At 66.5% G+C, this 55,123-nt stretch carries 57 protein-coding genes and 2 tRNA genes (2 of these 59 running past the window's edge); 29 read left to right on the forward strand and 30 right to left on the reverse strand.

Annotated features, from left to right (window positions below):
* A protein-coding gene (locus tag BMZ21_RS02930) for a GntR family transcriptional regulator (protein ID WP_244543669.1) crosses the window boundary here: on the reverse strand, window positions 1-528 show its 5' portion. The gene continues 216 nt to the left of window position 1, outside the view; 528 of the gene's 744 nt are visible here — the first part of the coding sequence; the start codon lies at window positions 526-528; its stop codon lies beyond the left edge, outside the window.
* Between the two features lie 126 nt (window positions 529-654).
* On the opposite strand from BMZ21_RS02930, the gene BMZ21_RS02935 reads away from it, so the two are divergent.
* The 13 genes from BMZ21_RS02935 (at window position 655) to BMZ21_RS02995 (ending at window position 11,883) form a co-directional block, all read left to right on the forward strand.
* The gene (locus BMZ21_RS02935; RefSeq protein ID WP_091829586.1) at window positions 655-1,779 is read left to right on the forward strand and encodes a cupin domain-containing protein; all 1,125 of its coding nucleotides are present in this window, start codon (window positions 655-657) and stop codon (window positions 1,777-1,779) included.
* Between the two features lie 12 nt (window positions 1,780-1,791).
* Window positions 1,792-2,703, forward strand: coding sequence for a fumarylacetoacetate hydrolase family protein (locus BMZ21_RS02940; protein WP_091829587.1), 912 nt, complete (start codon window positions 1,792-1,794; stop codon window positions 2,701-2,703).
* 51 nt (window positions 2,704-2,754) lie between these two features.
* Window positions 2,755-3,942, forward strand: a complete 1,188-nt coding sequence (locus BMZ21_RS02945; RefSeq protein WP_091829589.1) for an ABC transporter substrate-binding protein — start codon at window positions 2,755-2,757, stop codon at window positions 3,940-3,942.
* 61 nt (window positions 3,943-4,003) lie between these two features.
* Window positions 4,004-4,918 carry a branched-chain amino acid ABC transporter permease gene (locus tag BMZ21_RS02950; RefSeq protein ID WP_091829591.1) on the forward strand — a complete coding sequence of 305 codons (915 nt, stop codon included), beginning with the start codon at window positions 4,004-4,006 and terminating at the stop codon, window positions 4,916-4,918.
* Between the two features lie 3 nt (window positions 4,919-4,921).
* Window positions 4,922-5,893, forward strand: coding sequence for a branched-chain amino acid ABC transporter permease (locus tag BMZ21_RS02955; RefSeq protein WP_244543670.1), 972 nt, complete (start codon window positions 4,922-4,924; stop codon window positions 5,891-5,893).
* The gene (locus BMZ21_RS02960) at window positions 5,886-6,665 is read left to right on the forward strand and encodes an ABC transporter ATP-binding protein (protein ID WP_091829592.1); all 780 of its coding nucleotides are present in this window, start codon (window positions 5,886-5,888) and stop codon (window positions 6,663-6,665) included. The genes BMZ21_RS02955 and BMZ21_RS02960 overlap by 8 nt, the downstream gene beginning before the upstream one ends.
* The gene (locus tag BMZ21_RS02965; protein WP_091829593.1) at window positions 6,659-7,360 is read left to right on the forward strand and encodes an ABC transporter ATP-binding protein; all 702 of its coding nucleotides are present in this window, start codon (window positions 6,659-6,661) and stop codon (window positions 7,358-7,360) included. Before BMZ21_RS02960 ends, BMZ21_RS02965 begins: the two co-directional genes overlap by 7 nt.
* 12 nt (window positions 7,361-7,372) lie before the next feature.
* Window positions 7,373-8,245: an alpha/beta hydrolase gene (locus BMZ21_RS02970; protein ID WP_244543671.1), complete on the forward strand. Its 873-nt coding sequence runs from the start codon at window positions 7,373-7,375 to the stop codon at window positions 8,243-8,245.
* A gap of 78 nt (window positions 8,246-8,323) precedes the next feature.
* Entirely contained in the window at window positions 8,324-8,776 is a 453-nt protein-coding gene (locus BMZ21_RS02975) for a MarR family winged helix-turn-helix transcriptional regulator (protein ID WP_091829594.1), read from the forward strand.
* Window positions 8,777-9,011: 235 nt separating this feature from the next.
* The gene (locus BMZ21_RS02980; RefSeq protein WP_091829595.1) at window positions 9,012-10,160 is read left to right on the forward strand and encodes an acyl-CoA dehydrogenase family protein; all 1,149 of its coding nucleotides are present in this window, start codon (window positions 9,012-9,014) and stop codon (window positions 10,158-10,160) included.
* A gap of 24 nt (window positions 10,161-10,184) precedes the next feature.
* Window positions 10,185-10,553, forward strand: a complete 369-nt coding sequence (locus tag BMZ21_RS02985; RefSeq protein WP_091829597.1) for a hypothetical protein — start codon at window positions 10,185-10,187, stop codon at window positions 10,551-10,553.
* 27 nt (window positions 10,554-10,580) lie between these two features.
* Window positions 10,581-11,336, forward strand: coding sequence for an SDR family NAD(P)-dependent oxidoreductase (locus BMZ21_RS02990; RefSeq protein ID WP_091829599.1), 756 nt, complete (start codon window positions 10,581-10,583; stop codon window positions 11,334-11,336).
* 37 nt (window positions 11,337-11,373) lie between these two features.
* Window positions 11,374-11,883 carry a flavin reductase gene (locus tag BMZ21_RS02995; protein ID WP_208862205.1) on the forward strand — a complete coding sequence of 170 codons (510 nt, stop codon included), beginning with the start codon at window positions 11,374-11,376 and terminating at the stop codon, window positions 11,881-11,883.
* Between the two features lie 42 nt (window positions 11,884-11,925).
* Here the strand turns inward: BMZ21_RS02995 and BMZ21_RS03000 are convergent, their stop codons facing one another.
* Window positions 11,926-12,858, reverse strand: a complete 933-nt coding sequence (locus BMZ21_RS03000) for an IclR family transcriptional regulator (protein WP_244543672.1) — start codon at window positions 12,856-12,858, stop codon at window positions 11,926-11,928.
* A 158-nt stretch (window positions 12,859-13,016) separates the two neighbouring features.
* Here BMZ21_RS03000 and BMZ21_RS30205 point away from each other — a divergent pair, with 158 nt between their 5' ends.
* From BMZ21_RS30205 to BMZ21_RS03010, 3 genes are all read left to right on the forward strand, one after another.
* The gene (locus BMZ21_RS30205) at window positions 13,017-13,163 is read left to right on the forward strand and encodes a hypothetical protein (RefSeq protein ID WP_167561477.1); all 147 of its coding nucleotides are present in this window, start codon (window positions 13,017-13,019) and stop codon (window positions 13,161-13,163) included.
* 74 nt (window positions 13,164-13,237) lie between these two features.
* On the forward strand, window positions 13,238-14,206 hold the full coding sequence (locus BMZ21_RS03005) for a carbon-nitrogen hydrolase family protein (RefSeq protein ID WP_091829601.1): 969 nt from the start codon (window positions 13,238-13,240) through the stop codon (window positions 14,204-14,206).
* 5 nt (window positions 14,207-14,211) lie between these two features.
* A complete protein-coding gene (locus BMZ21_RS03010; RefSeq protein ID WP_091829603.1) occupies window positions 14,212-14,859 on the forward strand; it encodes a flavin reductase family protein in 648 nt (215 codons plus the stop codon).
* Between the two features lie 65 nt (window positions 14,860-14,924).
* On the opposite strand, the gene guaA is transcribed toward BMZ21_RS03010, so the two are convergent.
* From guaA to BMZ21_RS03030, 4 genes are all read right to left on the reverse strand, one after another.
* Entirely contained in the window at window positions 14,925-16,505 is a 1,581-nt protein-coding gene (guaA, locus tag BMZ21_RS03015) for a glutamine-hydrolyzing GMP synthase (RefSeq protein WP_091829605.1), read from the reverse strand.
* Window positions 16,502-16,954, reverse strand: a complete 453-nt coding sequence (locus tag BMZ21_RS03020; protein WP_091829607.1) for a type II toxin-antitoxin system VapC family toxin — start codon at window positions 16,952-16,954, stop codon at window positions 16,502-16,504. Before BMZ21_RS03020 ends, guaA begins: the two co-directional genes overlap by 4 nt.
* Window positions 16,947-17,174: a hypothetical protein gene (locus BMZ21_RS03025; RefSeq protein WP_091829609.1), complete on the reverse strand. Its 228-nt coding sequence runs from the start codon at window positions 17,172-17,174 to the stop codon at window positions 16,947-16,949. Before BMZ21_RS03025 ends, BMZ21_RS03020 begins: the two co-directional genes overlap by 8 nt.
* Window positions 17,175-17,260: 86 nt before the next feature.
* Window positions 17,261-18,559 (reverse strand): RsmB/NOP family class I SAM-dependent RNA methyltransferase, encoded by a 1,299-nt coding sequence (locus BMZ21_RS03030; protein WP_091829611.1) that lies wholly within the window; start codon window positions 18,557-18,559, stop codon window positions 17,261-17,263.
* Window positions 18,560-18,716: 157 nt separating this feature from the next.
* Here BMZ21_RS03030 and BMZ21_RS30210 point away from each other — a divergent pair, with 157 nt between their 5' ends.
* A complete protein-coding gene (locus BMZ21_RS30210; RefSeq protein WP_167561506.1) occupies window positions 18,717-18,854 on the forward strand; it encodes a hypothetical protein in 138 nt (45 codons plus the stop codon).
* A 182-nt stretch (window positions 18,855-19,036) separates the two neighbouring features.
* Entirely contained in the window at window positions 19,037-20,194 is a 1,158-nt protein-coding gene (locus BMZ21_RS03035) for a glycerophosphodiester phosphodiesterase (protein WP_091829613.1), read from the forward strand.
* A gap of 79 nt (window positions 20,195-20,273) precedes the next feature.
* Here BMZ21_RS03035 and BMZ21_RS03040 read toward each other — a convergent pair whose 3' ends face one another.
* The 7 genes from BMZ21_RS03040 to BMZ21_RS03070 all read right to left on the reverse strand — a co-directional run bounded on the left by BMZ21_RS03040 (window position 20,274) and on the right by BMZ21_RS03070 (window position 27,579).
* Window positions 20,274-20,543, reverse strand: a complete 270-nt coding sequence (locus BMZ21_RS03040) for a hypothetical protein (RefSeq protein WP_091829615.1) — start codon at window positions 20,541-20,543, stop codon at window positions 20,274-20,276.
* Between the two features lie 138 nt (window positions 20,544-20,681).
* On the reverse strand, window positions 20,682-21,398 hold the full coding sequence (locus BMZ21_RS03045; protein ID WP_091830542.1) for an amino acid ABC transporter ATP-binding protein: 717 nt from the start codon (window positions 21,396-21,398) through the stop codon (window positions 20,682-20,684).
* Window positions 21,399-21,488: 90 nt separating this feature from the next.
* Window positions 21,489-22,868 carry an amino acid ABC transporter permease gene (locus tag BMZ21_RS03050; protein WP_091829617.1) on the reverse strand — a complete coding sequence of 460 codons (1,380 nt, stop codon included), beginning with the start codon at window positions 22,866-22,868 and terminating at the stop codon, window positions 21,489-21,491.
* A gap of 10 nt (window positions 22,869-22,878) precedes the next feature.
* On the reverse strand, window positions 22,879-24,069 hold the full coding sequence (locus BMZ21_RS03055; protein WP_244543673.1) for an amino acid ABC transporter permease: 1,191 nt from the start codon (window positions 24,067-24,069) through the stop codon (window positions 22,879-22,881).
* A 146-nt stretch (window positions 24,070-24,215) separates the two neighbouring features.
* On the reverse strand, window positions 24,216-25,193 hold the full coding sequence (locus tag BMZ21_RS03060; protein WP_425285407.1) for an amino acid ABC transporter substrate-binding protein: 978 nt from the start codon (window positions 25,191-25,193) through the stop codon (window positions 24,216-24,218).
* 192 nt (window positions 25,194-25,385) lie between these two features.
* Window positions 25,386-26,405, reverse strand: coding sequence for an amino acid ABC transporter substrate-binding protein (locus BMZ21_RS03065; protein WP_091829622.1), 1,020 nt, complete (start codon window positions 26,403-26,405; stop codon window positions 25,386-25,388).
* Window positions 26,406-26,553: 148 nt separating this feature from the next.
* Window positions 26,554-27,579 carry an amino acid ABC transporter substrate-binding protein gene (locus BMZ21_RS03070; protein ID WP_091829624.1) on the reverse strand — a complete coding sequence of 342 codons (1,026 nt, stop codon included), beginning with the start codon at window positions 27,577-27,579 and terminating at the stop codon, window positions 26,554-26,556.
* A 273-nt stretch (window positions 27,580-27,852) separates the two neighbouring features.
* Between BMZ21_RS03070 and metC the strand changes: the two genes are divergently transcribed.
* On the forward strand, window positions 27,853-29,043 hold the full coding sequence (metC, locus tag BMZ21_RS03075; RefSeq protein WP_091829626.1) for a cystathionine beta-lyase: 1,191 nt from the start codon (window positions 27,853-27,855) through the stop codon (window positions 29,041-29,043).
* A gap of 11 nt (window positions 29,044-29,054) precedes the next feature.
* Window positions 29,055-29,762 (forward strand): transporter substrate-binding domain-containing protein, encoded by a 708-nt coding sequence (locus tag BMZ21_RS03080; protein WP_091829628.1) that lies wholly within the window; start codon window positions 29,055-29,057, stop codon window positions 29,760-29,762.
* A 9-nt stretch (window positions 29,763-29,771) separates the two neighbouring features.
* Here BMZ21_RS03080 and BMZ21_RS03085 read toward each other — a convergent pair whose 3' ends face one another.
* The 3 genes from BMZ21_RS03085 to BMZ21_RS03095 all read right to left on the reverse strand — a co-directional run bounded on the left by BMZ21_RS03085 (window position 29,772) and on the right by BMZ21_RS03095 (window position 32,624).
* Window positions 29,772-30,116, reverse strand: coding sequence for a lipid-A-disaccharide synthase N-terminal domain-containing protein (locus BMZ21_RS03085; RefSeq protein ID WP_091829630.1), 345 nt, complete (start codon window positions 30,114-30,116; stop codon window positions 29,772-29,774).
* Window positions 30,116-30,868 carry a glycosyltransferase family 2 protein gene (locus tag BMZ21_RS03090; protein ID WP_091830547.1) on the reverse strand — a complete coding sequence of 251 codons (753 nt, stop codon included), beginning with the start codon at window positions 30,866-30,868 and terminating at the stop codon, window positions 30,116-30,118. The genes BMZ21_RS03085 and BMZ21_RS03090 overlap by 1 nt, the downstream gene beginning before the upstream one ends.
* A gap of 67 nt (window positions 30,869-30,935) precedes the next feature.
* A complete protein-coding gene (locus BMZ21_RS03095) occupies window positions 30,936-32,624 on the reverse strand; it encodes an ArnT family glycosyltransferase (RefSeq protein ID WP_167561507.1) in 1,689 nt (562 codons plus the stop codon).
* A gap of 298 nt (window positions 32,625-32,922) precedes the next feature.
* Here BMZ21_RS03095 and BMZ21_RS30215 point away from each other — a divergent pair, with 298 nt between their 5' ends.
* Both BMZ21_RS30215 and BMZ21_RS03105 read left to right on the forward strand, forming a co-directional pair.
* A complete protein-coding gene (locus tag BMZ21_RS30215) occupies window positions 32,923-33,090 on the forward strand; it encodes a hypothetical protein (RefSeq protein WP_167561508.1) in 168 nt (55 codons plus the stop codon).
* Between the two features lie 216 nt (window positions 33,091-33,306).
* Window positions 33,307-35,121 carry a caspase family protein gene (locus tag BMZ21_RS03105; protein WP_244543674.1) on the forward strand — a complete coding sequence of 605 codons (1,815 nt, stop codon included), beginning with the start codon at window positions 33,307-33,309 and terminating at the stop codon, window positions 35,119-35,121.
* 123 nt (window positions 35,122-35,244) lie between these two features.
* Here the strand turns inward: BMZ21_RS03105 and BMZ21_RS03110 are convergent.
* The 5 genes from BMZ21_RS03110 to BMZ21_RS03130 form a co-directional block, all read right to left on the reverse strand.
* Window positions 35,245-35,321: transfer RNA gene (locus BMZ21_RS03110), tRNA-Arg, on the reverse strand.
* A gap of 42 nt (window positions 35,322-35,363) precedes the next feature.
* Complete coding sequence (locus BMZ21_RS03115; RefSeq protein WP_091829636.1) at window positions 35,364-35,669, reverse strand: ETC complex I subunit; 306 nt, start codon at window positions 35,667-35,669, stop codon at window positions 35,364-35,366.
* 31 nt (window positions 35,670-35,700) lie between these two features.
* Window positions 35,701-35,777: transfer RNA gene (locus BMZ21_RS03120), tRNA-Pro, on the reverse strand.
* Window positions 35,778-35,899: 122 nt separating this feature from the next.
* Window positions 35,900-37,048, reverse strand: a complete 1,149-nt coding sequence (locus BMZ21_RS03125; protein WP_091830549.1) for a M24 family metallopeptidase — start codon at window positions 37,046-37,048, stop codon at window positions 35,900-35,902.
* Between the two features lie 14 nt (window positions 37,049-37,062).
* The gene (locus tag BMZ21_RS03130; protein WP_167561509.1) at window positions 37,063-37,857 is read right to left on the reverse strand and encodes a transporter substrate-binding domain-containing protein; all 795 of its coding nucleotides are present in this window, start codon (window positions 37,855-37,857) and stop codon (window positions 37,063-37,065) included.
* A gap of 155 nt (window positions 37,858-38,012) precedes the next feature.
* Here BMZ21_RS03130 and BMZ21_RS03135 point away from each other — a divergent pair, with 155 nt between their 5' ends.
* Window positions 38,013-38,729, forward strand: coding sequence for an IclR family transcriptional regulator (locus BMZ21_RS03135; RefSeq protein WP_167561510.1), 717 nt, complete (start codon window positions 38,013-38,015; stop codon window positions 38,727-38,729).
* A 37-nt stretch (window positions 38,730-38,766) separates the two neighbouring features.
* Here the strand turns inward: BMZ21_RS03135 and BMZ21_RS03140 are convergent, their stop codons facing one another.
* On the reverse strand, window positions 38,767-39,252 hold the full coding sequence (locus BMZ21_RS03140) for a DUF192 domain-containing protein (protein WP_425285400.1): 486 nt from the start codon (window positions 39,250-39,252) through the stop codon (window positions 38,767-38,769).
* A gap of 282 nt (window positions 39,253-39,534) precedes the next feature.
* Here BMZ21_RS03140 and BMZ21_RS03145 point away from each other — a divergent pair, with 282 nt between their 5' ends.
* Complete coding sequence (locus BMZ21_RS03145) at window positions 39,535-41,418, forward strand: hypothetical protein (RefSeq protein WP_091829644.1); 1,884 nt, start codon at window positions 39,535-39,537, stop codon at window positions 41,416-41,418.
* A gap of 106 nt (window positions 41,419-41,524) precedes the next feature.
* Window positions 41,525-42,112 carry a CatB-related O-acetyltransferase gene (locus tag BMZ21_RS03150; RefSeq protein WP_091830551.1) on the forward strand — a complete coding sequence of 196 codons (588 nt, stop codon included), beginning with the start codon at window positions 41,525-41,527 and terminating at the stop codon, window positions 42,110-42,112.
* 1 nt (window position 42,113) lies between these two features.
* Here the strand turns inward: BMZ21_RS03150 and BMZ21_RS03155 are convergent, their stop codons facing one another.
* The 4 genes from BMZ21_RS03155 to aspS are packed head-to-tail and all read right to left on the reverse strand — an operon-like array spanning window position 42,114 to window position 45,537.
* Window positions 42,114-43,031: a glycosyltransferase family 2 protein gene (locus tag BMZ21_RS03155; protein ID WP_091830553.1), complete on the reverse strand. Its 918-nt coding sequence runs from the start codon at window positions 43,029-43,031 to the stop codon at window positions 42,114-42,116.
* 43 nt (window positions 43,032-43,074) lie between these two features.
* A complete protein-coding gene (locus BMZ21_RS03160) occupies window positions 43,075-43,374 on the reverse strand; it encodes a hypothetical protein (protein WP_091829646.1) in 300 nt (99 codons plus the stop codon).
* Window positions 43,375-43,380: 6 nt separating this feature from the next.
* Entirely contained in the window at window positions 43,381-43,752 is a 372-nt protein-coding gene (locus BMZ21_RS03165) for a hypothetical protein (RefSeq protein WP_091829648.1), read from the reverse strand.
* 6 nt (window positions 43,753-43,758) lie between these two features.
* Window positions 43,759-45,537 (reverse strand): aspartate--tRNA ligase, encoded by a 1,779-nt coding sequence (aspS, locus tag BMZ21_RS03170; protein ID WP_091830555.1) that lies wholly within the window; start codon window positions 45,535-45,537, stop codon window positions 43,759-43,761.
* A 142-nt stretch (window positions 45,538-45,679) separates the two neighbouring features.
* Here aspS and rnd point away from each other — a divergent pair, with 142 nt between their 5' ends.
* Window positions 45,680-46,819 (forward strand): ribonuclease D, encoded by a 1,140-nt coding sequence (gene rnd / locus BMZ21_RS03175; RefSeq protein ID WP_091829650.1) that lies wholly within the window; start codon window positions 45,680-45,682, stop codon window positions 46,817-46,819.
* Between the two features lie 76 nt (window positions 46,820-46,895).
* Window positions 46,896-47,711, forward strand: a complete 816-nt coding sequence (locus BMZ21_RS03180) for a bestrophin-like domain (protein WP_091829652.1) — start codon at window positions 46,896-46,898, stop codon at window positions 47,709-47,711.
* A 15-nt stretch (window positions 47,712-47,726) separates the two neighbouring features.
* Here BMZ21_RS03180 and ppx read toward each other — a convergent pair whose 3' ends face one another.
* The 3 genes from ppx to BMZ21_RS03195 form a co-directional block, all read right to left on the reverse strand.
* Complete coding sequence (gene ppx, locus BMZ21_RS03185) at window positions 47,727-49,289, reverse strand: exopolyphosphatase (RefSeq protein WP_091829654.1); 1,563 nt, start codon at window positions 49,287-49,289, stop codon at window positions 47,727-47,729.
* A complete protein-coding gene (locus BMZ21_RS03190; RefSeq protein WP_091829656.1) occupies window positions 49,225-51,441 on the reverse strand; it encodes an RNA degradosome polyphosphate kinase in 2,217 nt (738 codons plus the stop codon). The genes ppx and BMZ21_RS03190 overlap by 65 nt, the downstream gene beginning before the upstream one ends.
* 145 nt (window positions 51,442-51,586) lie before the next feature.
* Window positions 51,587-52,267, reverse strand: a complete 681-nt coding sequence (locus BMZ21_RS03195; RefSeq protein WP_091829658.1) for a TetR/AcrR family transcriptional regulator — start codon at window positions 52,265-52,267, stop codon at window positions 51,587-51,589.
* Between the two features lie 148 nt (window positions 52,268-52,415).
* Between BMZ21_RS03195 and BMZ21_RS03200 the strand changes: the two genes are divergently transcribed.
* Entirely contained in the window at window positions 52,416-53,045 is a 630-nt protein-coding gene (locus BMZ21_RS03200) for a hypothetical protein (protein ID WP_091829660.1), read from the forward strand.
* A gap of 82 nt (window positions 53,046-53,127) precedes the next feature.
* Window positions 53,128-54,360 (forward strand): acyl-CoA desaturase, encoded by a 1,233-nt coding sequence (locus BMZ21_RS03205; protein WP_244543675.1) that lies wholly within the window; start codon window positions 53,128-53,130, stop codon window positions 54,358-54,360.
* A 194-nt stretch (window positions 54,361-54,554) separates the two neighbouring features.
* On the opposite strand, the gene BMZ21_RS03210 is transcribed toward BMZ21_RS03205, so the two are convergent.
* Window positions 54,555-55,123: the 3' portion of a P-loop NTPase family protein gene (locus BMZ21_RS03210; RefSeq protein ID WP_091829664.1), read on the reverse strand. 130 nt of this gene lie beyond the right edge of the window; only the last 569 of its 699 coding nucleotides appear in the window; its start codon lies off the right edge, out of view; its stop codon occupies window positions 54,555-54,557.

Below are 55,123 nucleotides of genomic sequence, written 5' to 3' on the forward strand. Positions count from 1 at the left end.
AATGTCGATCAGGCGGCGCGACCGACAGCGGACAATCAGGGCGCGGTGGAAATCCTGGTGCCGCGTCTCGAGCGCGATCAGCTCGTCATCGCCAATTCCGCCTGCGGCCGCCTTGCGGCGAACCTGCAGATCGAGCGCATGGAAGGCGGCGACGATGCCGGCCTCCCAATCGTCATCGCCATGGGCGATCGAACGACGCAGCGCCTCGCACTCGATCAGGATGCGCGTCTCGGTCGCGTCCCACATCTCCTCGATCGAAACCGGCGCGACCGAAAAGCCGCGCAGCGGTGCCGTCGCGACCAGACGCTCCGTCTGGAGCCGGTTCAGCGCCTCGCGCAGCGGTGAGAAACTCAGGCCGTAGCGCTGCTTGAGCAGCTCCAGCCGCAAGGGCTGGCTCGGCGCGAAGACGCCGGCGACGATATCCTGGCGCAGGCGCCGATAGGCAGCCTCTGCCAAGGTCGCGGCCCCGCCCTGGGAATCCAGGATCTCGTCATTCGCCGGCTGTGCCCCGCTTCGCCCCACACGCACCCGGTATCTCCTCATTCGTCTAGTCCCTCAGGCTCTACACCAGCAGAGGATCTAACGCAAAAATATCTTTCTTTCGAAAATATGACATGCCATATAAACCCCATCGTGACCTGAACGGAGGCTCGCATGTCCATTTCCCGAGAGAACCACCGCGAGGACGTCGCTGGTCGTGCGAACGTCGAAGACACACCTGAGCTGCTGGCCTATTACGATCAGCTCGAACGTCTCGAAGCCGGCGCGCTCTGGACCGTCGCCAACAAGATCGAGCCCTGGCAGCCGAAATCGAAATCCGAGCCGGTGCTGTGGCGCTATCGCGATCTGCGCGAGCACGTGCTGCGCTCGATCGAGCTGGTCACGCCGGAAAAGGCCGGGCGGCGGGTGATCTATCTCAACAATCCGGGCCGTCGCGACGTCTCGGCGGCCGTGGGCTGGCTCTATTCCGGCCTTCAGGTGATGAATCCGGGCGAAGTCGCCTCGGCTCACGCGCATTCAGCCTCGGCGTTGCGCTTCATCATGGAAGGCTCCGGCGCCTACACGATCGTCGACGGCCACAAGATGACCCTGGGCGCCAACGACTTCGTGCTGACGCCGAACGGCACGTGGCACGAGCACGGCGTCGCCGCGGACGGCTCGCCTTGCCTTTGGCAGGACGGGCTGGACATCCCGCTCGTGAACACCCTCGAGGCCAATTTCTACGCTGTCCATGAGGATCTTCAGCAGGCCGTCGGCTACCCCGTCGACGACGCCACGGGGACCTGGGGCAATCCGGGCCTGCGCCCCTACGGCACGCAATGGGACAAGCCCTATTCGCCGTTGCTCAAATACGAATGGGCGCCGACCTACGAGGCGCTGCAGCGCTACGCCAAGGTCACGGACGGCTCCGCCTTCGACGGCATCCTGATGAACTACGTCAATCCGGTGACCGGCGGGCCGGTGATGCAGACGATCGGCGCATCGATGCAGCTGTTGCGCCCCGGCGAGCGTACGAAGGCCCATCGCCACACCGGCAGCTTCATCTACCAGGCGGCCAAGGGCAAAGGCTACTCGATCATCAACGGCAAGCGCTTCGATTGGCAGGAGCGCGACATCTTCTGCGTACCCTCCTGGGCCTGGCACGAGCACGCCAACGCCTCCGACCGGGATGACGCCGTCCTGTTCTGCTTCAACGACATGCCGGTGATGAACGCGCTTGGCCTCTATCGCGAGGAGGCCTTCGGCGAAAACGGCGGACAACAGCCCCTGGCGGCCTGAGGACCTTCAACCATGCGTTTCGTGACCTATCGCAGCGTCGTCGACGCTGCGGCCCGCCTCGGCGTGATCGAGGGTGATCTCGTCGTCGATGTCGAGCAGCTCGGTGCCAAGGCCGGACTGGGCTTCCCTTCCACCATGCTCGCATTCATCGAGCTCGGGCCGGCCGCCCTGGCCGCCCTGCGCCAGGCGCTCGACGATCAACGCGGGCGCTGGCCGGTGGGTGCGGCGTTGCCGCTCGGCAATGTCAAGCTGCTGGCGCCGATCCCGCGCCCGCGCAAGAACATCTTCGGCATCGGCCTGAACTATGTCGAGCATGTTGCGGAATCGGCCCGCACACTCGACACCTCCAAGGACCTGCCCAAGCAGCCGGTGATCTTCTCGAAGCCGCCGACCTCCGTCATCGGGCCGGGCGACGCGATCGAGCACAACCGGGCGATCACCCAGCAGCTCGACTGGGAGGTCGAGCTCGCAGTCGTCATGGGCCGGACCGCCCGGCGCGTCTCCGAGGCCGACGCCCTCGCCCATGTCTTCGGCTACAGCGTGCTGATCGACGTCAGCGCGCGCGACAACCGCCGCGCCGGACAGTGGATCTATTCGAAGGGACAGGACACCTACGCGCCCTTCGGGCCCTGCATCGTCACCGCCGACGAGATCGGCGATCCGCATGCCCTCGACCTGTGGCTGACCGTGAACGGGCAGATCAAGCAGAAGTCGAACACGCGGCACATGCTCTTCAAGATCCCGACGCTGATCGCCGACATCAGCGCCGCGATGACGCTGGAAGCCGGCGACATCATCGCCTCGGGCACACCGGACGGCGTCGGGGCCGGCAGGACACCGCAGGAATGGCTCTGGCCGGGCGACATCGTGGAAGCCGGCGTCGACGGCATCGGCACGATCCGCCACCCAGTCGTCGCGGTCTGACGGGTCGAGACGGTTGATCCTATTCCAACAAAACAACAGGGGACGGACTAGATGACAAGGATATCCCTATCGCACCCGGCCATCGCCGCAGCCTTTCTCGCCGCGACCCTGGCCACGCCGGCCGGCGCCCAGGGCGGCCCGGCGACGCCGACCACGATCGGCTTCATCACCACGCTCTCTACCCCGGCAGGCTACATCGGAGAGGACATCCGCGACGGCTTCCAGCTTGCCTTGAAGGACGGCACGCTCGGCGGCGTGCCGGTCAAGCTAGAGATCGAGGACGACAGCCTGAAGCCGGCCAATGCCAAGCAGGCGGCCGATCGCATGGTACAGTCCGGCATCAAGCTCTTCACCGGAGTCAACTTCTCGAACGTGCTGGCGGCAGTCGTGCCTGGCGTCCTCGAAGCGGGCGGCTTCTATGTCAGCCTCAATCCCGGGCCGTCGGTCTTCGCCGGCGAGAAGTGCAACCGCAACTATTTCGTCGCGTCCTACCAGAACGATGCCTTCCACGAGGCGGCAGGCCTGTCCGCCAATCGGCTGGGCTACCAGCGTGTCGTCCTGCTCGCACCGGCCTATCAGGCGGGGCGTGACGCGCTCGAAGGGTTCAAGCGAACCTTCAAGGGCGAGATCATCGGCGAAATCTACACGAAGCTCGACCAGACCGACTTCTCGGTCGAACTTGCGCGCGTGCGTTCGCTGCAGCCCCACGCGATCTACCAGTTCCATCCCGGCGGAGCCGGCATCAACTTCGCCAAGCAATATGCCAATTCCGGCCTGTCGAAATCCGTGCCGATGCTGATCCCGAGCTTCTCGATGGATGCGCGCATGATCGGCGCCACCGGCGAGGCCGCAGACGGCATCTATGCTTCCGCGGTCTGGACCACGGAACTCGACAATCCTGCGTCGAAGGCCTTCGTCGAAGCCTTCCGCAAGGCCTATTCGCGCACCCCGACGATGTACGCCCAGCAAGCCTACGATACCGCCAACCTCATCGGCAGCGCGCTCAAGGCGGTCAACGGCGACATCGGCAAACAGGCGGAGTTCCGCGACGCCCTGCGAAGGGCGCAGTTCACGGCGGTACGGGGCAAGTTCTCGCTCGGGCCGAACCAGCACCCGATCCAGGACTACTACCTGACGAAGTTCGCGAAGAACGCCTCCGGCGAGATCGTGCAGACGATCATCAGGAAAGTCGCCGAGGACTACGGCGACGCCTACGCCGCGCGCTGCAAGATCGACTGACGTCCCGCGCCGCCGGCGTTCGAACGGCGGCGTTCTCAATCCATAAAAGGGCGGTCCGGGGATGATCCTCTTGATCGAGCAGGTCCTGAACGGCCTGCAATACGGCGCCATGCTGTTCATGCTGGCGTCCGGCTTGACCCTGATCTTCGGGATCATGGGCGTCATCAACCTGACCCACGGCTCCCTCTACATGGTCGGCGCCTATTGCGCTGCCTTTGCGGTGCTGAAGAGCGGGTCGTTTCTGGTCGGCATCGCCGCCGCCCTGGCCGGCGCCGGGCTCTATGCCGTCGTGCTAGAGCTCGCGGTCGTGCAATGGCTTTATCGCCGCGATCATCTCTATCAGGTGCTGGCGACGCTCGGGCTGATCCTGTTCACCAACGAGGCGGTGAGCCTGATCTTTGGCCGCCGCCCGCCCCTGATGGACATCCCACCCTTCCTGCAGGGTTCGGTGGCCGTCCTTCCCGGACTCGATTACCCCCTAATGCGCCTGGCCTTCATCGGCGTCGGCGGCCTCGTCGCCATCGGGCTCTGGCTCCTCGTCAACCACACACGGCTGGGCATGCTGGTCCGGGCAGGCGCCGACGACCGCGAGATGGTGTCTGCGCTCGGCGTCGACATCCGCCGCCTCTACACGCTGGTCTTCGGTCTTGGCGGATTGCTCTGCGGACTGGCCGGCGTCATGGCGGCGCCGCTGCTCGCGGTCGAGATCGGCATGGGCGAGAGGGTGCTGATCACCACCTTCGTCGTCATCGTCATCGGCGGCGTCGGCTCGATCCGCGGGGCCCTTGTCGGGGCTCTGCTGGTCGGCATGGTCGACGGCCTCGGCCGCGCCTACCTGCCCCAGGGCCTGCAGATGCTGCTGCCGCCCTCGGTCGCCGATACGCTCAGCGCGGGTCTCGTTTCGGCGAGCATCTACGTCCTGATGGCGATCGTTCTGCTCGTGAGGCCGCTTGGCCTCCTGCCCGCGCGGAGCTGACAGATGCGCCTATCCTTGCGCACGATGGCGATCCTGCTCGGCCTCGCACTCTTCCTGGCCGTTCCGCCCGCTGCCGATGCGAGCGGCAGCCCGGCCCTGCTCGGCCTTGCGAACCGCATTCTGATCTATGCGATCGCCGCGGTCAGCCTCGACCTGATCATCGGCTACGGGGCGATGGTCAGCTTCGGCCACGCCATGTTCTTCGGCCTCGGCGGCTACACGGTCGGGATCGTCGCCCACCACACCTTCGGCGGCGACCCGCTGCTGGGCTGGGCGGGCACGAACACCGCGCTGATCGTCTGGCCGCTCGCGCTCCTCGTCTGCGCGCTCACCGCCTTGGTGGTCGGCGCGCTGGCGCTGCGAACGAGCGGCGTCCAGTTCATCATGATCACGCTCGCCTTCGCGCAGATGGTCTTCTTCATCCTGGTCTCGCTGCAGATCTATGGCGGCGACGACGGGCTGATGCTGGAGCGGCGCAACCAGCTGCCACTGATCGATCTCGCCCGGCCGCAGACCTTCTACTATCTCTGCCTGGCGCTGCTCGTGGCCTGGACGGCAATCTGCGCCTCGATCGTCAACTCGCGCTTCGGCCTCATTCTCCAGGCGCTGCGCCAGAGCGAGCGGCGCGCCATCAATCTCGGCATCCGCCCCTTCCCGTTCAGGCTTGCGGCCTTCGTGATCTCCGCCGTCGGAACCGGGCTCGCCGGCGTGCTGTGGGCGAACTACGCGCGTTTCGTCACCCCGGACATGGCCGCCTGGAGCAAGTCCGGCGAGTTCATGGCGATCGTCGTGCTGGGTGGGCTCGGCACCCTGCTCGGCCCCATCGCCGGCACAGCGGTGTTCATCGCGCTCGAGCAACTCCTCTCGACCTGGACCGAGCACTGGATGATCGTGATGGGACCGGTCCTGACGCTGGTTGCACTGTTCGGCCGGCGTGGCATCGCCGGCCGCCTGTTCGGAGGCCGTCGTGACTGATGCCCTTCCGCAGACTGACGCGACGCCCGTCCTTGCGATCGAAAGGCTTCGCAAGAGCTTCGGCGCGCTGGTCGCGACCGACGATGTCTCACTGGAGGTCGGCACTGGCGAACTGCACGCGTTGATCGGCCCCAACGGCGCCGGCAAGTCGACGCTGATTACCCAGATCTGTGGCGAGATCAGGCCGAATGCTGGGCGCATCCTGTTCGAGGGGCGCGACGTGACTGCACTGCCGGCGCCGGCGCGCGCAAGGCTCGGTCTCGGCCGGACCTTCCAGATCACGCAGCTCTGTCCCGACTTCACCGCGATCGAGAACGTGCTGCTCTCAATCGAGGCGCGGCATGGCGGCTCCTTCGACATGTTCTCCAATCCGCGTCGGAATGCCGCTCATCGCGAACTGGCGCGGGACTGGCTCGATCAGGTCGGCCTTGCAGCCCAGGGCGGGCGCACGGTCGCGGAGCTGGCGCATGGCGAGCGCCGGCAACTCGAGATCGCGGTGGCGCTGGCCCGCCAGCCCAAGCTGCTGCTGCTCGACGAGCCGATGGCGGGGATGGGAGCGGAGGAATCGGCGAGCCTGACCAAGCTGCTTCAGAGCCTGAAACGCCGCTACGCCATCCTGCTCGTCGAGCACGACATGGATGCTGTCTTCGCGCTGGCCGACCGCATCAGCGTGCTGGTCTATGGGCGGGTCGTCTTCACGGGCACGGTCGAGGAGGTGCGCGGGCATCCGGAAGTCCGCGCCGCCTATCTCGGGGAGGATCGGCCATGCTGACGATCGAGGCATTGGAAGCCGGCTATGGACAGAGCCGGGTCCTGTTCGGCCTGTCGATGGTCGCGCGGGCCGGCGAGGTTGTCTCGCTCATCGGCCGAAATGGCATGGGCAAGACGACGACAGTGCGCGCCATCATGGGCATGACCCGTCCAACAGGCGGTCGTATCAGCTTCGGAGATCACCCGCTTGCCGGGCTCGCGCCGCACGCGATCGCGCGGTTGGGACTTGGGCTCGTGCCGGAGGGGCGGCGGATCTTTCCCTCGCTGACGGTCGAGGAGAACCTCGTCGCCACCGCGCGCACCGACACGCGAAACAGCAATGCGTGGACGCTCGAGCGGGTCGTGGCGCTCTTCCCGCGCCTCGGCGAGCGTCGCCGGCAGTCTGCGCGGACGCTGTCGGGCGGTGAGCAGCAGATGCTGGCGATCGGCCGGGCGCTGATGACGAACCCGCGCCTGCTCATCCTCGACGAGGCGACGGAGGGACTGGCGCCGCTGATCCGCGCCGAAATCTGGCGCTGCCTCCACCAGCTCAAGCAGGCCGGGCAGACCATCGTCGTCATCGACAAGAACCTCGGCGAGATGGCCGCGCTGGTCGACCGCCACCACATCGTCGAGAAGGGCCGCGTGGTCTGGTCAGGCACGCCGACGGAGCTGGACAGCCAGGCCAATCTCGCCAAGCGCTATCTCGGCATCTGACGGAGGCGGAGGATGACGCAGGCACCGATCCTCTATCGCGGCATGGACAGGGCGACGCTGGCGCGCGAATACGATGCGCGCGCCAGCGTGCCGTCGTTCGATGCAGAATACGCGCGCTACGTCGCCGGCAGCGAGGCCGTGCAGCGCGAACACCGGCGCATCGCCGACATCGTCTATGACGCAGCAAGCGGCGAAACGCTCGACATCTATCCGGCGGAGCCCGGCGCGCCGCTCTTCCTGTGGATCCATGGCGGCTACTGGCGGGCAAGCTCGAAGGACGACAATGCCTTCGTCGTCCCGGGGCTCAAGGCACAGGGCCTGGCCGTCGCGGTCATGAACTATACATTGGCTCCGCAGGCCTCGCTGGACGAGATCGTCCGACAGACCCGCACCGCCCTCGCCTTCCTGCATCGCGAGCGGGCGCGCTACGATGTCGGCGCCATCGCGGTCGGCGGCTCGTCAGCCGGCGGACATCTCACCGCGATGCTACTCGCCGGCGGCTGGCATGCCGCCTACGGCATGCCAGGGGATGTGATCGAGGTCGCGCTCGATCTCTCGGGCCTGCACGATCTGGAGCCGCTGCGCCATGTCGAGGTCAATGACTGGCTCGGTCTCGACGACGCTTCGATCGCGCGCAACAGCCCGATTCGCCATGTTCCAATCCGGTCACGGACGGCGCTGATCAGCGCTGTCGGCGGGCTCGAAACCAGCGAGTTCCGCCGCCAGACCACCGACTTCGCCGCGACCTGGGCTGCCGCCGGCCATCGCGGCGACACCGTCGCCATGCCGCGGCACAACCATTTCGACATAGCTCTCAGCCTCGGCGACCGCGGCAGCATCCTGGCCGCGGCTGTCGCGAGCGCACTGGGACGACAGATGACTTGACCGGGATGAACCGGCCGCGCGCCGCAGTCGATATCGAACCTGCTGGACATCGCCGCCGAATTGCGGAATCTCGCGGCGATGACCGAAGCCCCGCAAGCTGATGTGCGTTTCCATCGGGCCGAATGGCCGTTCTACTGGATCGCGCGCGTCACCGGCCGCTATTTCCAGACCATGGAGACGGCGCTGGACAGGATCGGCATCGACGTTCCCAGCTATCGCGTGCTGATGACGCTCTACGAAGACCGTCGCGTCAGCGTGTCGGCCATCGCCGATGCGTGTGTGATCAAGCTCAGCACCGCCACGCGCATCGTCCAACGCATGGCGAAGGACGGGCTGGTCGAGACACGGCCGAGTCTAAGCGACCGCCGTGTTACCGAGGTCAGCCTGACGCCCAAAGGCGAGGCCCTGCGCCACCAGGCCTGGGCGATCGCCGAGGGTGTCCTCGCCCACGCTTTCGCCGGCGTCGATGAGCGCGAGCGGCAACGTTTGAACCACCTGCTCGCCGGCGTCTTCGATCGTCTGCCAGGCTGAGCGCCCCCGTTCACTGCCCTCACTCCACGGGACGGACCGGCGTCCCGGCGCCCATCGCGCATATGGCCGAAAGATTGCGGGAAGAGGGATTGCCAACGCGGCCTGGATACGGCATATTACGTGAATAATCACGTAATATGCATTGAGGAATTCGCTCACACGCCGTCGAGTGCCGAGCATGCCAAGCCGCTGGCGCGGCAGGCTAGGCGCAGCGCAAACTTTGGAGGGACGTGCCATGAACAAGGCCTTGAACCCCGCCGCGGCTCGCGAAGCCGTCCTGAGCGCACTTCTCGACGAGATCCGCGCCCGCCGCGACGAGTTCGAGAAGCTGACCTACGTGCCCCTCGACATGGTTGAGAAACTCAAGACCGTCGGAGCCTACCGTGCCTTCGTGCCGAAGGAGCTGGGGGGCGACGCGAGCAGCCCGGCCGAATTCTGCCGGCTCATCGAACGGCTTTCGGAGGCGGACGCCTCGACCGGGTGGGTCGCGAGCTTCGGCGTCTCCGCGGTCTACCTCGCCGCCCTGCCGCCCGCGACCTTCAAGGCGATCTACGGGCAGGATCCCAACACTGTCTTCGCCGGAGCGCTTTTCCCGCCGCAGGCCGCGCGCGAGGTCGAGGGCGGTTTCGAAGTCCAGGGCCGCTGGCCCTATTGTTCGGGATGCATGGGTGCGAGCCTGATCGGAGCCGGCATCCGTGTCGAGGGCGGCTCAGCCTCTGGCCTCCCGCGCATGGCGGTGATGCCGCGCGACAAGGTCCAGATCAAGCACAGCTGGGACACGCTGGGGTTGTCCGCCACCGGCAGCCATGACGTGGTGGTCGACTGCGTGGTCGTCCCGGAGGAATGGACCTTCATCCGTGGCGGGCGCGCCCAGCGCGACGAGCCGATCTTCCGCTATCCCTCCATGGCGCTGGCGGCCCAGGTCTTGGCCGTCGTCGGATTGGGAACCGCCCGCGAGGCGCTGAACTGGCTTCACCGCGAGGCACGCGACAAGCCGGCGATCACCGGCGCTCCGCCGATCGGCGCCCGCCCGCACATCCAGGCCGAACGCGGCCGGGCCGAGGCCCGGCTGCGGTCAGCCCGCAGCTTTTTCTACGAAGCGATCGAAGAGGCGTGGGAGGATATTCTCGCGGGCGACGACCTCGAGCGCGATGTGCATGTCCGTCTGCGCCTGGGTGCAACCGAGGCGGCCGCGGCCGGCGCCGAGGTCACCCGCATGGCCTTCGTCATGGCCGGCACCGAAGCGATCCGCCGCGGACACCCGGTCTCGCGCTGCATGCTCGATGCCGCAGCCGTGGCGCAGCATGCCTTCCTCGGCCAGGGCACCTGGACATCCGCCGGCGCGGCCTTGCTCGGCCAGCCCAGTTTCCCCGGCTATCCCTGAGACATCTGCGAGAGGAGACCTGCCATGACCGAAGCCAAGCCGATCCGAACCCTGTTCTGCATCGCCGTGCAGCAGAATTTCTTCGACCTGCCCTTCTCCCAGATCGGCCCAGTCTGGAAGGCGTTCGGCACGATGATGAAGGGGATCTCGGAGCTGCCGGGCGTCACGATCCTCGGCATGCTCGACGACGACGAAACCATGGTCGGCACCTCGCCCACCGGCTTCCCCTGGACAGCCTACATCATGGCCGACGTGCCGGACCGCGAGACCGTGCGGCTGGCCTGCAACCTCTTCCGCACCACGCCCGTGGGCGACACGGACGAGCGACTTTGGAAGTACTGCCGGGTCGAAGCCCGGATGGGCCGGGCCCTGGAAGTTCCGACCAATCTTTGAGGCAGCCATCGCCTGCACGGAGCTCGCATGACCGCCAGCGACAATCCCCACACCGCCATCGTCACCGGCGCCGCCTCAGGCTTCGGAGCCGTCGCCGCCCGTGCTCTGCACCTGGCCGGCCATCGGGTCGTCGTGACCGACATCGACGGGGACGCGGCGCGGCGTCTGGCCCTGGAACTCGACCCTGCCGGGGCGAACGCCATTGCAGCCGTGCTCGATGTCCGCCGGCCGGAGGATTTCGAACGCGTCCGCGACGAGGCGATCGGCCACTGGGGTTCGGTCGAGATTCTCGTCAACAACGCCGCCGTGACGGTTGCGCGGCCGCTGCTGGAGATCGAGCCTGCCGAATTCAACGCCGTGATGGCGACAAATGCGGGCGGGGTCTTCGCCGGCAGCCAGATCCTCGGCCGGCACTTCAAGGAGCGCGGCTACGGCCGCATCGTGAACCTCGCCTCGCTCGCGGGGCAGAACGGCGGCACGGCGACGGGCGCCCACTATGCCGCCTCGAAAGGCGCGATCCTGACCCTGACCAAAGTCTTCGCGCGCGATCTCGCGCCCTTCGGCATCACCGTGAACGCGATCGCGCCGGGGCCGATGGACACACCGCTCGTCCATGCGCTTGTGCCGGCGGAAAAGATGCCCGGCCTGCTCGCCAACATCCCCGTGGGGCAGCTGATCGACCCGGGCTTCGTCGCCGAGATGATCGTGCTGCTCGCTTCGCCCGCCGCCGCCTCTGTGACGGGGGCCTGCTGGGACGTCAATGGCGGCCTCTTCATGCGCTGACGCGCGACACGCCGGACACATTCGAGGGAGAGAGCCGATGACTGTCAGCGCCACGAGCTTCCGCGAAGGCATGAGCTGCCTGGGCGCCGCGGTCAGTCTCATCACCTCGGGTGGTCCCGAAGGGCGCCATGGGATGACCGCCTCGGCTGTCTGCTCGATCACCGACAGTCCGCCGACGCTGCTGGTCTGCGTCAACCAGAAGAACCGCTCGCACGACGTCTTCAACGGCAACGGCAATCTCTGCGTCAACGTCCTCGCCGGCAGGCACGTCGCGTTGGCGGACATCTTTGCCGGGCGCGGCGATACGACCCGCTTCGAGACCGGGAACTGGATGACGCTGGAGACCGGAGCGCCCGTACTGGCGGACGCGGTCGCCGCCTTCGACTGCCGGATCATGGAGCGTCGCGCGATCGGCAGTCATTCGGTCTTCTATGCGAGGGTCGTCGGCCTGCTCACATCGGCACAGGCAGCCGAGACCGTGATCTGGTTTGACCGCCGCTATCACCCGCTGAAGGCGGCGGTGTCCGAGCAAAGCAGCCTGGCCTGAGAGGCTGCGGCAATCCCGCGCTGCATAAGGCCTGCGTCGCGATCAATCGCCCCAGCCTGCCGCCCTGGATATGGCGGCGGCGCGTGAGCGCAGCGCCTCGGCGATCGGACCGGCGAGATCGTCGTCCATCGTTCCGATCGGCCCCATCAAGGTGATCGCCGCGATCATCAACCCGGTCTGATCGAGGATCGGGGCCGAGAGCGAGGTGAAATTCGCCAGGAGCGCGTCACGGCAGCGGCTGATGCCTGCGGCGCGGATCGAGGTCAGCATCGTCTCGAGTTCGGCACGATCGCGCGGCGTGTCGTCGGGCCCTTCTCGCTCCTGCCGCGTTCGCTCCTCCTTGAGCGCCGCCACGACGAGCTCTTCGCTGAACGCAGGCGGCAGATGCGCGACGAAATTGCGTCCGAGCGCCGAGCGAAGCAGCGGCAGCACGCTGCCGACGCGAAGCTCCAGGATAGGACGATTCCCACCGGCCTCGACACGGTAGATGATCGTCGGCCCGCGATTGCCCCAGACCCCGAGGAAGACGGTCTGGCCGATCTCATCGGCGAGCTCGGTCATGACCGGCCTCGCCGCCGTGAACACGTCGAACTGCTCGATCGCAGCCAGACCGAGCTTCAGCGCATAGGGCCCGAGCGCATAGCAGCCGGTGTCCTCCTCTTGCCGGACGATGCCCACCGCCTGGAAGCTGACCAGATAGTAGTGGACGTTGGCAGCCGACATTCCGGTGCCTGCGGCGATGGCCTTGAGCGGTACTGGCCGCAGCGCCATGCGCAGATGATCGAGGATGCGGAAGCCGATCTCGATCGACTGGATGCCGCGCCGAGCCGGACGCCCGGCCTTGTCATCCGCACCCGTGAAGAGCTGCTCCGCAACTGATTCGGGCTGCTCGGCTTGCGAGCCAGAGGCGGATCGCGGACGGGACAGGCGCGCCGCCGAGTTGGAAGAACCCGGCGAATTTCCCTTTTTCGTCAATTGAATAACCCCGTTCGCGGCGTGCCTCAACTGTGGGCAAGGCCGGATGGAATTTCAAGCTTGCTTGATTTGATATTATCAATCAGATTTGACTATAGCGAAATTTGAGCTGCTTCCGGCATCGACCTGAAGCATGACAGCCGGCGAACGGGGATATCATGGACACCGCGATGCGAGCCGGACTGTCGTTGTCGGTCGGCGATGTCTTCGCCGGGCTCTGGTATCCCATCGTCATCACGGCCGTGGTTTACGTCATCGGATCCCTGCTGCTGCCGAACCGTCCCGAGCTCGAGCCTGGCAACTGATCACCTCAGCCAAGCGGCGGCTCCGATCCCGGCTGCCGCGCACTCCCAATCATCGATCGAAGCGAGTTGATCCGATGCAGCCGCCGCCCCTGCCACGCTACAAGGCCGCCGTCGCGCAGGTGGCCTCCGTTCCGGACGATGCGCAGGCTTCGGCGGCGAAGGCCGCCGGGCTGATCAGGGAGGCGGCACAGGCGGACGCGCGCCTCATCGTGTTTCCGGAAGCGTTTCTCGGTGGCTATCCGAAGGGGCATTCCTTCGGTGCGCCGGTCGGCATGCGCAAGCCGGAGGGCCGGGAGGCGTTCCGCCGCTACTGGGAAGCGGCCATCGCTCTCGACGGACCCGAGGTTGCGCTGATCACTGAGGCGACGGCCGAAACCGGTGTTTTCGCCGTCATCGGCTGCATCGAGCGCGACGGTGGCACGCTCTATTGCACGGTCCTGTTCTTCGACGGCGCGCAGGGTCTGGTCGGCAAGCACCGCAAGCTGATGCCGACCGCGGGGGAGCGGCTGATCTGGGGCTTCGGCGACGGCTCGACCATGCCCGTCATCGAGACCTCGCTCGGCCGGATCGGCGCCGTGATCTGCTGGGAGAACTACATGCCGATGCTGCGCATGCACATGTTCGCGCAGAACATCGGCATCTATTGCGCGCCTACCGCCGACGATCGTGACAGCTGGCTGCCCTCCATGCGCCATATCGCGTTGGAGGGCCGCTGCTTCGTGCTGACCGCCTGCCAGCACATCCGCCGCGGTGCCTATGCAGACGACTACGACTGCGCACTCGGCGACGATCCCCGGACGGTGCTGATGCGCGGCGGCAGCGCCATCGTCGATCCGCTCGGCGCCGTACTGGCCGGGCCCGACTTCGAAGGCGAGACGATCCTCTACGCCGAGATCGATCCCGGGCAGATCGCCCGCGGCAAATTCGATTTCGACGTGGCCGGGCACTATGCCAGGCCGGACGTGTTCCAGCTCATGGTCGATGACCGGCCCAAGCGCGCCGTCGCGACGCTCGGCGGCAACGACACGACGCGGCAGGACTGACCTCGATGCTGTTCGACATGGAAGCGCTGCCGGCGCAGGAGCGCTACAAGATCCTGACCGCCACGATCGTGCCGCGCCCGATCGCCTGGATCACCACCCTGTCACGCGCCGGCATCGTCAACGCCGCGCCCTTCAGCTTCTTCAACATGATGGGCAACGACCCGCCGACGGTTGCGATCGGCATCATGCCCCAGAACGGCAGGCTGAAGGATACCGCCGCCAACATCCTCGAAACCGGCGAGTTCGTGGTCAACCTCGTCGCCGAAGCGAATGCGGAAGCGATGAACGAGACCTGCATCGACGCGCCGCCCGAGGTCGACGAGCTCGCGCTGGCGGGGCTGACGCCGCTGCCCTCGCGCGCCGTCCAGCCGCCGCGCATCGGCGAGGCACCGGTCGCGCTCGAATGCCAGGTCCTGACCTCTCTGGTCACGGGGCCGCTACAGACCATCGTGATCGGCAGGGTGCTCAATGCCCATATCGACGACCGCTTCGTCATCGATCCCGAGCGCCACTACATCGACACGCCGGGGCTGAAGCTCATTGCCCGCCTGCACGCGAGCGGGGGGTATCTGCGCTCGACGGATCTTTTCCAGATGGATCGGCCGAGCTGGGCAAAGCGGCAGGCAAAGCGCCCTGTTACGCCGGAAGCCTAAAGCCCCTTGGCATGCCCCCATGAGCGGCCGGTTCAGGCTCGTTCATGGTTGGATTGCGGCAAAAATCATTCCCACTCGATCGTGCCGGGGGGCTTGCTGGTCACGTCGTAGACGACCCGGTTGATGCCCTTGACCTCGTTGATGATGCGGGTCGCGGTGCGGCCGAGGAAGGCCATGTCATAAGGGTAGAAATCCGCCGTCATGCCGTCGACCGAGGTCACGGCGCGCAGGGCGCAGACATGGTCGTAGGTGCGATAATCGCCCATCACTCCGACGGTGCGCACCGGCAGCAACACGGCGAAGGCCTGCCAGATCACGTCGTAGAGCCCGGCCTTGCGGATCTCCTCGAGATAGATCGCATCCGCCTTGCGCAGAATGTCGAGCTTCTCCTTGGTGATCTCGCCGGGGCAGCGGATGGCAAGACCCGGCCCCGGGAAAGGGTGGCGGCCGACGAAGGCCTCGGGCAGGCCGAGCTCGCGGCCGAGGACGCGGACCTCGTCCTTGAACAGCTCGCGCAGCGGCTCGACGAGCTTCATCTTCATGCGTTCGGGCAGGCCGCCGACATTGTGGTGGCTCTTGATGGTCACCGACGGGCCGCCGCTGAACGAGACGCTCTCGATCACGTCGGGATAGAGCGTGCCCTGGGCGAGGAAGTCGGCGCCGCCCAATTTGGCCGCCTCGGCATCGAAGACGTCGATGAAGAGCCGGCCGATGGTCTTGCGCTTTGCTTCCGGGTCGGCACCGCACTTGGCGAGCTCGGCGAGGAAAAGCTCTTCGGCCTCAACATGGACCAGCGGGATGTTATAGTGGTCCCTGAAGAGACGTACGACCTCATCGGCCTCGTTCATCCGCATCAGGCCATGGTCGACGAAGACGCAGGTGAGCTGGTCGCCGATCGCCTCGTGGATCAGCACGGCCGCGACGGCCGAATCGACGCCGCCAGAGAGCCCGCAGATCACCCGGCCCGTGCCGACCTGGTCCCGGATCTTCTTGATCATCTCGGCGCGATAGGCCGACATGCTCCAGTCGGGCTTGCAGCCGCAGATGTCGACGACGAAGTTGCGCAGCAGCCTGGCGCCATCCGGCGTATGCACCACTTCGGGATGGAACATGGTCGAATAGAAGCGCCTCTCCTCGTCGCTCGCCACCGCATAGGGCGCGTTCTCCGAAGTCGCCTTGACGGTGAAGCCGGCCGGCAGCTGCGTGACGCGGTCGCCATGGCTCATCCAGACCGGATAACGCCCACCCTCTTCCCAGACGCCCGCGAACAGGGCGGAGGGCGTGACGATCTCGACATCGGCGCGGCCGAACTCGGCGGCATGACCGCCCTCGACCGTGCCGCCGAGCTGATGGGCCATGGTCTGCTGGCCATAACAGATGCCGAGCAGCGGCAGCCCCGCGGAGAACACCTCCTGGGGCGCGCGCGGCGAATTGCCGTCGGGCACCGAGGCCGGGCCTCCGGAAAAGATCACGCCTTTCGGCTTCAGCCGCTGGAAGGCATCGGAGGCCGACTGGAACGGCGCGATCTCGCAATAGACGCCGATCTCACGGACCCGGCGCGCGATCAGCTGCGTGACCTGGCTGCCGAAGTCGATGATCAGGATGGAGTCGTGATGGGCGGGGTTCTGGGGCTGGGAGCTCGTCATGGCTCGCCATAGAAGATCAGGCCGCTTTCGTCGACGCATAAAATCAAGGGGGCGAATGGCGTTGGACGCAATTTCTCCGCGAGCTTGCGATCCGCGGTGAGCATGAGCGCGCCGGCCTGATCAGCCAAGGCGACATAGAGAGCGTCGTAGACCGAAACGCCGTGATCGATGGCAATCTTGGCTGCCACAGCGAGCAGAGAGGTCAAATCATTGCTGGCAACCCGCCGCGTCGCTGAATCCAAGGCGCGCTCGAACTGAACGGATTCGATCGATCCCTTCCGCAGCTTGCGGCAAAGCACCTCGCCGATTTCAGCTAGCGCGTGGCTGGGAGCAAGGAAAACGCTGCCGGCCGCTTCATACCCTTCGAGCACAGCTTGCGCGAGCCTGGAGCCGCTTTCGTCGACGAGCAGTTTGACGATGAAACTTGCGTCGAGAGCAACGCTACTCATCCCTCAACGCCCGAATGATGTCGACGCTGTCCTCCTGAGGCCCCGGCGGTGTCAGTGCGCGGATCGCCGCAAATTCCTTCGAGATCGGCAGATGCTCAGGCCGGTTTGCGAGCACGGTCCAATCTTGCGCGCGCCGAGCGTTCTCGGCCGCCCGCCGTACCTTTGCCAGAACCTGCTGCAAGGTCACACCATCAAGCCGCGACGCTTCAACGACCACCATGGAAGCTACTCCCGACAGACTGATTGGCTGCCCCCATGATATAGGGACGGCCCAAGCTTCGCAAAACCTTCGCTTGGATCGACGATTCAGCCCGGCGCCGCAAGGCAGCTCAAATAGAATCCGTCGGTCCCGGTCCGGCGCGGCGAGAGCTGCAAGCCGAAGCGCGTGGCGAAACGGGCGAGCAGGCCGAAATCGACCTCGCCGGTATCGAGCAGCGAGCGCGTCGCGACCGGCACGAAGCCGGGATGGCGCACCAGGAAGGCCTCGACCGCGCCGTCATTCTCCTCCGGCAGCATCGAGCAGGTGATGTAGGCGATGCGCCCACCTGGTTTCACCAGACTGGCGGCACGCGTGAGAACCTGCGCCTGTTCCTTGATGCGCTCGGCCAGCGCGCCGGGGCGCACCCGCCATTTCGCATCCGGATTGCGGCGCCAGGTGCCGGAGCCGGTGCAGGGCGCATCGACGAGCACGAGATCGATCGTGCCGACGAGATCGGCAAGCGCGTCATGGCCGCGGCTCCTGGGCACGCGGACCTCGACATTGCCGGCGCCGGAGCGGGTGAGCCGGTCATGCAGCGGCGCCAGCCGGCGGCTGTCGAGATCGGTGGCGAAGATGCGCCCGTCTCCGCCGAGGACAGCAGCCAGTGCCAGCGTCTTGCCGCCGGCGCCAGCACAGAGATCCACGACACTCATGTCGGGCTGTGCGCCGGCGAGCAGCGTCACGAGCTGCGAGCCCTCGTCCTGGATCTCGAACTCGCCGTTGAAGAAGCTCGGCTCGCTCTGCAGCGACGGGCCGCGGCCATCGGGGCCGGGCAGGAAGCGCAAGGCATCGGGCGACCAGGCGCCCGGCTCGGGCTGAAGATGCGCCAGCGCTGCACGCAGCCTGTCGCGATCGGTCTTCAGCCGATTGGTGCGGATATCGGCCGGCGCACGGCCCGCCAGAGCCTGTCCTTCGGCAACCGCATCGTCGCCGAAGCCTGCCATGAAGGAAGACCAGAGCCAGTCGGGTACATCGGCCTGCATCCAGCCTGGCGCGGCGTTGAGATCGAAGGCGGCGAGCCCGGCGACCTCGAACTCGGTCAGCGGTGCGGGGGCATGATTCTGTCCGCTGAAGAGGTCCGAGATTTCCTCGACGCCGAGGCCGCGCTGGCTGACCAGCATGCCGAGCACGAGCGCCCGCGGCGTCTCCTCACCAAGCGCATGCACCGAGGACGCGCGGCGGCGCAGCGCATCATAGACGAGCGAAGCGACGGCGGCGCGATCCTTCGAGCCGGCGAAACGGCGTGACAGCCCCCAGTCCTTGAGCGCGTCGGCCGCCGGGCGCCGGCGCTCGATCAGGTCCGCCAGGACCTCGATGGCGGCGCTGATGCGGGCGGCGGGAGTCATGTCCGGCGGTTCCTGTGCTTGCTTTGCATCGCAGCCCTCGAGCCCGGCGCCATTTCTAACGATTCCGAAGCGCGACAGCACCCTTGACGCCCTCGTCCCACAGGGCGCAAGACGATACAACTCCTTCCGCAACGCCAACCGCCCAGGAACCACTGCAATGACTGCCCTCTCCCGCCTCGCGCTTGCCGGCCTGTTCTGCCTGTCGCTTGCCGCCTGCGCCACCCAGCCGGTCGACACCACGCCGCCGCCGGCCAAGCGCCTGGACGCCAAGACCTCGCTCGAAGGCCGCCGCTGAGATTCCGGAGGCACCCGCCGCCGCATAGCGAGCGAGCGCCTCGACCAGTTTCCGATACTCCCCTTCGCAGCGCTCATGACGACATGTTCGAGGCGCTGCGCAGGGGCACGAAGCCTTCACCAGCCTGTCATATCCGCCGAGCAGTTTCGCCGCCTTTCCGCAGGAAGCGAGGATCGGACGAGATGAAGCCCCTGTTGCAGCCGGCGACCATGCTGGCGACCTTTGTCCTGGCACTGGCCGCCCAGGCCCAGAGCCCCGTGCCGACGCTCGACGGAAAGCCGGCCCTGATTGCCGGCCATCGCGGTGCCAGCGGCTATCTCCCCGAGCACACGCTCGAAGGCTACAAGCTCGCGATCGAGCAAGGCGCCGACTTCATCGAGCCTGATCTGGTCGCGACCAAGGACGGCCATCTCGTCGTTCGCCACGAGCCGATGATGTCGGGCACCACCGATGTCGCGACGCGGCCGGAATTCGCCGCGCGCAAGACGACCCGCAAGGTCGACGGCGTCGACACCACCGACTGGTTCGCCTCCGACTTCACGCTCGCCGAGCTCAAGACGCTGCGGGCCAAGCAGGCCTTCGCCGATCGCGACCAGTCGCATAACGGCAAGTACGAGATCCCGACGCTGCAGCAGGTCATCGATCTCGCCAAGGCCGAAAGCGCCCGCACCGGCCGCACCATCGGCATCTACCCAGAGATCAAGCACTCGACCTATCACTCGGCACTGGGCCTGGCGATCGAGGACAAGCTGCTCGATCAGCTCAAGGCCGCCGGCTGGACGGAGAAAACCTCGCCGGTGATCATCCAGAGCTTCGAGACCGCCAACCTCAAATATCTGCGCGGCAAGACGCAGCTGCGCCTGATCCAGCTCGTCGACGCCGACGATGTCGACAAGGATGGCGGCATCGTCCTCGCCGCGCCCTTCGACAAGCCCTACGACTTCGTCGTCACCGGCGACAAGCGCACCTTCAAGGACCTCGTCACCGCGGAAGGCCTGAAGGAGGTCAGGATCTATGCCGACGGCGTCGGCCCCTGGAAGCCCTATCTGATGCCGGCCAAGCAGGTGATCGGCGACGACGGCAAGCCGCGCGACCTCAATGGCGACGGCACGATCGACGAGCGCGACCGCGTCTTGCTGCCGCCGACCGATGTGGTGAAGAACGCCCACGCCGTCGGCCTCTTCGTCCACACCTGGACTTTCCGCAGCGAGCCCAAGCGCCTCGCCTCCGACTTCAAGGGCGATCCGGCCGCCGAGTACAAGGCCTATCTGGCGCTCGGTATCGACGGGCTGTTCTCGGACTTCCCGGACCAGGCGGTGAAGGCGCGCGACGCCAAGTAGTCGCACCGCAAGACAAGACCGCCGCACCAAATGGGCGCGGCGGTCTCATGGACACAACTAAACCTAACTCAACTCACGCTTAGTCGCAGACACGTACCGTGCGACGGATTTCCCCGCGCGGGGTTTCGCGAATTCGCGTCTCGGTGCGGCAGTCGCGCTCCGCGCGATAGGCTCGGCGGCGCTCCCAGCGATCACGCTCGCGCCAGCGATCCTCACGGTCCATCGCGCGCTGCTGCGGCGTGCGCGGGTCGATCCTGACACCGCCCGGCCCGATATCGACGGACTGCGCGAAGGCGCCGGAGCCGGCCAGCAGCAGGCCCGCGGCAAGGGTCGAAGCAAGCAGTTTCATCGGCTTTTCCTCCATTGTCGGGAAAAGCAACGAGATGGGCCGGCAAAGGTTCCCTACCGACACCGCCTCGAAATTCAGCACGCAAACGAGAACGGCGCCCGCAGGGGGCGCCGTCGCAGAAGGAACCGAGCTGCTGGATCAGTGCAGGATCTGGCTGAGGAAGAGCTTGGTGCGCTCGTGCTGCGGGTTCTTGAAGAACTCGTTGGGCTCGTTCATCTCGACGATCTGGCCGGCGTCCATGAAGATCACCCGGTCGGCGACCTGGCGGGCGAAGCCCATCTCGTGGGTGACGCAGAGCATCGTCATGCCTTCGTCCGCCAGCGAGACCATGGTGTCGAGCACCTCCTTGACCATTTCGGGGTCGAGGGCCGAGGTCGGCTCGTCGAACAGCATGATCTTCGGGCTCATGCAAAGCGAGCGGGCGATGGCGACGCGCTGCTGCTGGCCGCCCGAGAGCTGGCCGGGATACTTGCTCGCCTGCTCCGGAATCTTGACGCGCTTGAGATAGTGCATCGCGATCTCCTCGGCGTCCTTCTTGGGCATCTTGCGAACCCAGATCGGCGCCAGCGTGAGGTTCTCGAGGATCGTCAGATGCGGGAACAGGTTGAAGTGCTGGAAGACCATGCCGACGTCGCGGCGGATCTCGTCGATCTTCTTGAGGTCGTTGGTGAGCTCGGTGCCGTCGACGATGATCTGGCCCTTCTGGTGCTCTTCCAGCCGGTTGATGCAGCGGATCATCGTCGACTTGCCCGAGCCGGACGGGCCGCAAATGACCAGCTTCTCACCGCGCGACACCTTCAGGTTGATGTCGCGCAGCACGTGGAACTCGCCGTACCACTTGTTGACGCCGATCATCTCGACGGCGGTCGCGGTGTTGAGCGCGGTCTGCTTCAGCGCGGACGGGCGCGAGCTGGTGGTTTCTGCCATAGCCATGATTTGATCCCCTCAACGCTTCTGGCCGGCGGCGAGCCGCTTCTCGACCGCGATCGAGTAGCGAGACATGCCCCAGCAACACAGGAAATAGAAAACAGCAGCGAATGCATAGCCCGTCGCGCGGGTGGTCGGCGTCGCCCAGGTCGGATCGACCAGGGTCGCCTCGATGGTACGCAGGAAGTCGAAGATGCCGACGATGGTGACCAGCGTCGTGTCCTTGAACAGCCCGATGAAGGTGTTGACGATGCCCGGGATCACGATCCGCAGCGCCTGCGGCAAGACGATCAGCCGCATCATGCTCCAATAGCCGAGGCCGAGCGACATCGCGCCCTCGTACTGGCCCTTGGGCATGGCCTGCAGGCCGCCGCGCACCACCTCCGCCATATAGGCCGCCGCGAAGAGCGCGACGCCGACCAGCGGGCGCAGCAACCGGTCCGGTGAATATTCCTGCGGCACGAACAGCGGCAGCATGGTGTTGGCCATGAACAGCACGGTGATCAGCGGCACGCCGCGGACGAACTCGATGAAGATCACCGAGAGCAGCTGGATGATCGGCAGCTTGGAGCGCCGGCCGAGCGCAAGGACCACACCGAGCGGCAGCGAAAAGACGATGCCGACCGCCGCGATCAGGAAGGTCACGGTCATGCCGCCCCAGAGGCCTGTATCGACCCTGGGCAGCCCGGGGCTGCCCGCGAGCAGGCTCAGGAAGCCGAAGACGACCAGCGCGAACAGCACGAGCTGCTTCGGCCCGAAGAAGCGCTTCCAGACCGGGAGTTGCTCTACGACCGCCAGCGCTGCGCCGCCAATATAGAACCGGACGAGCTGCGGCACGAAGGACAGGATGACGTAGAGCGCGGCGAGCGCCAGCGTCAGCGTCAGGCAGAAGCTAAGGAAGCGTTCGGCGCCGGGGCCGCCGAGCAGCAGCACATAGGCCGAGATCGGCATCAGCACGAAGAAGAAGAAGATGCCGAGCTTCTTCTTCGGTGCATTGGTCCAGAGCAACCAGGCCACGCCGAGCGCGAACATGGCGAAGACGATGTTCACGCGCCAGCGCTGCGCGATCGGGTAGGAACCGTAGATGAAGTACTGGAAACGGTCGGCGATATAGGCCCAACACGCGCCGACGGGCCGGCCGACCTTTTCGGCGAGGCAGGCGTCGCGGCTGGTGCCGGACCAGACGGCGTCGAGGAAATAGAACCTGACCAGCCCCGGCACCGTATCGATCACGAGGTAGAGGCCAAGCAGCGTCAACGCGATGTTGAGCGGGCTGGAGAGCAAATGCTGCCTGACCCAGGCGAGCGGCCCGGCGACGGAGAGCGGCGCCGGCTGTTGCTCCAGCGTTTCCTTGCGGACGAAGGCGTAGGGAGCCATTTCGGTGGTTGCGTCGGTCATCGGGGCGCCCTCACCGTTCCACCAGCGCCATGCGCTTGTTGTAGATGTTCATGAACAGAGACGTGACCAGCGAAATGGTCAGATAGACCGCCATGGTGATGGCGACGACCTCGACCGCCTGGCCGGTCTGGTTCAGCACCGTGCCGGTGAAGACCTGGACGAGATCGGGATAGCCGATCGCCACCGCCAGGGAAGAGTTCTTGGTCAGGTTGAGATAGTTCGAGGTCAGCGGCGGGATGATCACCCGCATCGCCTGCGGAATGACGACGAGCTTGAGCGTCGGCCCAGCGCGCAGGCCGAGCGCATTGGCTGCCTCGGTCTGGCCTTTGGATACGGCGAGGATGCCGGCGCGGACCACTTCGGCAATGAAGCCGGCGGTGTAGGTCGTCAGGCCCACCAGCAGCGCGACGAACTCCGGGAAGATCTGGATGCCGCCGCGCAGGTTGAAGCCGGCGAGCTCGGGATAGACGAAGGAGATCGGCCGACCGGTGACGAAATAGACCAGCGTCGGCAGGACCACTATCAGGCCGAGGGCGACGAGGCCGATGGGATATTGCTTGCCGGTCGCGGCCTGCTGCTTGCGGGCCCAGGACCGGAAAACGAAGGTGGCGACGAGGCCGATCAGGAACGCCCAGATAATCAGGTTGCCGCCGGGGCCGAACTGCGGATCGGGCACATAGAGGCCGCGGTTGTTGAGCAGGAAGCCGGCCGGCAGCACGATCGACTGGCGCGGATTGGGCAGTGGCTTCAGCACCGCATTGTACCAGAAGAACAGCTGCAGCAGCAGCGGCACATTGCGGATCACCTCGACATAGATCATCGCGATCTTCGAGACGATCCAGTTGCTCGACAGCCGGGCGACACCGACGAAGAAGCCGAGGAAGGTCGAGAGCACGATGCCGATCGAGGCCACGAGCAGCGTGTTCAGCAGGCCGACCCAGAAGGCGCGCCCATAGGTGCCGGTCGAGGCGTCGTAGGGAATCAGCTTCTGGTTGACGTCGAAGCCGGAGGCGTTGTGCCAAAAGCCGAAGCCGGAGGCGATCTTCTGAGCCCGCAGGTTCTCGATCGCGTTCGAGGCGGCCGACCAGATCAGGAAGCCCACCACGGCGAGCAGCAGGAACTGATAGGCATAGCCCCGGATCTTCGGGTCGTAGAGCAGCGAGGCCTTGCCCGGCTTGATCTCTGCGGAAGTAATCGACACGTCTGACGCCCTTTTCGAGTTTTGGCGACCGAGGGTCCGGCAACCACCCTTAAGCGGATGGCTGCCGGCCGGTATTGTTATCCGGTTCGCCGGAACAAGACAGCTTCAAGGATCAATACGCGGTGGATGCCGCGCATTGGTGTTTCTCAGCGGATCGGCGGCGCGTATTGCAGGCCGCCCTTGCTCCAGAGCGCGTTCTGGCCGCGCGCGATCTTGAGGAGCGAGCCGGAGCCGACATTGCGCTCGAAGCTCTCGCCGTAATTGCCGACATGCTTGACGATCCGATAGGCCCAATCATTGGCCAGGCCCATCGGCTCGCCGAACTTGCCTTCGGTGCCGACGAAACGCTTGATCTCCGGGTTGTCGGATTTGAGCATTTCGTCGGCATTGGCCTTGGTTATGCCCAGCTCCTCGGCATTGATCATGGCGAAGAGCGACCATTTGACGATATCCAGCCAGACATCGTCGCCATGGCGCACAACCGGGCCGAGCGGTTCCTTCGAGATGATTTCCGGCAGCACCATGTGGTCTTCGGGAGTCGAGAGCGTCAGGCGCTCGGCGTAGAGGCCGGAGGCATCGGTGGTGAAGGCGTCGCAGCGGCCGGACTCGTAGGCCTTGACCGTCTCCTGGTTGGAGGCGAAGGCGACGACCTCGTACTTGATCTTGTTGCTGCGGAAATAGTCCGCGAGGTTGAGTTCGGTCGTGGTGCCCTGCTGGGTGCAGATCGAGGCGCCGGCGAGCTTCAGCACGGAATCGATGCCGAGCTTCTTGCGCACCATGAAGCCCTGGCCGTCATAATAGTTGACCCCGGCGAAGTTCAGGCCGAGCGCTGTGTCGCGCGAGAGCGTCCAGGTCGTCGTGCGCGACAGCAGATCGACCTCACCCGACTGCAGCGAGGTGAAGCGGTCCTTGGCCGAGAGCGGGATGAACTTGACCTTGGTCGGATCGTTGAAGATGGCCGAGGCGACGGCGCGGCAGACGTCCACATCCATGCCGCTCCAGTTACCCTGCTGGTCAGGGATGCCGAAACCGGCGAGACCCGTGCCGGAGCCGCAGTGCAGGATGCCGCGATTCTTGACCTGCGCCAGAGTAGGCGACTGGGCCAGCGCTCCGCTCGCGCACATGGCGGCGGAGACGGCGATGAGCGCCGCGCCAATGATCTGTTTCATTGTTGTTGTCCCCTGTTTGGCGGAACGGGTTTTCCCGCTCTCGATTGGCTAGCAAGCTCCAGGCCAGTCCCCACCGGCCGCCTTCTCCTTTCCATTCTCCCGGACAAACCACCCCGCCGATCCGTCGGCGCCTACGTCGCCCGAACCTCACCGGATCGGCGGCGCATATTGCAAGCCCCCTTTGGTCCAGAGCGCGTTCTGGCCGCGCGACATCCTCAGCACCGAACGGCTGCCGACGGTCCGTTCGAAGCTCTCGCCGTAATTGCCGATATGCTTGACGATCCGGTAGGCCCAGTCGACCGTCAGGCCGAGGCCTTCGCCGAACTTGCCGTCGATGCCGAGCAGGCGCCTGATCTCCGGGTTGGTCGAGCCCCGCATCTGGTCGACATTGGCCCTGGTCACGCCAAGCTCTTCGGCGTTCAACATGGCGAAATGGACCCAGCGCACCAGCTTGAACCATTGCGAATCGTTGTCGCGGGTCAGCGGGCCGAGCGGCTCCTTCGAGATGATCTCGACGAGGACCATGTGGTCGTCCGGCACGGTCAGCTTCAGGCGCTCGGAATAGAGCGACGAGGCGTCCGTGGTGAAGGCGTCGCAACGGCCGGCATCGTAGGCCTTCAACGTCTCCGGACCGGTGTCGAAGGACACGATCGTGTGACGCAGATTATTGGTCTTGAAGAAGTCGACGAGGTTGAGCTCGGTCGTCGTGCCGCGCTGCACGCAGATCGAGGCGCCGGCCAGCTGCATCACCGACATGACGCCAAGCTTGCGGCGCACCATCAGGCCCTGGCCATCGTAATAGTTGACGTTGGTGAAGAGCAGGCCTGGCGGCGTGTCGTTGCTGATCGTCCAGGTCGAATTGCGCACGAGGACATCGACCTCGCCGGCCAGGAGCGCCTTGAAGCGGTCATTGGCCGAGAGCGGGATGAACTTCACCTTGCTCGGATCATTGAAGATCGCGGCGGCGATGGCGCGGCAATATTCGACGTCGAGGCCGCTCCAGTTGCCCTGCGGATCAGGCGCGCCAAAGCCGATCAGGCCGGTGTTGGAGCCACAGTTCAGGACGTCCCTGCTCTTGATCTGAGCGAGGGTCTGCTGCGCCTGCGCGCTCGCGGAGCCGAGCAACGCCGCGACGGCGAACAGCGCCGCGCTGATGATCCTGACCATGCATGTCCCCTGTCTGGCGGAACGGGTTTGTCCCGTTCTCGATCGGTAGGCGAGCGGGCCGCACCCAGCCCGGTCCCGCAAACCACCTTGTCCAGTCCCCTGGAAAAGAATCGGGGCGGACGCTGAAGCGCCCGCCCCGCATGGGCCCTTAGCGGACCGGCGGCGCGTATTGCAGGCCGCCCTTGGTCCACAGCGCGTTCTGGCCGCGGGCGATCTTCAGCAGCGAGCCCTGGCCGACGTTCCGCTCGAAGCTCTCGCCGTAATTGCCGACATGCTTGATGATCCGATAGGCCCAGTCTGTCGTGAGACCGATGCTCTCGCCGAACTTGCCCTCGGTGCCGAGCAGGCGCTTGATCTCGGGGTTGCTCGACTTCAGCATCTCGTCGACATTCGCCTTGGTCACGCCGAGTTCCTCGGCGTTCAGCATGGCATAGTGGACCCACTTCACCAGGCCAAACCACTGGCTGTCATTGTTGCGGGTCGACGGGCCGAGCGGCTCCTTCGAGATGATCTCGGGCAGGACCATGTGATCGTCCGGCGCGGTCAGCTTCAGGCGCTCGGCGTAGAGGCCCGAGGCGTCGGTGGTGAAGGCATCGCAGCGGCCGGAATCATACGCCTTGACCGTCTCGTCCGCACTCGCGAAGGCGACGACTTCGTACTTCAGGTTATTGGCGCGGAAGAAGTCGGCGAGGTTGAGCTCGGTCGTGGTGCCCTGCTGGGTGCAGACCGAGGCGCCGTTGAGCTGCAGCGCCGAGGTCACGCCGAGCTTCTTGCGGATCATGAAGCCCTGGCCGTCATAATAGTTGACGCCGGTGAACTGCAGGCCGAGCGCGGTGTCGCGCGACATCGTCCAGGTCGAGTTGCGCACGAGCACGTCGACCTCGCCCGACTGCAGGGCCGTGAAGCGGTCCTTGGCCGAGAGCGGGATGAACTTCACCTTGGTCGGGTCGTTGAAGACCGTGGCGGCGATGGCGCGGCAGAACTCGACATCGAGGCCGGTCCAGTTGCCCTGCCCGTCCGGCACGCCGAAGCCGGCGAGGCCGGTGTTGGAGCCGCAGTTCAGCATGCCTCTGCTCTTGACCTGAGCGAGGGTTTGCGGCGCCTGCGCCTGTGCGCTCGCCGCGGCCAGCGCGAAGCCGAACCCGGCGACCGCGGCTGCCATGAATTTCTTCATATCGATGTCTCCCATTGATGGCCCTGCCGGCGTTTGCCGGCCGGAACGTGCCGGTCCCCTCGCATCGTCGCGACTTGCTGCCCCGTTCGATGCCCAAAACTTATGCGAAGCTCGGCGCTGGCCGATTGCCAGAGCCACGCATGAGCGTCAAGCAAGGGCAGCTGGTATATCTGCCTCTTTTCACGGCCAACATCACATGCGACTTTCGGGGGGTGGTCAAGTGCGGCCACAACCTGCCCCATTCCGGTCCCGCCCAGGCTCGTCTCCCGCCCCATGAAAAAGCTGTCAAAGCCCGAATTCGCGCGGCTGCGCGAGAAGACCCGGCTTGCCCTCGCCGGCCGCGATCCATCCGACAGCTATGGTTTCGTCAACCCGCCGATCGTCCGCGGCTCGACGGTTGTCTATCCGAACACCGAGGATTTCCTCGTCCGCAAGGCGCGCTACAGCTACGGCACCGCAGGCAGCCCGACGATCGATGCGCTGCTGGCCGCCGCCGACACGATGGAGGGCGGCGCCGGCGTGCTCGCCTGCTCGTCCGGCCTGCTCGCCTGCACCTTGCCCACGCTCGCCTTCCTGAGGGCGGGCGACCATTTCCTCGTGACCGACAGCGTCTACCATCCGATGCGCAACTTCTGCGAGCGGATGCTGCCGCGCTACGGTGTCGAGGTCACCTATTACGATCCGCTGATCGGCGAAGGCATCGCGGAGCTGTTCAAGCCGAACACAAGGGCGGTCTGGACCGAGTCGCCGGGTTCCCAGACCCTGGAGGTCCAGGATATCCCGGCGATCGTGGCCGCGGCGCATGCCCGCGGCATCATGGTGATGATGGACAACACCTGGGCGACGCCGCTCTTCTTCGATGCGCACAAGTTCGGCGTCGACGTCTCGGTCCAGGCCGGGACGAAATACTACGCCGGGCATTCCGACGTGCTGATCGGCACGGTCTCGGCCCGCACGGCTGAAATCTATGCCCAGCTCAAGCTGACCTGGGACGCGCTCGGCGTGATCATCGCCGCCGAGGACGCCTATCTGACGCTGCGCGGCATCCGCACCATGGCCGTCAGGCTGAAGGAGCAGCAGCCTGCCGGCCTGGAAATGGCGAACTGGCTGGCGGCACGTCCCGAGGTCGCCCGCGTGATCCACCCGGCCTTGCCCAGCGATCCCGGCCACGCCATCTGGAAGCGCGACTTCACCGGCGCCTGCTCGCTGTTCACGATCGAGCTCGAGCCCGTCTCGATGAAGGCGGTCGCAGCCATGCTCGACGGGCTCGCCCTATTCGGCATGGGCGCATCCTGGGGCGGCTACGAGAGCCTGGTGCTGCCCTTCGACTGCAAGCGCTATCGCACCGCGACCAAGCCCGGCTTCAAGGGCCCGACGATCCGTCTCCATATCGGGCTCGAGGATCTCGAAGATCTGAAGGAGGATCTGGACGCCGGCTTCGCGCGCCTGAGGGTGGCAAGCTGAGCGCCGCCTTGATGTCGGGACGGCCGATCGTCTTCGCCTACCTCGACGAGCCGCCTTTCTGCTGGCCGGCGCCGGGCGGCACGGCGCAAGGCTGCGACGTCGAGCTGGTGACGGCGGCTTTTCGGACGCTCGGGATCACGACGTTCGAGCAGCAGCTGACGACATTCGCCGAGCTGCTGCCCGGGCTCGCCAGCGGACGCTGGACAGTGACCACGCCGCTCTTCGTCACGACAGAGCGCCGGCGGCTCGTCGATTTCAGCCGCCCCGTCTGGGCGCTTGCCGATGGGCTGCTGGTCCGGTCAGCCGATCGTGGGCTGCTGACAGGCTACCGCGCCGTCGCGGTCGCCGGCGCCCGCCTCGTCGTCGTCGGCGGGCAGGTTCAGGAGCAAGCCGGGCTCGCTGCCGGCATTGCGCCGGAGCGGCTGATCCGCGTCGCGACGCAGGAGGAGGCCGTAACAGCGGTCAAAACCGGCCAGGCCGATGCCTATGCCAGCGTGGCCATGGCCCATCGCGGCTACCTCGCCCGCCAGCCCGATGCAGACCTGACGGTCGTCGCCGTGCCCACCAGCGAAAGCACACCAGCCGCCGGAGCGTTCGCCTTCGGCAAGCAAGACGCCACGCTGCGGGAGCGCTTCAATGCCGCCCTCGAAAGCCTCGTCGGCGGCGACTGGCACCGCGCCATGATGGCGCGCCACGGTTTCCCGGCTGGCGAATACTGACGTCTCGCCTCAACCTGGCCCGGAATTCGTGTCCTCGCCGCGCGCCCTGGCCCGCAACACGAATTGCAGATTGCGCAGGTAGACGAACACGCCGAAGCCCTGGCCGAGAATGAAGACCGGGTCGCGGCGGTAGAGCGCGTAGATCAGCAGCAGCATGCCGCCGCCGATCGAGAACCACCAGAACGTCATCGGCACGACCGAGCGCTGCGCCTTCTCGCTGGCGAGCCACTGCACCACGAAGCGCATGGTGAACAGGCCCTGCGCGACCACGCCGAGCAGCACCCACCAATCGACATTGTTGACGAAGACGTCGTGGAAATAGGTCCCGATCATGTTCTGCAGGTCGATGAGCATCAGCGCGCCTCCGTGACGATCTGCGGCACGCGCTTGCGGCGCCTGATCAGCCACCAGACCCCGGCAAGATCGAGGATGCCGACCCAGAGCCGGTCGAAGAAGCCATAGTTCGAGACGCCGGTCAGGCGCTGGCGGTCGCGCACGTCGTGATGCAGGACGGCGAAGCCTTCGCGCACGACCAGCGCCGGCATGAAGCGATGCAGCGCGTCGAAATAGGGCAGCGCCAGATACGTCTCGCGCCGGAAGCACTTCAGGCCGCAGCCGGTGTCGCGCGTGCCGTCCCTGAGGATGGCGCCACGGACCTTGTTGGCGATCCGCGATTGCATGCGCTTGAACCCGGTATCCTTGCGGCCGACCCGCTGGCCCTGGACCAGGCCGGCCGAGGGGCCAGCCGCCTCGATCTGCGCCAGCATCGCCGGGATGAAGGCCGGGTCGTTCTGGCCGTCGCCGTCGAGCGTCGCGACGATGGGTGCCCTCGCCGCCCTCACCCCGCTGCGCACCGCCGCCGACTGGCCGCAGGACTCGGCATGGCGGACGACCCGCAGCCAGGGCCGCGTCGGCGAAAGCGCGGCCAGCGCCGCAGCGGTGCCGTCGCTGGAGCCGTCATCGACGTAGATCAGCTCGAAGGCGCCGATGCCGGCGCAGGCCGTCTCGATGTCGCCGACGAGCGGGGCGATGTTGCCCTGTTCGTTGCGCACGGGCACGACGATGCTGATACGCAGCTGGCCGTCTGAAGGCACGGGTTCGGTCACGGATTCCAAGTCTTTCTGCATGGCGGCGCGCAAACTGCGTCAAGCGCCGCGATGGGGCAAGCGTCGATCACTCACGGACATAGACGCTCATTGCGATGGGCTTGCCCCCGTTGAGGTTGAAGCCGGAGATCGTGGTCAGCAGCCGCGGCGCCACGCCAGAGGCGGCAAGCCCCTGCCGGAAACCGTCGAGGAAACGGCTCTCGACCAGCGCGACTCGGCAACCGGGTTCGCGCAGGAACGAGGCGGCGATGCTGCCGTCCGCCCCCATGCGCAGATTGGTGCCGACCAGGAAGACGAGGCTCGGCTCGCGATAGCCGACGGTCATGACCTCGGGATTCGCACAGGTGACGGCCTGCACCGCCTCCGCCAGCCGCGGCGAGAGCTTGAGGCCGCGCAGGCTCGGCGCGGCGAGGCCGTAGACGCCGGCGCCAAGCAGCAGGCTCGCGACCACGCCACGCCAGAGCGCACCCTCGAAGGCCCCCTCGCGGTACGCCAGGAAGCTGCGGAAGGCGACGATGAGCGCCAGCGCCAGAACCGGCAAGGCGAGCCAGGGCAAGGTCCGGTCGAGCGTCCAGGTGCCGTAGAGCAGCACGCCGACCAGTGCCGCCGGCACGGCGACGACGAGGAAGGCGGTCAGGTCGGAACCACGGCGCAAGCGGTTGATGCCGCCGTTGACCAGAGCGAGCAGGAGCAGCGCCGTGATCGCCGGATAGAGCGGCAGCACGTAGTGCGGCAGCTTGGTCGGCACGGCTTCGAAGACAATCCAGGACGGCACGATCCAGGCGAGCAGGAACAGGATCTGCGGCTCGCGACGCTTCACCCAGGCGAAGGGGATGGCCATCGAAGCGAGCGCGGCCGCGGGCCAATAGGTGCCGAAGAACAGCAGCAGGTAGAGGCCGGGCGGGCCCCAATGCTTCTCCTGCCCCTCGCCGACCTTGGCGAGCATGTCCTTGCCGACGCTCTCGGCGAAGAAATCGCCGCCGGTCTTGATCGCGATGGCGACGAACCAGGGCAGCACGACGATGAGGCAGAGCAGCAGGCCGAGCCCCGGACGCAGCGGCGCGAACCAGCGTAGCGAGCGCTCGCGGATAGCAAGCACGATCATTGCCAGGCCCCAGACCATCGGCACGATCGGCCCCTTGAGCAGCAGGCCGAGCGCCGTCGCCGACCAGAACACCAGCCAGTTCCAGCGGCTCGGCACGAAAGCGAGCGAACGTGTCCAGTCGAGCCAGGCACGGGCGAGTGCGCCCATGGTCGCGACCGCGCAGGCGGCGAGCAGCGCGTCGGTCTTGGCGAAACGCGCCTCGACGCCGAGCAGCACGCAAGCCGCCATCATGGCCCCGCCGAGAAAAGCAAGACGGGCGCCGACGAAAGCGAGGAGCGCCCAATAGGTCAGCAGCACGGTCGCGACGGCGCCGATGAGCGAGGGCAGCCGATAGAGCCACATCGTGGTCCGGGCCTGCGGCACGCCGAGCGCCTCGCCGATGGCGACGCTTCCCGCCTGCAGCCAATAGATGCCGACCGGCTTCTTGTGCCGCGCCTCGTCCTGGAAGCGGATGTCGACGAAGTCGCGCGTCTCCAGCATCTGCTTGCTGGCCTGGGCGAAGCGCGGCTCGTCGCGGTCGAACGGCTGCAGGCTGGCGAAGCCCGGCAGGAACGCCGCCAGCGACAACAGGACGAGCAGCAGGCAGGCGCGCCGATGGCTCGCGGACGCGAAGCTAGCGAGCCGGTCGAGACCGGAGCCGAGCGAGATCATCGACACTCCTTGTGGCCGAACCATGCATGGCCCGCCCCTTGCGGGCAGCGGACCGGCGAACAGGCAAGCGGGTTGGCCGCGGCGCGTTTACGGCCTCGCATCGCTCGCGGCAAGCGCGCAGGCGCAATCCGCAGTGACGCAAGGCCCCCGCCACGAGCCCTGGCAGGTTGGCATTCGGGGCCAAGTTTGTTCCGAACATGGCAAAACCAGCTCTCGCCCCCCACATCCGGAAGAGGTTCGCTTGCGCGCCGTGCGCGCCGCAGGTCGCAAGGCCACATATCAGGAGGGCAGGAGCACGATGAAGATGCCGATCGCCGTTCACACCGATGAAGACTATGAGCGCGCCCAGCAGCGCGTGGCCGAGCTCAACGCCGCCCCCGACAGCAAGGAAAAAGAGCGTGAACTGGAAGCGCTGGCGGACGCCATGCTCGCCTTCGAGCTGCGCCGCGACGAGGCGCAGGAGTGACGCTGCGAGGCATCGACGGCCCCTCTGAACAGAAGCCGGCGCCGACCTCGTTTGCGTCATCGCCGGCCCGCGGCAAGCTCGCCAAAGCAGAATTTGCCACTTAGTATCTGCAGCGTTCGTCTTCACAGCAGCCTACTCTGCCCCAGCGAATGTGGCAGCCGAGCCTAGGTGATCCAGGACGCGATGAGCAGGCGCCACCGTCATTCGACCATGATCATGGCTCGAATCTTCACCCTTCTTGCGTTCATGCTCGGCTTTGCCGCGCCGGCGGCCATGGCGGAGCCGGCACGCATCCTGGACGACAATTCGGATTCGATCGCGGTGGTGATCGGCAACCGCGACTACAAGCAGACCAGCACGGTCGACTACGCCCATAACGATGCCGAGGCGATCCGCGACTATCTCGTCCGCGGGCTGCGCTTCCGCGAGCAGAACGTCTTCCTGTTGAAGGATGCGACGCTGGGCGAGCTGACCCAGATGTTTGGTAGCGAGGCCAATCCGCAGGGCGGCAAGCTCTGGCGCAGCGCGGTCGAAGGGCGCTCCAACGTCTTCGTCTATTATTCAGGCCATGGCGTGCCGGACCTCGCCACGCGGCAGCCCTTCCTGTTGCCGCAGGACGGCAGCCCGAACGCCAGCGAAAGCGGCTATGCCCTGCAGACGCTGTATCGGAACCTCGAGCTGGTGCGGCAGAAGATCGGAGCGCAGCGGCAGCTGATCGTGATGATCGACGCCTGCTTCACCGGCGAGACCGGGCGCAAGGGCGAGAGCCTGCTCGCGGTCTCGGCGCCAGGTTTTACCCCGGCCAAGCCGCGTACAGGCGGCGGCATCATCAAGCTGGTCGCGACCTCAGGCACGACTCCGGCCAATTGGGACGCCAACCAGAAGCTCGGCCTGTTCACCAGCCGCTTCCTGATGGGCGCCGCCGGGCTGGCGCAGGCCGGCAGCGATAGGCGGATCGGCTGGGTCGAGCTGCAATCCTATGTCGTCCGCGAGGTCGAGACGGCCGCGCGGCGCGACAGCGGGCGCGAGCAGAAACCCGAATTCGACATCGCCAACCTGTCGCTGCCGGCCGTCGAGCCGTCGGCCACCATCCGCCGCAGCTTCGAAAGCGCACAGGACGAGGCGCGCTGGCACAGCGCGACGGCCGACGGCTCGCGCGAGGCCCTCGAACGCTATGTCGCGCAATGCACGCCCCCCTGTGCCTATCGGCAGCAGGCGATGGATCGGCTGCTGCAACGGCAGCGCAACGCCGAGGCGGCCAAAGACGACGAGAGCTGGCGGCAGTTTGGCGCCGAGGGCAAATACCAGGCCTATCTCGACGCCTGCAACCGGATCTGTGCCTACCGGCAATTGGCGCTCGGCTATCTGGGCAAGGATCCGGTCGCAGCGACCAGGCCGGAGGACACGCAAGCTAAGCCGCAAGGACTCGGATCGGCAGCACAGCCGACCGTGACCAGCAATCCGGCCCTCGCCCTCGCCGAAGCGAAGGCGGCGGGGACGATCGAAGCGCTGGACCGCTTTCTCAAGGCCCATCCCGAAGGCAGGCTGGCGACGGAAGCTTTCGCCGCACGGGCTGCGCTGGTCCAATCCGCCAGGCAAACTGGTGCCGGCCATGCGCCGACCGCGGCGGCCAATGCGCGCTACGCCACCGGTCAGATGCAAATCGAAGCCGGGGCTCCCGCAGACGCCAAGCCAGCGCCCGATACGCGCTCCGAGGCCTGCACGTCGCAGGGCATCGTCGTGAAACTCGGGCCACGTCGTCCGGAAGACCCGAAGAGCGGGTTCCTGTCCGTGCGATCCGGGCCGGGCGGCAGCGGCTATTTCGAGACCGACCGTGTCTACAACGGCGACCGACTGATCATCTGCAACACGATCGGCCCGTGGCACGCCATCGTCTACGCGAATCGTGGCCAGTCGCTTCAAGAGTGTCGAGCGAATCTGACTGTGAAGTCAGCGGGCCGCGCGACGTATTCCGGCCCGTGCCGCTCGGGTTGGGTTCACAAAAACTATGTCGAAATAACCGCGAGATAAGCGCCCATCCGCGCGGCGGCGCTCCTGATCACCATGTCGGGCCCCGACGGCGGGCGAGGTGATTTTGCCCCAACGGGCGAGGTGATTTTGCCCCAATCGGAGCAGACAACTGAGCGACAACAATGGCGAGCCCGACAGGATTCGAACCTGTGACCAGCAGCTTAGAAGGCTGCTGCTCTATCCAGCTGAGCTACGGGCCCTAAAGGGAGCGGCGGATTTGGTGTCCGCCGCTCGCTTGAACTTCAATGCGTCCACTGGCCGACGCGGTTGAACTTGAAATTGTCCGAGTAGGTCATGGCCCGGCGCTTGGCCCGATGCGGCTGCTCGAGGCGGTAGGCGATACCGTTGCGCGTCGCGTAGGCGACAGCCTCCTCGGCCGTGTCGAACCAGAGCCTGAGCTGGCTCTTCATGTCGCCCGACGAGGTCCAGCCCATCAGCGGCTCGATCTCGCGCGGCCGCTCGGGCTCGTATTCCAGCAGCCAGCGGCCGGCCTTGGCCGTGCCAGACTGCATCGCGTTGCGGGCCGGCGAATAGATGCGTGCCGTCATGCTCCCCCTCGCCTTCCGGCAAAGCCCAAAATGGTCGGGGCACCAGGATTCGAACCTGGGACCCTCTGCTCCCAAAGCAGATGCGCTACCGGGCTGCGCTATACCCCGAATATCCTGCAAGTGCATGGAATCACTTACCGAACCGTCGCCGTACCTCGACGAGGCGAAGCAACGCGCTACGCCATAGCATCGAACAGGCGGGATGGGAACAGCCCGCGCAGCCGCAATGCCTAGACGACGATGAGATCGCGCGAGCTGCGTGACAGCAGTTCGCAGCCGCCCCGGGTGACGAGGACGTTGTCGATGAGGCGCGCGCCCAGCCCTTCCTCGTGCAGGAAGACCGGCGGCTCGACGCTGACGACCATGCCGGCGCGCAGGGTGTAGCGGCTGCCGCCGATCATGTGCATCGGCTCGCCCCAGCTCGGCGGAAAGCCGGGCGCCAGCCCGTAGCCGGAGGTGTGGACGCGGCCATGCTCGAGGCCGGCCTCGCCGATCACGCGCTTGGCCGCCTCATGCGGCGCGGTCGCGGGCGCTCCGTCGCGAATCTCGGCGATGCAAGCGTCGCAAGCGCGGCGGGCGATTTCGTAGAGATCGCGCATCCTGGCGTTGGGCTGGCCCAGGCAGAATTGCCGGCCGAGCGTCGCGGTGTAACGCCGGACCGTCGCGCCGTATTCGACGCTGCCATAGTCGCCGGCCTGCAGCCAGCGCTCGGTCGGTGCGCCATGGCTGTAGCAGGAGCGCTCGCCGGAGACGAGGTTGATCGGGCTCGCCGCCAGGCCGCTGCCGCGCGCCAGCAACGCGCCATAGACCTCGCCGGCGACCTCGAGTTCGCTGCGGCCGACGCGCAGCGCCTTGCCGAAGACGGTCAGCGCTGCATCCGCGATCGCCGCCGCCCGCCTGATATAGCCGAGCTCGGTCGGCGATTTCACCAGCGTGAGATCGTGGACAAGATTGGTCGCTTCGACGAAACGCGAGCCGAACAGGTCGCGGATCGCGCTGTAATGATGCGGGTGGAGATAATAGGCCGGCACCTCGACGCCGACGCGGCCGGCCAGCAAGCCGAGACTGTCGGCGAGGCCTGCGAATCGCGGAATCGGGTCCTCGTTCTCGCCGCCTCCGAAGGTCTCCAGCCGGTCGACCAGGGCATCGTCGAGGATCTCGGCCCGCTCGCCCTCGCGCGCCATCATCGCGATCGGCCCGTCGGCCGGGACTAGCAGGCACTGGAACTCCTGGTAGCTCTTGGCGTCCGAGCCGGTCAGCCAGCGGATCGAGACGGGATGAAAGAGCACCAGCCAGTCCAGCCCCTGCCCGGCCATCGCCCGCCGCACTTGGGCGCGCCGTTCGGCGAATTCCTCGACCGTGAAGTCGTGCCTCGACATCTCCCGCGCCGCTCTCAGAGGGCCGGCAGCGGCTGCATCGGCCCGCCCAGCCATTTCCTGTGGAGTTCGTCGAGATCGCCGTTCAGCGTGCTCTGGAAGATCAGCGTGTCGAGCCAGCGCAGCAGGTCGTGCTCGCCGCGGCGGATGGTGATGTGGGCTGGGGCCCGCCGCAGCGCGAACTTGAAGTCGAATTCCTTGCTCGGGTTCTGCTTGGCGAGTTCGACCACGACGACGCTGTTGGCGGCGAGCAATTGTGCATGGCCGGCCAGATAGGCTTGCACCGCCGTGGCATTGTCCTCGGTGCGCATGATGTCGGCCGAGGGCGCCAGCGCCGAAAGGACGAGGTCCTCGGTCGTACCCTTGGCGACGGCGATGCGGTTGCGGCCGAGATCGGCGCCCGCTTTCACCGCCAGCGCCTTGGCGCCGTAGACGGCGAGCGCGGTGTCGGCATAGGGCGCGCTGAACATCACCTGTCGAGCGCGCTCTGCAGTGATCGACATCGCCGCGATGTTCAAGTCGGACTTGTCGGTGAGCAGGAAGGGGATGCGGCTCGCCGCCGGCACCGGGACCAGCTCCAGCTTCACGCCCAGCGACTTGGCGACGAGCTTGGCCATGTCGACGTCGAAGCCTTCGAGCTCGCGCTTGGCGTTCATCATGCCGAAGGGCGGCACATCGGCGAAGACGGTGATGCGCACTACGCCCTTCGACAGGATGTCGTCGAGCTTGTCCGCATGGGCCTCCAGGCTGGCGACCAGCCCGGCGAACAGGGCAAGGGCGCCGAAGAACGCCGATCTGAAACCGTGTCCCATGATGCTCCCCCGATTTGTCGTTGATGCCGGCCGCTTCTGCAGCCGGACGGCCAGTCGCGCTGCCCTCATAGGCAGAACGGCGATGACCTAGCGGAATGCTATCGGTTTCGTATATGCAGTCAAGCTTCGCTAATAAATCAAACCTGAGAGATCCGATGACGGCCGAGACCGCCGCCGACGCCCGCACCCGCCCCTATCCGGCGCCGGCTCTGGAAAAAGGCCTGGAGATCATCGAGTTGCTGGCGCTGGCGCAGACGCCACTTTCAGCGCGGGCGATCGCAGAGCGGCTCGGGCGCTCGAAGAACGAGATCTTCCGCATGCTGTTCGTGCTGATCGAGCGCGGCTATCTCGATCGTGATCCGGCGACCGACGAGATCGCACTCAGCAACCGCCTGTTCGAGCTCGGCATGCGGGTGCCGCGCGCCCGCGACCTTGTCGAGATCGCGACGCCAGCGCTGGAGGTCCTGAGCGAGAGGATCGGCCAATCCTCGCATCTGGTCGTGCTGAGCAAGGGCGAGACGGTGGTGATCGTCGCGATCGCCGGGCCCGGTGACATCAATTTCACGCTGCGGCTGGGCTATCGCCGGCCGGCCGCCGCTTCGACCTCCGGCCAGGTCATACTTGCTTTCCGGGACGGCGCTGATTCTGATTCCGGGCTGGCAGCGATTGCCGCGGATGGCTTCCTGATCGCCGACAGCCACGACGTCGTCGGCGTAACCGACATCAGCGCACCGATCCTCGACCGCAAGGGCCAGGCCATCGCCAGCATCGTCGTGCCCTATCTGAACCGGCGCGAAGCGCGTCCGCAGCATCGCGAGGCGCTGGCGGCGTTGCTCGCCACCTGCCGCGCCATTTCCGAAAGACTGGGGTGAGCCGGACGTCCGGCCCAACAGTCAGGCCAAGAGAAGGTCAGCGCTTGAACAGCGGATGCTCGACCTTGTCGCCGGGCTTGATGCCGAGCTTCTCGGCGATGCCCGCGTTGAGCTCGAGCACCGACAGAACCGGCTCGCCCGAGGGAATCGTCCGGGTCGAGAGCGGCTCCGCCCGCTCGGCGATGCGCGCGACCGTGCCGTCGGCGCGGATGAACAGCATGTCGAGCGAGATATAGGTGTTCTGCATCCACATCGCGACCGGCTCGACCTGCTTGAAGTCGAAGAGCATGCCGCGATCGGCCGGCATGAACTGACGGTGCATCAGGCCCCGCGCACGCTGCTCTGGCGTTCGCATCACCTCGACCTGGAAGGCGTGACGTCCGGAGCTCGTGACGATGGCGAGCGGCTCCAGCCCTGCAGCTGGCGCGCCCTGCGCTTCGGCGGATCTGGGCAGCATGGCAAAGGCACCGGCGACCAGCACGGCGGCGAAGACGCCCCGCAGCACACGTTCTACAACAGACATCATCGCGCCTCGCGCCCCAAAGCCATCCCCGCGGCAGCCTTGCCGCGGCCTCGTGGCGGTTCTGGGGCCAATGGCACGAAGCTGCGCCCCTCCGTCAAGCTTTTCGCCGATCGGCACCGCTCGCATCTTCCTTTCGCCGCCGCCTTGCGGCAGGGTCTGCGGCGACTTCCCACCGGAAGCGAATTCGCCGTGCCGTCGGCGAATCCGCCTCTGACGTCACCAATCGGAGCTTGGCCCGGGCTATGCGCTCGCGGGCCTCGACGATGCTTCAGGAGACCATCAATGACGATCTTGTCCGGCCGCCGCCTTGCCAGCTCCCGGCCGCTGCCCACGGCGGGGCTCCTGCTCCTCCTCCTGACGGGCTCAGCTTCCGCCGCCGACTTCCAGCTCGACAATCTGAAGCTCGACTTCGGCAAGTTCGTCGTGTCGATCCCGAAGCTCGATGTGAAGGGTACTCCGCTCGACCGCGACAGCTTCCGCGCGCTGCTCCTGTCAGGCACCAGCGCCGCCCCGGCCGGCGGCGTGGCCGGCGCGAGCCAGCCCGGCGAGAGCGCAATCACCCGGCTCGGCAAGCTCACGGCCAGCGAGATCAGCGCCCCCACCCTGGTGATGGAACAGAGTTTCGGCCCGCAGAAACAGGTCACCACCTATCGCAACATCAAGTTCTTCGACATCAGCGAAGGCCGGATCGGCCGCGGCGAATCGAGCGACGGCACGATCAAGGTCGAGGGCGCGGCCACCGGCCCGATGAACGGCGAGATCAAGCGCACCAGCTTCGAAGTGCTCGACCTGATGCAGATCGCCCGCATCTTCGGCGACAAGGCCAAGCCCGGCGAGACCGCGCCGCTGCAGCCGATCATCGGCAAGATCGACCAGGACGGCTACGTCCTCGACCTCGGCGAACAGGGCAAGGTCACCGCCGGCAAGGCCTCGATCCGCGGCTTCAAGGCGCGCGTCGCCTCCGAGCCGATGGGCGAGTTGCTGACCCGCATCGCCGAGCTCAGCGACGAATCGGAGAAGGCCTCGCGCAATCTCAACAGCAAAGAAGACCCGGCGATCAGCGAGGCGCGCGACCGCAAGCTCCTCGTCGCCATGGCCGAGATCTTCGACGCCGTCGACTATGGCAGCGGCGAGGTCCGCGACATCGTGATGGCGCTGAAGACGCCGCCCAAGCCCGGCGCCAAGGCGGAACCGGTCGACATGCGCTTCTCGCGCATCGCCTTCGGCGAGGACGCCCCCGAGAAATCGGGCGTCGCCATCGAGGGCCTGCAGTTCGAAGGCAGCGGCGCCAAGGGCGTCATCGGCCTCATCGGCTATTCCGGCTTCTCGCTGGAAGGCGTCATCCGCGAGATCAAGGCCGTCGCCAACTCCGCGGTCGACATCAAGACGCTCGACTTCCGCCGCTTCATCCCGAAGCTCGGCACGGTCAAGATGAGCGGCGTGCAGATGAGCGTGCCGCAGGACGGCAAGCGCGGCCGTCCGGCCGGCCCGCCGATCCAGGTCGGCCTCGGCAATTTCGAGCTCAAGGCCGGCGAGCAGCTCAACGGCATCCCGACCGACATGACTCTGACGCTCGACAAGATCACCTTCCCGATCGTCGAGAGCGCCGACAATCCCGCCGCCAAGGACCTGCTGGCGATGGGCTACCGCACTATCGACCTTTCGGCGAAGCTCTCCCTGGCCTGGCAGGAGGCGAGCAAGGAGTTCGCCATCCGCACGCTCTCGCTCGGCGGCGCCGGCATGGCCAGGCTCGACGCGACCGGCATGCTCGGCAATATCGGCAAGGAGGTCTTCACCGGCGATATCGCGCTCGCGCAGGTCGCGCTGCTCGGTGCCACCGCCAAGACTGTCGAGCTGAAGCTGCAGAATCTCGGCCTCGCCGAGAAGCTGATCGAGAACGAGGCGAAGAAGTCGAAGCGCAAGGTCGAGGATGTCCGGCGCGAATACGGCATGATGGCGAGCCTCGGCCTCGCGGCCATTCTCGGACCCTCCGACGGCGCCAAGGCGCTGGCGAACGCCGTCGCCCGCTTCGTCGCCAAGCCGGGCACGCTCACGGTGAAGGCCACAGCCAAGACACCTGCCGGTCTCGGCCTCGCCGATGTGATCGCGCTCGGGGAACCGACCGAGATCTTCGACAAGATCAACGTCGACGCCACGGCGGAGTGAGGTCGGCGCGTTGAGCTCGCCAATCCTGCCTGCTCCGGACGCCGACTGGCGTCCGGACGCCCTTGCCATCTGGTGGGCCGGTCTCCCAACCGGCCCACGCGGCTTTCTGCGCCGCTGGATCAACCCGCACAACCAGACACGCCTTCATCTCGCCAATCTGGTGGCGCGTCGGCCCGGCCAGATCACGATCGGCGCCTATTCCTATGGCCGGCCCAAAGTCCGCTTTCCCGAGAGCGGCGCGAAGCTGACGATCGGCCGCTATTGCTCGATCGCCGACGGGATCGAGATCATGCTCGGCGGCAATCACCGCACCGAATGGGCGACGACATATCCCTTTCCCGCCATGTCCGGCCTCTGGCCCGATGCCGCGGGCCTTGCCGGAGCCGATGTCTCGCGCGGCGACGTCGTCATCGGCTCCGATGTCTGGCTGGGCTCGCAGGCGCTCATCCTCTCCGGCGTCGGCATCGGCCATGGCGCAGTGGTGGCGGCGCGCGCAGTGGTGACGAGGGACGTGCCGCCCTATGCGATCGTCGCCGGCAATCCAGCCCGCATCGTGCGCTACCGGATGAGCGAGGAGCGCATCGCTGCGTTGCTGCGTAGCAGCTGGTGGCTGCTCCCGGAAGCCGAGATCAGGCGGCTCATTCCGACGCTTCTGTCCGAACGGATCGAGGACCTGCCCGGCGCGGCACCTTAGCTCATCGCAAGACAGGGTCCGTGCCAGCAAGGAGGGGCTGCTCACTCAGCCCCTGTCGCGCCAGTGCGCTGCGACCGGCCCGGCCGGCGAGCGCGCCCAGTGCCGAGCCAGCATGGGCGTACATCTTGTCGCGATTCAGGATCAGGCCGTAACCGATTGCCTTGGCGAGGTTTTCGGCGATCTTTCCTGAACCTGGCAGCGGCAGTCCCCATTTGCGCGCGACATGATGTTCCGACCAGGCGAGATGCCAGCGCGCCGTGAAGCGGCGCTGCGGCGACGGGGCACTCGACTTGCCGCGCCCGTGACGCGCGCCCGCCCCATCGACATGGATCAGCGCGTGACCAGCCTCGCGCAGGCGGCGGCAGAGATCGTCGTCCTCGTAGAACAGGAAGATCGCAGGATCGAAGCCGCCAAGCCCCAGGAAGACCTCGCGTCGCAGCAATAGGCAGGCGCCCGACAGGAAGGGCAGGCAGGCATCGCCCTCCGGCAACACGATCCGGCGCGCCCGGTTGAGATGATCGGGCGAGAGCAGCGAGCGCGGCTGCAGGAACACGCGCCCCGACGGCTCGACCAGCCGCGGCGCGAAGGCCGCGGCGTCGGGATAAGCTTCCGCCGCCGCCACCAGGGCTGCGACCGCCCCGGGCTGGATTTCGAGATCGGGATTGACGATCAGGACGAAGGGCGTCGCCGCCGCGCGTGCGCCCTGGTTGTTGGCCCGGCCATAGCCCTCGTTGCGCTCATTGCGCAGGACCCGGGCACCATGCCGCTCCGCGAGCTCAGGCGAAGCGTCGCTGCTGGCATTGTCGACGACGATGGTCGCGACGCCCTCGCCCGCCAGCGCGGCGAGGCAGGCCGGCAGCACCTGCTCACTGTCGAAGCTGACGACGATGGCGGTGACGTCGGTGGCGGAATGGCTCATGGCCTGCATCTGCGCGGGATGAGCGGCTTTCGGCAAGAGCCGATCAGCGCTTGGAACCCAGGCGCAGCTCCGCCTGGAGCCGTTCGCGCTCGGACGCCTCGCAGCGGCGCGGCGCGTTGTAGGACTTCACCGCATAGCTCGCATTGGCGGCGACGAAGCGCCCGCGCTGCTCGGCCGGCAGGCGCGCGATGATACGGCCGCGGTCGACCCTCAGCCCGCAATCATAGGCCCGCGACACCTGCGCGGCCGTGGACTCGGGTGTGCCTGGCATCGGCCCCATGACGGTGCAGCCGGCGAGGCCGGCGGCCGTGAGTGCGACGAGGCTGGGCTTCAGCGCAGCCATGGACGGTCAGGGCGCTTCGAAGCGGCCGGCGCGGACATCGTTCATCTTGCCGCGCAGCGTCGCCCGCTCTTCGGCGGTGCAGGGTTGCGGGCGGATGTCCTGGTTGATCGTCTCGGCCTCGGAAATCGTGACATAGGCCGAGCGGGCAGCAGCGAGCTGTTCGTCGCTCGCCCCGCGCGCCTTCTCGGCGGCGAGGAAGCGGTCCAGCGTCGTGCGCTGCGGCGAGCCGGCCTTGCAGGCGATCGCGCGCGACACGGTCGTCGCCAGCAGGGAGGCGCGCCCGGCAGCGGTATCGGCATGGCCGGCGACGCAGGCACCGAGCGGCAGCGCGACGAAACAGGCGAGCAGCAAGGCTCGCCCGGCAGGCAGGAAGGCCATGGTTGCTCAGCCTTCCTTTTCGGGCAGGTTCACGCGCAGATGCGCTTCGCGCAGCTGCTTCGGCGTCGCCGGCGAGGGCGCGCCCATCAGGAGATCGACGGCCTGCTGATTCATCGGGAACAGTGCGACCTCGCGCAGGTTCGTCGCCCCGGCGAGCAGCATGATGATGCGGTCGACGCCCGCAGCCATGCCGCCATGGGGCGGCGCGCCGTACTGGAACGCACGGTACATGCCGCCGAAGCGCTCGATCACCGTCTCCTCGCCATAGCCGGCGATCTCGAAGGCCTTCACCATCGCCTCGGGGCGGTGGTTGCGGATGCCGCCCGAAGCGAGCTCATAGCCGTTGCAGGCGATGTCGTACTGGAACGCCTTGATCGATAGCGGATCGTCCTCGACCAGCGACTTCAGGCCGCCCTGCGGCATCGAGAACGGGTTGTGCGAGAAGTCGACCTTCTTCTCGTCCTCGTTGTACTCGAACATCGGGAAGTCGACGATCCAGGCGAATGCGAAAGCGTTCTCGTCGATCAGCCCGAGCTCGGAACCGACCTTGTTCCGGGCGCTGCCGGCGAACTTGTAGAACTTGTCGGGATCGCCGGCGGCGAAGAAGCAGGCATCGCCGGCCTTCAGGCCCATCTGGGCGACGATTCCCGCGACACGCTCGGGGCCGATGTTGTTGGCGATCGGGCCTTGGCCCTCGCCGCCTTCCTTAACCATGAGATAGCCGAGGCCCGGCTGGCCCTCGCCTTGAGCCCAGGAGTTCATGCGGTCGCAGAACGCGCGGGAGCCGCCGCCCGGCGCGGGGATCGCCCAGACGCGGTTCTTCTCGCCCTCGAGGATGCGGGCGAAGACCTTGAAGCCCGAGCCGCGGAAATGCTCGGATACGTCCTGCATCTCGATCGGGTTGCGCAGGTCCGGCTTGTCGGAGCCGTATTTGCGCAACGCCTCGGCATAGGGGATGCGCGGCCAGTTCCTGGTGACGGACTTGCCCTCGCCGAACTCCTCGAACACGCCGGCGATCACCGGCTCCATGGTGGCGAAAACGTCTTCCTGCTCGACGAAGCTCATCTCGACGTCGAGCTGGTAGAACTCGCCCGGCAGGCGGTCGGCGCGCGGGTCCTCGTCGCGGAAGCAGGGCGCGATCTGGAAGTAGCGGTCGAAGCCCGCCATCATCAGCAGCTGCTTGTACTGCTGCGGCGCCTGCGGCAGGGCGTAGAACTTGCCCGGATGCAGGCGGCTCGGCACCAGGAAGTCGCGCGCGCCCTCGGGGCTCGACGCGGTCAGGATCGGCGTCTGGAACTCGGAAAAGCCCGAAGCCTGCATGCGCCGGCGCAGCGAGTCGATCACCTTCGTGCGCAGCATGATGTTGCTGTGCAGCTTGTCGCGGCGCAGGTCGAGGAAACGGTACTTGAGGCGGGTGTCCTCGGGGTATTCGAGGTCGCCGAACACTGGCAGCGGCAACTCGGCCGAGGGGCCCAGCACTTCGAGCGCGGTCGCGAAGACCTCGACCGCGCCGGTGGCGAGGTTGGCGTTCTCGGTGCCGGCAAGGCGCGGCTTGACCTTGCCGTCGATGCGGATGACCCATTCCGAACGGGCCTTCTCGGCATCGGCGAAGGCCGGCGAATCCGGATCGACCACGACCTGGGTCAGGCCGTAATGGTCGCGAAGGTCGATGAAGAGCACGCCGCCATGGTCGCGGATGCGATGGCACCAGCCGGAGAGGCGCACGGAGGCGCCGATGTCGCTCTCGCGGAGCGCGCCGCAGGTGTGGGAACGGTAGCGATGCAGGGTCACTGGCTTAAGCTTTCCGGGCGTCCATGCGGCCGTGGTCGGGCGCGCAAGCGATTTGGCGCCGTAACCACACGCGCGCGGCGCGGTTGTCAAGAACGCCCGCGACATGGCGCGCTGTGATCTGCTAAGAGCGCCGTCCATGAAGCTGATCAATACCACCCAAGAGTTGGCCGACGCCTGCTCCCGCCTCGCCCTGCACCCGTTCGTCACCGTCGACACAGAGTTCCTGCGCGAGACCACCTATTATCCGAAGCTCTGCCTGATCCAGATGGCTTCGCCGGACGAGGCCGTGATGGTCGATCCGCTGGCGGAGGGGATCGATCTTGCCCCCTTCATGGCGCTGATGACCGACCAGAACGTGGTCAAGGTCTTCCATGCCGCCCGCCAGGACCTCGAAATCGTCTGGATGCTCGGCCGCGTGCTGCCGACGCCACTGTTCGACACGCAGGTCGCCGCCATGGTCTGCGGCTACGGCGACTCGGTCGGCTACGAGCAGCTGGTCAACGATCTCGCCAAGGCGCGCGTCGACAAGTCGTCGCGCTTCACCGACTGGTCGCGCCGCCCGCTCAGCGAGGCGCAGCTGGTCTATGCCGAATCGGACGTCACCCATCTGCGAGACATCTACCTCGCGCTGCAGGCCGATCTCGCCGCCAGCGGCCGCGAGAGCTGGGTCGCCGAGGAGATGGCGGTGCTGAACTCGCCGGGGACCTATGAGGTCAAGCCCGAGAACGCCTGGCAGCGCCTGAAGGGGCGCCTTCGCAAGCCGAAGGAGCTGGCGGTGCTGATGGAGCTCGCCGCCTGGCGCGAGCGCGAGGCGCAGCATCGCGACGTGCCGCGCCAGCGGGTGCTGAAGGACGATGCGCTGATGGACATCGTCCAGCGTGCGCCCCGCTCCACCGAGGCGCTCGGCGAGTTGCGCTCGGTGCCGAACGGCTTCGAGCGCTCGCGCGCCGGCGGCGAGGTGATCGCCGCGGTCGAGCGGGGGCTGGCGATCGATCCGCGCGACCTGCCCCGGCTGGAGCGCGAGCGCGGCCGGCCGGGCAATGGCGCCGTACTCGACCTGCTCAAGGTGCTGCTCAAGGCGACCGCCGATGCCGAGCGCGTCGCGCCGAAGATCATCGCCTCCACGGATGACCTCGAAGAGATCGCCAGCGACGACGAGGCGGATGTGCCGGCGCTGCATGGCTGGCGCCGCGAGATCTTCGGCGAGAAGGCGCTGGCGTTGAAGAATGGCTCGCTCTCGCTCAAGATCGTGCGCGGGCGGGTGACGGTCGGCTAGACGGCCACCACCGGGAAAGCCTGTTCCGGTCTATTCGGAAGGCGGGGCTTGTCCGGCGCGAGGAAACTGAGGTCTGTTGCGATCGTTCGAGCGCAGGCAGATTCTCGGGGGCGACGTGTTCATCCTGTTCCATCAATTGCCGCTGGCCGCCATGTTCCTCGCCGTGCTGGCGCTGAGCCTTGCGACCTGCTGGCTGCTGATCGTCCTCGTGCGCTTTGCCATCCCGCGACTCGGCTACCGGCTGGACCAGCCGCTGCCGATCCGCGATTCCATCATCAACACCTGCGGGGCGCTGTTTGCGCTGATCGTCGCCTTCTCGGCGGTGGGCATCTGGAACGACGCCGTCTCGGCCCGGACTGCCGTGCAGCGCGAGGCGGATGCGGTGGAGACGGCGCTCGCCCTGGCCGTGGTGCTGCCCGAGGAGACGCGCGCCACGCTCACCAAAGAATTGCAGGACTATCTCCGCGGGGTCGTCACCGTGGACTGGCCAGCGATGGCCAAAAGCAAGCCAGCCAACGATCCGGCCTTCGACCCATCGGAAAAGCATCTGCTCGGCGCGATCGATCTCGTCTCGCGGCTTAACATCACTGCCGCCTATTCGCCTCTGCTCAACCAGCTCCTGGAGATCCGCCACGCCCGGCTCGCACGGCTCACCGCCTCGGTCGCCGGTGTCAGCTGGGCGCAATGGTGCGCGATGTGGCTGATATCGACGACCACCCTGCTCTCGATCATCATCTGCAACAGCCATGCCTTCCGCATGCAGATCGTGGCGGCGCACCTTTACGTGCTGGTCGCCTCGGCCGCCTATTTCGTCATCCTGGCGCACGACCGGCCCTTCATCGGCCGGATCTCGATCCAGCCGACGGCATTCGAAGGCCTCATAAAGCGCTAGAAGCGCTTTCGCCGTTCAGCGGATGTCGATCTCGCGCCCGAGCAGCTTGGCGAGCTGCTTCAGCCGCCCGGTAACGCGCTCGCTCGCCAGCGACTTCAGATCATCCGGCAGGCGCAGGACGAGCCGGCTGTCGACGCAGGCCAGCGGCGCCCGCGACAGGATGCCGGGCATGCCGGCCGAGATCAGATAAGCGACCCTGAAGGCCGCAGCGAGGATGTGCATGCGCTCGAGTAGGCGCACCGTCAGCAGCCGTCGCAGCCCTTCCGCCACCGGCGCCGAGGCCTTCAGGCCGGCATAGCGATAGAACGCCGTCAGCGCCAGGAAAGCGCGCCCGGCATGATCGACGCCGCTGAACGAAGCATGGGCGATGACGTTCAGCGTCTGCTCCCCGCGATAGTCGGGATGGGCGCGCCAGCCGATGTCAGAGAGCAGGCAGGCGGCGAGCTGCAGCCTTTGCAAAGCAGGATCGTCGTGCGGGTAGGCGCTGGCGACGAGCCTGTCGGTCCAGGCGATCAGGTCGGCGGCATGGCGCGGGTCGCGCGCACGCAGCTTGTTGTAGTCCTCGGCGCCGCGCAGCAACGCGTCGGCAGAGCGCTCGCTTTCGTCGAGCTGCTCGTGCAGCAGGCCTTCGCGGACACCATTGGCGGAAATCACGACATTGCGCGGCCGGCCGCGCTTGATGATCTGGTCGAGCACCAGCGCGCCATAGGCGAGGAGCGGACGCCGCGCCGAAGAGACCGCCTCGATCGCTTCGAGCATCGAGGCGTCGGCGCGTTCTACCAGCCGGACGAAGTCGCTCGCCTCGCGCGCCGGCACGATATAGCCGTGCATGACGTTGAGCGGGTAGCCAGACTGGCGCTGATGCAGGGTCGCGAGCGCACGCCAGGTTCCGCCGACGGCGTAGAAATCGCGCCCGCGCATGGCGGCGAGCTGCGGGTGATGATCGAGATCGTCACGGACGATCTTCTCGGCCGCCTTCATTGAGCTCCGCGAGCGGTCGATCAGAGCCAGGCCGCCGAGCGGCAGGCTGATCCCCTCCCCGACCCTGTCGCCGTCGACCGAGATCAGCTCGAGCGAGCCACCGCCGAGGTCGCCGACGACGCCGTGCGGCTGGTCGAAGCCGGAGATCACGCCGAGCGCCGAGAGATAGGCCTCGCGGTCGCCGGAGATCAATTCGATCGGCTGGCCGACGGCGGCCTCGGCGCGCGCGATGAAGTCGGGGCCGTTCGAGGCATAGCGGGCCGCCGCGGTGGCGATGACCCTGAGCTGCCCGACATGCATCGCCTCGCAGAGGATGCGGAAACGCACCAGCGCCGAGAGCGCCTTGTCGATCGCATCCTGCGCCAGCATGCCCGTCGAGGCGACCTGCCGGCCGAGCCCAGCCATCTCCTTCTCGTTGAAGACCTGCGCGGGCGCCCGCGACAGGTTCTCATAGACGACGAGACGGACCGAGTTCGAACCGATGTCGATGATCGCGATGGTATCGTCGACGCTCAGACGGCCCGACGCCTGCTCAGGCCTTCTTGCCGGCGCGGCGGGAGAGGCTGCGAGGGCTCGAACTGGAGAGAGATTTGCCACGACCTGACAGACTCGGATTCGTCATGAAATACTTGTGGGCGTTGAACGACTCTTCGGCCGATGGCGGGACAATGCGTCGCGAGCCGCCATCGGGCAAGATGGTCCAGCTCTGTTCGTTGTCGAGAAAGTTCGCCAGCATGATCTGCTCGAGCATCTGCTGGTGGACTGTCGCGTTCAGGATCGGCGTCAGCGCCTCGACGCGGCGGTCGAGATTGCGCGGCATCAGGTCGGCCGAGGAAATATAGAGCTTGGCCTTGGCCGAGGGCATGCCGTGGCCGGCGCCGAAGGCGTAGACGCGGGTGTGCTCGAGGAAGCGGCCGACGATCGACTTGACGCGGATATTGTCGGAGAGCCCCGGCACGCCCGGCCTGAGGCAGCAGATGCCGCGCACGACGAAGTCGATCTGAACGCCGGCCTGGCTGGCGTCATAGAGCGCGTCGATGATCTCGGGATCGACCAGTGAGTTGCACTTGCCCCAGATGGCGCCCTTGCGGCCAGCCTTCACATGGGCGACCTCCTCGGCGATGTCGTCGAGCAGGCGCTTCTTCAGGTTGACCGGCGAGACGGCCATGCGCTCGAGCTCGGCCGGCTCGGCATAGCCGGTGATGAAGTTGAAGACACGGGCGACATCCTGCGCCATCACCGGATCGGCGGTGAAGAAGGAGACGTCGGTATAGATGCGCGCCGTGATCGGGTGGTAGTTGCCGGTCGCGATATGGCAGTAGGTTGCGAACTGCCCGGCTTCGCGGCGGACCACCATCGAGAGCTTGGCGTGGGTCTTGAGCTCGATGAAGCCGTAGACGACCTGCACGCCGGCACGCTCCAGATCCTTGGCCCAGCGGATGTTCGCCTCTTCGTCGAAGCGCGCCTTGAGCTCGACCAGCGCCGTCACCGACTTGCCGGCCTCGGCCGCTTCGGCCAGAGCCTGGACGATCGGCGAGTTCGAAGAGGTGCGATAAAGCGTCTGCTTGATCGCGACGACGTTGGGATCGCGCGCCGCCTGCTGCAGGAACTGCACGACGACGTCGAAGCTCTCATAGGGGTGGTGGACGATGAGGTCCTTCTGGCGGATGGCTGCAAAGCAGTCGCCGCCATGCTCGCGGATGCGCTCGGGGAAGCGGGCATTATAGGGCTTGAACTTCAGGTCCGGGCGGTCGACGCCGACGAGCTGGGACAGCTCGTTCAGGCCGATCATGCCATCGACGACCACGATCTCGTCGGGATCGACCTTGAGTTCGCGGATGATCATGCTGCGCAGATGGGCGGGCATGTCGGCATGGAGCTCGAGACGGATGACGACGCCGCGGCGGCGCTGCTTCAGCATGGTCTCGAAGACGCGGACCAAGTCCTCCGCCTCTTCCTCGATGTCGAGGTCGGAGTCGCGGATGATGCGGAAGGAACCCGTACCCTTGACCTCGTAGCCGGGGAAGAGCTTGCCGATGAACAGCGCCACCAGATCCTCCAGCATGATGAAGCGCTGGACGCCCTCGCGGGCCAGATCGGGCAACTCGATGAAGCGGTCCATCTTCACCGGCACGCGGATCAGCGCATCGAGTGCGCGCCCGTCGCTGACGCGTTCCAGCGCCAGCGCGATGGTGAAGCCGAGATTGGGGATGAACGGGAAGGGATGGGCCGGGTCGATCGCCAGCGGAGTCAGCACCGGGAAGACATAGTGCAGGAAGCGGTCTTCCAGCCAGATGCGGTCCTGCGCACCGATGTCGGCGGGGCGCAACAGCACGATCCGGTTCGCTTCCAGGTCCTGCTTCAGCTCGGTCCAGCGGATCTGCTGGTCACGGGTCAGGGCCGAGACTGCCTCGCCGAGGGCCGCAAGCTGCTCGGCCGGGCTGAGGCCATCCTGGCTCGGCGTCACCACGCCGGCCTTGAGCTGCTCGCGCAGGCCGGAGACGCGGACCATGAAGAACTCGTCGAGATTGTTCGCCGAGATCGAGAGGAAACGCAGCTGCTCCAGCAGCGGGTGGTTGCGGTTGGAGGCCTCCTCCATCACCCGCCGGTTGAACTGCAGCCAGGACAGTTCGCGATTCATGAAGCGCTTCGGCGACTGCCGGAGATCTTCGTCCAGATGAAGGACCGCAGCCTCGGAAGCCGGCACTGCCGTTTTCGGAACCGGCGCTTCCGCCACATCTTGGGTCATGCGCTTTGCTCTCGCTGTCGACGCCGCTCGTGCCACTGCCGGTCCTGTAGCTGTGTTCTGTGTCGGTTTGCTTGCAGCCGCAGTGGCCGCCCTCGCCTTGAAGCCATCGTAGCGTGACGGTTCGATGACAGGCGAGGCGCAGACGTCATGAACGCTCTTCTGTCACCGGATGTTTCAGCAAGCCGGCGAGGAAAAGATCGAGCGAGCGTTCCATCACGTCCTCGGCCTCGTCCTCCGCGACGCCCCAACTCGAGAACTGCCCGTCGATCAGCATGCGCGCCAGGCCGTAGACCAGCGCCCGCCCGGTGATCTGGATCAGCTGCGGGTCGTCGACCCTCAGGAGCCCGCGCCGGCCCGCCTCCTCCAGCAGGCTCACCATCTGCGCCTGGATCCGGGCATTGTCTGCGCCGAGCGAGGCCGAGCCGGCGAAATCGATCGCCCGGCGCGAAGAGATGATCTCGAAATGCGTCGGATTGCGCCTCGCCCAGTCGAGAAAGGCTTTGCCGATGGCGCGGATGCGCCGGATCGGATCGTCGCTGGTCTCGCGAGCCAACGCGGCAGCGATCTCGACCTGGAAGCGCGCCATCGCCTCCTCGGCCACCGCCGTCATCAGCGCGACCTTGTCGGGGAAATGCCGGAAGGGAGCCGCCGGCGAGACGCCGACGCGGCGCGCCACTTCGCGAATGCTGACCGCCTCGAGCCCGCCTTCGGCAGCCAGCGCCAGACCTTCCGCGATCAACGCCTCGCGCAGGTTGCCATGATGATAGGACGAGCCGCTTGCCCCGCTCTCGCCCGATCCCGTCCGACTCGCTTTCGCCGTGCTCATCGCAGCGAGCCTAGACCAGATTGCCATTCCCCTGCAGCCATCGGGCCGCTCATCACGATCATGTAATCATCGATTACATTCCGTTGCCACACCCCTCACCGAATGTAATCGTTGATTACATCCTGAGGCACGCAAGCGGGTAGCGACAATGTCGAACGAAGCAAAAAGCAGCCCGGTTCGTCCACCAAGCCTCGACGGCTGGCCCCTGCTGGGTGCCCTCGCCGCCATCCTGACGATTGCAGCCCTTGCCGCCTTCGCCTCGACTGGCGGCAGCGAAGGCATCCGCATGGCGATCCGGCTGACAGCGCGGACCTCGCTCGCCCTCTTCCTCCTCGCCTTTACTGCCTCCGCCATGTTTCGCATCTGGCCGAATCCATGGACGCGCTGGCAATTGCGGAACCGGCGGCAGCTCGGCCTCGGCTTCGCGGTCTCGCACCTGCTGCACGCCATCGCCATCATCGCGCTCGCCGTCACCGATCCGAAGCTGTTCGCGGAACTGGGCGGGTCGAGCATGCTGGTCGCCGGCGGCAGCGCCTATCTCGTGATCGCGGCGATGGCGGCGACCTCGTTCGACCGGACGGCCGCGTTGATCGGCGCGGTCGCCTGGCGTCGGCTGCACCTGTTCGGCGCCTGGTACATCTGGCTGAGCTTCATGGTCACCTTCGGCAAGCGCGCCCAGCTCGACATGGCGTACTGGCCTTTCATCGCAGCGCTCCTCGGCGCCGCCGCGCTGCGCCTCATCGTCAACGTCCTGCCATTTCCAGTGCTGCGACGCTGACGGCGCTTGCACCCGTCACGCCCCTGCTGTTTGGTCGGCATGTGAATCCCGCATGCCTTCAAACGTAGTCCAGAGAGCCAACTTGTCAGAGCAGAACCAGCACGCCGACGACCACGGCGATATCGTCTACCCCTCGGCCATTCCCTTCGTACTGGCGCATCTGGCCTGCTTCGGGGCGCTCTGGAGCGGCGTCAGCGCAACTTCGCTCTGGCTCGCCTTCGGCCTGTACTGGCTGCGCATGTTCGCGGTGACCGGCGGCTACCACCGCTATTTCTCGCACCGGACCTACAAGACCAGCAGGATCGGCCAGTTCGTCCTCGCCTTCTTGGCCCAGTCGACCGCGCAGAAGAGTGTGATCTGGTGGGCCTCGAAGCACCGGCACCATCACCGCTTCTCCGACACCGAGCACGATGTGCACTCTCCGGTGCAGACCTCGTTCTTCTATTCCCATGTCGGCTGGATCTTCAGCAACGGCCATGACCGCTGCGATACCTCGACCGTCACCGACCTGACGCGCTTCCCCGAGCTCAATTTCCTGCATCGCTTCGAATTGCTGCCGGCCTTCGCGCTGGCGCTGATCTGCTTTGCCGTCGATGGCTGGAGCGGGCTGTTCGTCGGCTTCTTCTGGTCGACGGTCGCGGTCTACCATGGCACCTTCTGCATCAACTCGCTGGCGCATGTGCATGGCGACAAGGACTATGTCACAGGCGACGAGAGCCGGAACAACTGGTGGCTGGCGATCATCACCATGGGCGAAGGCTGGCACAACAACCATCACGCCTATCAATACAGCGTCCGCCAGGGTTTTCGCTGGTGGCAGTGGGACCCGACCTATTACCTGATCCTCGGCCTGTCGAAGCTGCGCCTGGTCTGGGACCTGCGGGCTCCGCCTCAGGCGGTGGTCGAACGGTCGCAGGCGCTGCCGCCGCGGGTGATCGAGCGCTCGGCCGAGCGGCTCGCCGCCTCCGTCCCGGTCGAGCGCATCGTCCAATCCGTGCGTGACGCCTATGCCAACGTGCCCGGCCTGCCCGAGCTGCATCTGCCGACGCTGACGCTACCCGAGTTCCGCGAGGCGCTCGCCGCGCTGCAGGCGCGGGCCAGCGAGCAACTGCATGCGATGCAGGCGCAGGCGCAAGACGCGATCGCGCAATGGCACATGCCGACCCTGCCGAGCCGCGAAGAGTTGGCCGAGAAGGCAGCCGCCATGTTCGTCAAGACGCCGTCGCTCGACGCGATCGCGGCGCGGGCGCACGACCTCCTGATCGAGACGATCCACGCCCGCCTGACCGGCACGGCGAATACGGCGAAGGCTTAGGAGTAGCCCTCTCGGCGCATCCTGATCGCGAGTCGTCCCGGGCGACCGGAGGGAGACCCGGGACCCATTCCGGAACCTTTATCTGAGACGCTCCGGAATGGATCCCGGATCTGCGCCGCTTCGCGGCTTGTCCGGGATGACCAGGGTTCGGGGAGAAAGGCCGAAATCAAGATCGGCCAACGCGACCGTCCCCGTCACTCGTCCGGGAAAAGCGAGGCGACCACCTCGGTGGCCATGGCGCGAGTGACGCGCCGGCCACGCTCGAGCGAAAGCTTGTCGAGCGCGTCGACAAGATCGCGCGCCGCGGCGAAGGAGCGCTCCATTCGCAGCGCCAGCGCTTCGATCGTGCCGGTGTCGACGATGAGCTGACGATCGACGAAGAGCTTGACCAGAAGCGCGCGCAGCAGCGCATCATCTGGCGGCGCGATCTCGGCTTGCGGCGCCAGGCGCAGGCGCGAAAGCAGGTCCGGCACCTTCAGGCCCCATTGTCCCGGCTCGGTCCGCGCCGTCAGCAGCACCGAGGCGCCGCGCGCCTTGGTGGCGTTGAGCAGATGGAACAGTGCCGGCTCGTCGAGCGGAGCGCGGTCGCAATCCTCGATCACCAGCGCGCCGCCCGAAGCCAGATGTGGCACCTTGGCTTCGTCGAGCTCGGCGGCGGGGAGCGTCCAGGCATGGGCACGCGCCGCCCAGATCGCGGCGAGATGGGTCTTGCCCGCCCCTTCCGGCCCGACCAGCCGCAGCCAGGAGGCGGGCCAGCCCGGCC

The sequence above is a fragment of the Allobosea lupini genome (genome assembly GCF_900109525.1).
Taxonomy (GTDB): Bacteria; Pseudomonadota; Alphaproteobacteria; order Rhizobiales; family Beijerinckiaceae; genus Allobosea; species Allobosea lupini.

Bases quoted from the DNA above. Each gene is read 5' to 3' on its own strand.
- BMZ21_RS30215 (WP_167561508.1), top strand. From the start codon at position 32,923: ATGAAGATGCCGATCGCCGTTCACACCGATGAAGACTATGAGCGCGCC.
- BMZ21_RS02935 (WP_091829586.1), top strand. From the start codon at position 655: ATGTCCATTTCCCGAGAGAACCACCGCGAGGACGTCGCTGGTCGTGCG.
- rnd (WP_091829650.1), top strand. From the start codon at position 45,680: ATGAAGCTGATCAATACCACCCAAGAGTTGGCCGACGCCTGCTCCCGC.
- BMZ21_RS02995 (WP_208862205.1), top strand. From the start codon at position 11,374: ATGACTGTCAGCGCCACGAGCTTCCGCGAAGGCATGAGCTGCCTGGGC.
- BMZ21_RS03195 (WP_091829658.1), bottom strand. From the start codon at position 52,267: ATGAGCACGGCGAAAGCGAGTCGGACGGGATCGGGCGAGAGCGGGGCA.
- BMZ21_RS03125 (WP_091830549.1), bottom strand. From the start codon at position 37,048: ATGTCGAGGCACGACTTCACGGTCGAGGAATTCGCCGAACGGCGCGCC.
- BMZ21_RS03005 (WP_091829601.1), top strand. From the start codon at position 13,238: ATGCAGCCGCCGCCCCTGCCACGCTACAAGGCCGCCGTCGCGCAGGTG.
- BMZ21_RS03070 (WP_091829624.1), bottom strand. From the start codon at position 27,579: ATGAAGAAATTCATGGCAGCCGCGGTCGCCGGGTTCGGCTTCGCGCTG.
- BMZ21_RS03050 (WP_091829617.1), bottom strand. From the start codon at position 22,868: ATGACCGACGCAACCACCGAAATGGCTCCCTACGCCTTCGTCCGCAAG.
- BMZ21_RS03160 (WP_091829646.1), bottom strand. From the start codon at position 43,374: ATGGCTGCGCTGAAGCCCAGCCTCGTCGCACTCACGGCCGCCGGCCTC.
- BMZ21_RS02945 (WP_091829589.1), top strand. From the start codon at position 2,755: ATGACAAGGATATCCCTATCGCACCCGGCCATCGCCGCAGCCTTTCTC.
- BMZ21_RS03095 (WP_167561507.1), bottom strand. From the start codon at position 32,624: ATGATCTCGCTCGGCTCCGGTCTCGACCGGCTCGCTAGCTTCGCGTCC.
- BMZ21_RS02965 (WP_091829593.1), top strand. From the start codon at position 6,659: ATGCTGACGATCGAGGCATTGGAAGCCGGCTATGGACAGAGCCGGGTC.
- BMZ21_RS03010 (WP_091829603.1), top strand. From the start codon at position 14,212: ATGCTGTTCGACATGGAAGCGCTGCCGGCGCAGGAGCGCTACAAGATC.
- BMZ21_RS03065 (WP_091829622.1), bottom strand. From the start codon at position 26,405: ATGGTCAGGATCATCAGCGCGGCGCTGTTCGCCGTCGCGGCGTTGCTC.
- BMZ21_RS02955 (WP_244543670.1), top strand. From the start codon at position 4,922: ATGCGCCTATCCTTGCGCACGATGGCGATCCTGCTCGGCCTCGCACTC.
- BMZ21_RS03030 (WP_091829611.1), bottom strand. From the start codon at position 18,559: ATGACTCCCGCCGCCCGCATCAGCGCCGCCATCGAGGTCCTGGCGGAC.
- BMZ21_RS03080 (WP_091829628.1), top strand. From the start codon at position 29,055: ATGTCGGGACGGCCGATCGTCTTCGCCTACCTCGACGAGCCGCCTTTC.
- BMZ21_RS30205 (WP_167561477.1), top strand. From the start codon at position 13,017: ATGGACACCGCGATGCGAGCCGGACTGTCGTTGTCGGTCGGCGATGTC.
- BMZ21_RS02975 (WP_091829594.1), top strand. From the start codon at position 8,324: ATGACCGAAGCCCCGCAAGCTGATGTGCGTTTCCATCGGGCCGAATGG.
- BMZ21_RS03045 (WP_091830542.1), bottom strand. From the start codon at position 21,398: ATGATCGGCGTCAACAAGTGGTACGGCGAGTTCCACGTGCTGCGCGAC.
- BMZ21_RS03060 (WP_425285407.1), bottom strand. From the start codon at position 25,193: ATGTGCGCGAGCGGAGCGCTGGCCCAGTCGCCTACTCTGGCGCAGGTC.
- BMZ21_RS03200 (WP_091829660.1), top strand. From the start codon at position 52,416: ATGTCGAACGAAGCAAAAAGCAGCCCGGTTCGTCCACCAAGCCTCGAC.
- BMZ21_RS02985 (WP_091829597.1), top strand. From the start codon at position 10,185: ATGACCGAAGCCAAGCCGATCCGAACCCTGTTCTGCATCGCCGTGCAG.
- BMZ21_RS02990 (WP_091829599.1), top strand. From the start codon at position 10,581: ATGACCGCCAGCGACAATCCCCACACCGCCATCGTCACCGGCGCCGCC.
- BMZ21_RS03085 (WP_091829630.1), bottom strand. From the start codon at position 30,116: ATGCTCATCGACCTGCAGAACATGATCGGGACCTATTTCCACGACGTC.
- BMZ21_RS03035 (WP_091829613.1), top strand. From the start codon at position 19,037: ATGAAGCCCCTGTTGCAGCCGGCGACCATGCTGGCGACCTTTGTCCTG.
- BMZ21_RS02970 (WP_244543671.1), top strand. From the start codon at position 7,373: ATGACGCAGGCACCGATCCTCTATCGCGGCATGGACAGGGCGACGCTG.
- BMZ21_RS02980 (WP_091829595.1), top strand. From the start codon at position 9,012: ATGAACAAGGCCTTGAACCCCGCCGCGGCTCGCGAAGCCGTCCTGAGC.
- BMZ21_RS03190 (WP_091829656.1), bottom strand. From the start codon at position 51,441: ATGACCCAAGATGTGGCGGAAGCGCCGGTTCCGAAAACGGCAGTGCCG.
- BMZ21_RS30210 (WP_167561506.1), top strand. From the start codon at position 18,717: ATGACTGCCCTCTCCCGCCTCGCGCTTGCCGGCCTGTTCTGCCTGTCG.
- BMZ21_RS03040 (WP_091829615.1), bottom strand. From the start codon at position 20,543: ATGAAACTGCTTGCTTCGACCCTTGCCGCGGGCCTGCTGCTGGCCGGC.
- BMZ21_RS03105 (WP_244543674.1), top strand. From the start codon at position 33,307: ATGGCTCGAATCTTCACCCTTCTTGCGTTCATGCTCGGCTTTGCCGCG.
- BMZ21_RS03135 (WP_167561510.1), top strand. From the start codon at position 38,013: ATGACGGCCGAGACCGCCGCCGACGCCCGCACCCGCCCCTATCCGGCG.
- BMZ21_RS03140 (WP_425285400.1), bottom strand. From the start codon at position 39,252: ATGTCTGTTGTAGAACGTGTGCTGCGGGGCGTCTTCGCCGCCGTGCTG.
- BMZ21_RS03155 (WP_091830553.1), bottom strand. From the start codon at position 43,031: ATGAGCCATTCCGCCACCGACGTCACCGCCATCGTCGTCAGCTTCGAC.
- BMZ21_RS03145 (WP_091829644.1), top strand. From the start codon at position 39,535: ATGACGATCTTGTCCGGCCGCCGCCTTGCCAGCTCCCGGCCGCTGCCC.
- BMZ21_RS02950 (WP_091829591.1), top strand. From the start codon at position 4,004: ATGATCCTCTTGATCGAGCAGGTCCTGAACGGCCTGCAATACGGCGCC.
- metC (WP_091829626.1), top strand. From the start codon at position 27,853: ATGAAAAAGCTGTCAAAGCCCGAATTCGCGCGGCTGCGCGAGAAGACC.
- BMZ21_RS03130 (WP_167561509.1), bottom strand. From the start codon at position 37,857: ATGGGACACGGTTTCAGATCGGCGTTCTTCGGCGCCCTTGCCCTGTTC.
- BMZ21_RS03115 (WP_091829636.1), bottom strand. From the start codon at position 35,669: ATGACGGCACGCATCTATTCGCCGGCCCGCAACGCGATGCAGTCTGGC.
- guaA (WP_091829605.1), bottom strand. From the start codon at position 16,505: ATGACGAGCTCCCAGCCCCAGAACCCCGCCCATCACGACTCCATCCTG.
- BMZ21_RS03020 (WP_091829607.1), bottom strand. From the start codon at position 16,954: ATGAGTAGCGTTGCTCTCGACGCAAGTTTCATCGTCAAACTGCTCGTC.
- BMZ21_RS03025 (WP_091829609.1), bottom strand. From the start codon at position 17,174: ATGGTGGTCGTTGAAGCGTCGCGGCTTGATGGTGTGACCTTGCAGCAG.
- BMZ21_RS02940 (WP_091829587.1), top strand. From the start codon at position 1,792: ATGCGTTTCGTGACCTATCGCAGCGTCGTCGACGCTGCGGCCCGCCTC.
- BMZ21_RS03165 (WP_091829648.1), bottom strand. From the start codon at position 43,752: ATGGCCTTCCTGCCTGCCGGGCGAGCCTTGCTGCTCGCCTGTTTCGTC.